43 protein-coding genes, 2 pseudogenes and 1 riboswitch (1 of these 46 running past the window's edge) are annotated in these 45,215 nt (G+C 35.0%); of the genes and pseudogenes, 9 read left to right on the forward strand and 36 right to left on the reverse strand.

Annotated elements, in window-relative coordinates; all coding sequences use genetic code 11:
- Both FC64_RS06375 and folP read left to right on the forward strand, forming a co-directional pair.
- A protein-coding gene (locus tag FC64_RS06375; protein WP_057907068.1) for a bifunctional folylpolyglutamate synthase/dihydrofolate synthase crosses the window boundary here: on the forward strand, positions 1–195 show its 3' portion. Its footprint begins 1,032 nt before the window's first position; the window shows 195 of its 1,227 coding nt (coding positions 1,033–1,227); the start codon falls outside the window, past its left edge; the stop codon is at positions 193–195.
- Positions 195–1,220, forward strand: coding sequence for a dihydropteroate synthase (gene folP, locus FC64_RS06380; RefSeq protein ID WP_057907069.1), 1,026 nt, complete (start codon positions 195–197; stop codon positions 1,218–1,220). Before FC64_RS06375 ends, folP begins: the two co-directional genes overlap by 1 nt.
- A 75-nt stretch (positions 1,221–1,295) precedes the next feature.
- Here folP and FC64_RS06385 read toward each other — a convergent pair whose 3' ends face one another.
- The 5 genes and pseudogenes from FC64_RS06385 to FC64_RS06405 form a co-directional block, all read right to left on the reverse strand.
- Positions 1,296–2,432: an MFS transporter gene (locus FC64_RS06385; protein WP_057907070.1), complete on the reverse strand. Its 1,137-nt coding sequence runs from the start codon at positions 2,430–2,432 to the stop codon at positions 1,296–1,298.
- A gap of 12 nt (positions 2,433–2,444) precedes the next feature.
- Positions 2,445–3,368, reverse strand: a complete 924-nt coding sequence (locus tag FC64_RS06390) for a hypothetical protein (RefSeq protein ID WP_057907071.1) — start codon at positions 3,366–3,368, stop codon at positions 2,445–2,447.
- Positions 3,368–3,773: pseudogene (locus FC64_RS06395) on the reverse strand (GNAT family N-acetyltransferase). The gene FC64_RS06390 and the pseudogene FC64_RS06395 overlap by 1 nt, the downstream one beginning before the upstream one ends.
- Before the next feature lie 26 nt (positions 3,774–3,799).
- Positions 3,800–4,084, reverse strand: coding sequence for a hypothetical protein (locus FC64_RS06400; RefSeq protein ID WP_057907072.1), 285 nt, complete (start codon positions 4,082–4,084; stop codon positions 3,800–3,802).
- Positions 4,085–4,112: 28 nt separating this feature from the next.
- Positions 4,113–5,261 carry an MFS transporter gene (locus FC64_RS06405; RefSeq protein ID WP_057907073.1) on the reverse strand — a complete coding sequence of 383 codons (1,149 nt, stop codon included), beginning with the start codon at positions 5,259–5,261 and terminating at the stop codon, positions 4,113–4,115.
- A gap of 537 nt (positions 5,262–5,798) precedes the next feature.
- Here FC64_RS06405 and FC64_RS06415 point away from each other — a divergent pair.
- Positions 5,799–7,058 carry an ATP-binding protein gene (locus FC64_RS06415; protein WP_057907075.1) on the forward strand — a complete coding sequence of 420 codons (1,260 nt, stop codon included), beginning with the start codon at positions 5,799–5,801 and terminating at the stop codon, positions 7,056–7,058.
- A 422-nt stretch (positions 7,059–7,480) separates the two neighbouring features.
- Here FC64_RS06415 and FC64_RS06420 read toward each other — a convergent pair whose 3' ends face one another.
- The 5 genes from FC64_RS06420 to FC64_RS06440 form a co-directional block, all read right to left on the reverse strand.
- Complete coding sequence (locus FC64_RS06420) at positions 7,481–8,719, reverse strand: L-lactate MFS transporter (RefSeq protein WP_057907076.1); 1,239 nt, start codon at positions 8,717–8,719, stop codon at positions 7,481–7,483.
- Positions 8,720–8,772: 53 nt separating this feature from the next.
- Positions 8,773–9,417: a 3,4-dihydroxy-2-butanone-4-phosphate synthase gene (gene ribB / locus FC64_RS06425; protein WP_057907077.1), complete on the reverse strand. Its 645-nt coding sequence runs from the start codon at positions 9,415–9,417 to the stop codon at positions 8,773–8,775.
- Positions 9,418–9,756: 339 nt separating this feature from the next.
- On the reverse strand, positions 9,757–11,259 hold the full coding sequence (yjeM, locus tag FC64_RS06430; protein WP_057907078.1) for a glutamate/gamma-aminobutyrate family transporter YjeM: 1,503 nt from the start codon (positions 11,257–11,259) through the stop codon (positions 9,757–9,759).
- A gap of 173 nt (positions 11,260–11,432) precedes the next feature.
- Entirely contained in the window at positions 11,433–12,116 is a 684-nt protein-coding gene (locus tag FC64_RS06435) for a PepSY domain-containing protein (RefSeq protein ID WP_057907079.1), read from the reverse strand.
- 126 nt (positions 12,117–12,242) lie between these two features.
- The gene (locus tag FC64_RS06440) at positions 12,243–12,926 is read right to left on the reverse strand and encodes a response regulator transcription factor (protein WP_057907080.1); all 684 of its coding nucleotides are present in this window, start codon (positions 12,924–12,926) and stop codon (positions 12,243–12,245) included.
- A gap of 232 nt (positions 12,927–13,158) precedes the next feature.
- Between FC64_RS06440 and FC64_RS06445 the strand changes: the two genes are divergently transcribed.
- The 3 genes from FC64_RS06445 (at position 13,159) to FC64_RS06455 (ending at position 16,052) form a co-directional block, all read left to right on the forward strand.
- On the forward strand, positions 13,159–14,784 hold the full coding sequence (locus FC64_RS06445) for an APC family permease (RefSeq protein ID WP_420805062.1): 1,626 nt from the start codon (positions 13,159–13,161) through the stop codon (positions 14,782–14,784).
- A gap of 67 nt (positions 14,785–14,851) precedes the next feature.
- Positions 14,852–15,082 carry a hypothetical protein gene (locus tag FC64_RS06450; RefSeq protein ID WP_057907081.1) on the forward strand — a complete coding sequence of 77 codons (231 nt, stop codon included), beginning with the start codon at positions 14,852–14,854 and terminating at the stop codon, positions 15,080–15,082.
- Positions 15,083–15,161: 79 nt separating this feature from the next.
- Positions 15,162–16,052, forward strand: coding sequence for a DMT family transporter (locus tag FC64_RS06455; RefSeq protein ID WP_235804843.1), 891 nt, complete (start codon positions 15,162–15,164; stop codon positions 16,050–16,052).
- An 85-nt stretch (positions 16,053–16,137) separates the two neighbouring features.
- Here FC64_RS06455 and FC64_RS06460 read toward each other — a convergent pair whose 3' ends face one another.
- The 11 genes and pseudogenes from FC64_RS06460 to metK form a co-directional block, all read right to left on the reverse strand.
- Positions 16,138–16,893, reverse strand: a complete 756-nt coding sequence (locus FC64_RS06460; RefSeq protein ID WP_057907082.1) for a response regulator transcription factor — start codon at positions 16,891–16,893, stop codon at positions 16,138–16,140.
- A 19-nt stretch (positions 16,894–16,912) separates the two neighbouring features.
- Positions 16,913–18,469, reverse strand: a complete 1,557-nt coding sequence (locus FC64_RS06465) for an ABC transporter transmembrane domain-containing protein (RefSeq protein ID WP_235804851.1) — start codon at positions 18,467–18,469, stop codon at positions 16,913–16,915.
- A gap of 2 nt (positions 18,470–18,471) precedes the next feature.
- Positions 18,472–19,365, reverse strand: a complete 894-nt coding sequence (locus tag FC64_RS06470) for an ABC transporter ATP-binding protein (protein ID WP_057907084.1) — start codon at positions 19,363–19,365, stop codon at positions 18,472–18,474.
- The gene (locus FC64_RS06475) at positions 19,362–20,105 is read right to left on the reverse strand and encodes a S8 family peptidase (RefSeq protein WP_057907085.1); all 744 of its coding nucleotides are present in this window, start codon (positions 20,103–20,105) and stop codon (positions 19,362–19,364) included. Before FC64_RS06475 ends, FC64_RS06470 begins: the two co-directional genes overlap by 4 nt.
- Positions 20,089–20,676 carry a hypothetical protein gene (locus FC64_RS06480; protein ID WP_057907086.1) on the reverse strand — a complete coding sequence of 196 codons (588 nt, stop codon included), beginning with the start codon at positions 20,674–20,676 and terminating at the stop codon, positions 20,089–20,091. The genes FC64_RS06475 and FC64_RS06480 overlap by 17 nt, the downstream gene beginning before the upstream one ends.
- Positions 20,677–20,723: 47 nt before the next feature.
- Positions 20,724–21,638, reverse strand: coding sequence for a DEAD/DEAH box helicase family protein (locus FC64_RS06485; RefSeq protein ID WP_057907087.1), 915 nt, complete (start codon positions 21,636–21,638; stop codon positions 20,724–20,726).
- Between the two features lie 61 nt (positions 21,639–21,699).
- Entirely contained in the window at positions 21,700–22,311 is a 612-nt protein-coding gene (locus FC64_RS06490) for an NADPH-dependent FMN reductase (RefSeq protein ID WP_057907088.1), read from the reverse strand.
- A gap of 1 nt (position 22,312) precedes the next feature.
- Positions 22,313–23,689, reverse strand: coding sequence for a DHA2 family efflux MFS transporter permease subunit (locus FC64_RS06495; protein ID WP_057907089.1), 1,377 nt, complete (start codon positions 23,687–23,689; stop codon positions 22,313–22,315).
- 111 nt (positions 23,690–23,800) lie between these two features.
- A pseudogene (locus tag FC64_RS06500) lies at positions 23,801–25,033 on the reverse strand (NupC/NupG family nucleoside CNT transporter).
- 183 nt (positions 25,034–25,216) lie between these two features.
- The gene (locus tag FC64_RS06505) at positions 25,217–26,521 is read right to left on the reverse strand and encodes a uracil-xanthine permease family protein (protein WP_057907090.1); all 1,305 of its coding nucleotides are present in this window, start codon (positions 26,519–26,521) and stop codon (positions 25,217–25,219) included.
- Positions 26,522–26,700: 179 nt separating this feature from the next.
- Entirely contained in the window at positions 26,701–27,897 is a 1,197-nt protein-coding gene (gene metK / locus FC64_RS06510) for a methionine adenosyltransferase (protein ID WP_057907091.1), read from the reverse strand.
- Positions 27,895–27,988, reverse strand: a riboswitch (SMK box riboswitch). (Overlaps the previous gene by 3 nt.)
- Before the next feature lie 162 nt (positions 27,989–28,150).
- Here metK and FC64_RS06515 point away from each other — a divergent pair.
- Positions 28,151–29,323, forward strand: coding sequence for an SAM-dependent methyltransferase (locus FC64_RS06515; protein WP_057907092.1), 1,173 nt, complete (start codon positions 28,151–28,153; stop codon positions 29,321–29,323).
- 98 nt (positions 29,324–29,421) lie between these two features.
- Here the strand turns inward: FC64_RS06515 and FC64_RS06520 are convergent, their stop codons facing one another.
- The 6 genes from FC64_RS06520 to FC64_RS06540 all read right to left on the reverse strand — a co-directional run bounded on the left by FC64_RS06520 (position 29,422) and on the right by FC64_RS06540 (position 36,298).
- On the reverse strand, positions 29,422–30,804 hold the full coding sequence (locus FC64_RS06520) for a class II fumarate hydratase (protein WP_057907093.1): 1,383 nt from the start codon (positions 30,802–30,804) through the stop codon (positions 29,422–29,424).
- 25 nt (positions 30,805–30,829) lie between these two features.
- On the reverse strand, positions 30,830–32,704 hold the full coding sequence (locus FC64_RS06525; protein WP_235804844.1) for an ABC transporter ATP-binding protein: 1,875 nt from the start codon (positions 32,702–32,704) through the stop codon (positions 30,830–30,832).
- Complete coding sequence (locus FC64_RS06530; protein WP_235804845.1) at positions 32,697–34,199, reverse strand: ABC transporter ATP-binding protein; 1,503 nt, start codon at positions 34,197–34,199, stop codon at positions 32,697–32,699. The genes FC64_RS06525 and FC64_RS06530 overlap by 8 nt, the downstream gene beginning before the upstream one ends.
- A complete protein-coding gene (locus tag FC64_RS07490) occupies positions 34,200–34,427 on the reverse strand; it encodes a 6TM ABC transporter family protein (RefSeq protein ID WP_235804846.1) in 228 nt (75 codons plus the stop codon). It lies immediately after the preceding gene.
- Positions 34,428–34,550: 123 nt separating this feature from the next.
- On the reverse strand, positions 34,551–34,817 hold the full coding sequence (locus FC64_RS06535) for a hypothetical protein (RefSeq protein WP_057907094.1): 267 nt from the start codon (positions 34,815–34,817) through the stop codon (positions 34,551–34,553).
- A gap of 2 nt (positions 34,818–34,819) precedes the next feature.
- On the reverse strand, positions 34,820–36,298 hold the full coding sequence (locus tag FC64_RS06540; RefSeq protein ID WP_057907095.1) for a DUF5677 domain-containing protein: 1,479 nt from the start codon (positions 36,296–36,298) through the stop codon (positions 34,820–34,822).
- Positions 36,299–36,444: 146 nt separating this feature from the next.
- On the opposite strand from FC64_RS06540, the gene FC64_RS06545 reads away from it, so the two are divergent.
- Together FC64_RS06545 and FC64_RS06550 are read left to right on the forward strand one after the other, a co-directional pair.
- Complete coding sequence (locus FC64_RS06545; protein ID WP_057907096.1) at positions 36,445–36,771, forward strand: hypothetical protein; 327 nt, start codon at positions 36,445–36,447, stop codon at positions 36,769–36,771.
- A gap of 6 nt (positions 36,772–36,777) precedes the next feature.
- Entirely contained in the window at positions 36,778–36,963 is a 186-nt protein-coding gene (locus FC64_RS06550; RefSeq protein ID WP_057907097.1) for a hypothetical protein, read from the forward strand.
- Between the two features lie 164 nt (positions 36,964–37,127).
- On the opposite strand, the gene FC64_RS06555 is transcribed toward FC64_RS06550, so the two are convergent.
- The 9 genes from FC64_RS06555 to FC64_RS06595 form a co-directional block, all read right to left on the reverse strand.
- Complete coding sequence (locus FC64_RS06555; protein WP_057907098.1) at positions 37,128–37,334, reverse strand: crAss001_48 related protein; 207 nt, start codon at positions 37,332–37,334, stop codon at positions 37,128–37,130.
- A gap of 422 nt (positions 37,335–37,756) precedes the next feature.
- The gene (locus FC64_RS06560) at positions 37,757–38,518 is read right to left on the reverse strand and encodes a DUF1003 domain-containing protein (RefSeq protein WP_057907099.1); all 762 of its coding nucleotides are present in this window, start codon (positions 38,516–38,518) and stop codon (positions 37,757–37,759) included.
- A 65-nt stretch (positions 38,519–38,583) separates the two neighbouring features.
- Positions 38,584–39,381, reverse strand: a complete 798-nt coding sequence (locus FC64_RS06565) for an alpha/beta fold hydrolase (protein ID WP_057907100.1) — start codon at positions 39,379–39,381, stop codon at positions 38,584–38,586.
- Positions 39,362–40,156, reverse strand: coding sequence for a peroxide stress protein YaaA (gene yaaA, locus FC64_RS06570; RefSeq protein ID WP_057907101.1), 795 nt, complete (start codon positions 40,154–40,156; stop codon positions 39,362–39,364). The genes FC64_RS06565 and yaaA overlap by 20 nt, the downstream gene beginning before the upstream one ends.
- Positions 40,157–40,168: 12 nt before the next feature.
- On the reverse strand, positions 40,169–40,936 hold the full coding sequence (gene murI, locus FC64_RS06575) for a glutamate racemase (protein ID WP_235804847.1): 768 nt from the start codon (positions 40,934–40,936) through the stop codon (positions 40,169–40,171).
- Positions 40,937–40,951: 15 nt separating this feature from the next.
- The gene (locus FC64_RS06580) at positions 40,952–41,734 is read right to left on the reverse strand and encodes a DeoR/GlpR family DNA-binding transcription regulator (protein ID WP_057907102.1); all 783 of its coding nucleotides are present in this window, start codon (positions 41,732–41,734) and stop codon (positions 40,952–40,954) included.
- Between the two features lie 156 nt (positions 41,735–41,890).
- On the reverse strand, positions 41,891–43,138 hold the full coding sequence (pepT, locus tag FC64_RS06585; RefSeq protein WP_057907103.1) for a peptidase T: 1,248 nt from the start codon (positions 43,136–43,138) through the stop codon (positions 41,891–41,893).
- A 179-nt stretch (positions 43,139–43,317) separates the two neighbouring features.
- Positions 43,318–44,436, reverse strand: a complete 1,119-nt coding sequence (locus FC64_RS06590; protein ID WP_057907104.1) for a Nif3-like dinuclear metal center hexameric protein — start codon at positions 44,434–44,436, stop codon at positions 43,318–43,320.
- Positions 44,423–45,130 (reverse strand): tRNA (adenine(22)-N(1))-methyltransferase, encoded by a 708-nt coding sequence (locus tag FC64_RS06595; protein WP_057907105.1) that lies wholly within the window; start codon positions 45,128–45,130, stop codon positions 44,423–44,425. Before FC64_RS06595 ends, FC64_RS06590 begins: the two co-directional genes overlap by 14 nt.
- Positions 45,131–45,215 lie beyond the last annotated feature (85 nt).

The following is a 45,215-nucleotide window of genomic DNA, read 5'->3' on the forward strand; positions in this document are numbered from 1 at the left end:
CGCAAATGTGATGCTAGTGATTTATTTAAATATATTAGGAAAATGAATTACGCATCTTTTGAACTTCAGCCGCAGCCATTACAAGCATATCAAGCGGCAATTAATCAATCGGATGAAGATACAGTGATCTTCATCGTAGGCTCATTTTACTTAGCAAGACCAATTTTAAATTACTTACGAAAAGGAGAAAAATAATGAAAATTAATAAAATCAGCGGGAATTATGCAAATGATATTGTGTTAACTTGGGAACTTGGCGATTTTTCTGCGCAACAATTAGATTTTATTAGCAATCATTCTAAAAATTTATTTAAAGACGGTTCAAAACAAATGTGTGTGTTAAATATCTTTCAACTTGAAAAGATTGCTCAAGAAATTCCCGCCTTTGCAACAACCTTTAATAATGAACGAATTATCTGGTCGGGAAAGAATTTTAATTTTGATCTAACCACCTCACCGATTATTTACGCAATCTTCAACCTCTCTCCGGAATCATTTTTTACTCATGAGTCTGATGATGTAAATACAGTATTAAAATCGGTAGAAGAAAGTCTAGCCAATGGTGCTAAAGTTATTGAACTGGGAGGTAAATCAACTAAACCAAATTATGACAGTTCTGCAATCACTCCTGAAGTAGAATGGAATCGCGTTAAAAAGTTCTTAGTTCCGATCAAAAAAAACTTTCCAGACAGTATTGTTGCCGTTGATACCTACAACCTTGAAGTAATGAAAAGAAGTCTTGATTATGGGGCTGATATTTTAAACGACATTACCGGATTTCAAGAAGAAGCCAAAATTCAACTTCTTAAAACCCAACATCCAGCAGTTCTTCCTATGTTTAATGATCGTGAAGTTAAATATCGTGATCCAATTAAATCAATGGTAAGTTTTTTTGATAAGTTGGTAAGCAAAATGGAATCAATTGGAATTCCGCGGGAATCAATCTTATTAGATCCGGGTATTGGCTATTCGCACAATTCATCATCTAAGGAAGACGTTGCAAAATTAGCTTCATATAAGGAATTATCCCAATTGGGCTGTCCATTACTGACGGCCATTTCACGAAAGAGTTTTATGGGGAAGCAGTTCCCTAATGCGGGTTCACTGGAAATGACCCTTTTATCTGAATTAAGAACCATCCAAAATGGAAGCCGGGTTTTACGTGTTCATGACATTAAAGAAACCAAAGATTTAATAAACTTTGTAGGATTAACAATTTAGTTATCAAGTAATTCCAGCTTGTTTTTCAATAATTACCAATAAAGTGCCCTGAATTTGCGTTAATCAGGGCACTTTTTATTTTAATTTTTGGCAACCGAAAAAAATTCCGCTAACCAAAACGATTAAAGTAATAACGTTCATATAATTGAAAATATCGATCTTTTGAATTATGACTCCGCCTAAAATAGAATTTATAAGCGAAACGCCATCGATCAACATTGTTTGGAGAGCAACGTATTGGTGTATTTTTGGGGGTACGTGCATTTGAAGACGATATAATACAAAAAGTTCCAGAATAGATAGCATAAGCCGTAGTAAAAATATACATCCAATGAAACAGTTCGTGTTATGGATAACTGATGGGATGCTAAAGAAAATTAAAATGCTAATGAATGAAATTATTAAAATATTATTTTGATCAATGTTATGTTCGTTAATGAGTTTTTTAGAAATGATTCCCCCGATTAAATCAGCAATGCTTAAGATGAATACAAGCATTGCATAGCCGAAGTTAACGTTTTTTGATGTATTACTGATATACATAATTCCGTATGCGTCAACAAAGGATTTAAAAAGATTTAATAAAGAAAAAATGACAATTATTTTAGTCATTTTACCAAATTGAATTTTCTCTAATTTACATTCATTTGGTTCATCTTTAGGTGGAGATTGTAAAGGATTAATTTTAACCCTGACCGTTTCAATCAAAGAAATTAATGTAAATAAGATATCGAGTCCTAGAATCAGTTTATTAGAAATAAACTGATGCATTATCAAATAGGATGGAATAACTAATAACCGGCTTCCGTTAGAAAAGATTTTAAGTTGGCGGTTAAAAGCTAATAGTTTTTGCGAATCAGTAATGACATCTAAAGTTACCCGTTGAAAGGCTAAATTACTTCCAATCGCAAAAGTTTGTTCCAAGAATACGCAAAGCAACGCTAACCAAATGTTATTAGTAAATACAATTCCGCTTAAGACGAAAACGCGTAATATATCAAACATGATTAAAGCCTTTTGGTCGTTTAAGCGGTCGATTAATTTAGCTAGTTTTTTACTAACTAAAATTCCGGGAATAGTATACGAAGCAGATAAAATCCCCATCATAACTGGATTTTTATTCATCGAATAGATAATTACTACAATTACAAAATAATAAAACCAATCGCCAGTATCATTAAATATTCTTGAAGCTAATAATTTTTTATTCATTATCATTAACCCTTATTTCGTTAGTAAAGTCATCAATGTAACAACTAATAATACTAAAACATCAAATTTTCCAATTTTTTCTTTTAAGATCCAACTGCCGAAAACCACTCCATAAAGTGAGGTCATATTTAATAAGACCCAGGCAATTCCAGAAGTTTTCGAAGAAGTTGCGATCGTAAATGCAATTTGTGCTGCAATCGTTAAAACTGCCCGCAAAGCATATGCGATAACTACCGGTTTTACAATTTTAATTGAACCAGAATTAGTAAGGAAATTTTTGGATGTTGTAAATAATGAAACGAACGAAATTAACAAACGCAAATAAATCGTAATAATTGTAAATCCCATTAACTCCGGAATACCATGAATATCACTTACTAAGATTGGAGAAAAAGCGGATTGAAGCGTTAATAAAGGAACGATTACTAAAATTCCCTTTATCCATGTTTTAAATTCAATTTTTTGAGTACGCGGCGAAAAAGCAAGCAATCCGACAATTAGTGTTGAAATTAATGAAATGGAATACTGTTTGAAACTGAAGTAAGATGTCGTTAATGCTAAAGCAAGAGGAATAAAAATATCAGAAAGTTTTCCTGAAATAACGGCATCAATCAAAGGTAAATGACGGTAAAGATAACTGTATCCGTATGCAACTAATTGAACCAGCAACGCATAAATGAAGATTCGCCCCCATTGTTGAGGCCGTAATAAAAATTTTAAAGAAATAAAATGCTGTAAGACAATCAGAATGATAGTTGCGAGCCCGGTTGCCAAAATATTATTAATAAAATTGACGACGAATAAGTTTCCGTTACGATATCCCATCTGATAGCGGTCGATTACACTGATTACTCCGCGCGATGTTGATGATATTAATGCTGCTAATATACAAATCATAACTTCCTGGCCTTTCATAATTTGTAGATATTTTTTCATTAATCCTTAAAGTAATAACAATTCAATTTCAAACAAGCGGCTTTAACAAATCCATTTTTTTCATAAAAGGCGTTAGTCTTAGCGCTGTCATCAGTGATTAAAACTTTTTGCCGCACATCTGAATGCTGATCACAGATCTTTTTTAATAAAAGCGAACCGACACCTTGATGCTGGTACGCTGGTCTGACTAAGAGATCTTGGATATAAAGAATTGTCTCGTTATCGCCAACAGTTCTAATTAGCCCGATAAGGTTGCCGTTATCCCACGCCGTCAAAACATCTAACGAATTATGTAATGCGCGAAATAACTTACAAGGATCCTTAGTATATTCTGTCCACCCCCACTGATTCGTATAACGCTAACAATTGTTTTTGATCTTCAAATTTTTCATTTTTAATATCCATGATTGCTTTCCCCCTTTTTAAACTCTTTAAATTGAACTTCCATATTTAATATTTGATAATGCTCTTAATCTTTTAAATTTAGATAGTTGTTCTGCGGTTAATGAAATTGAATTTTCGCGTAAGCATTTAGCAGCTTCTAGGTTGAATGTATTAAGAATATTCGAAACTGGAATATGAGGCGCTTTTAACTCATTAATATATCTTAAGATTAAGTCTTTTATTGGTTTTTCAGTAAAAGAACTATATAATGCATTTAAAATTTGTAACGCATTTTGGGCCCTTTCTTGATTATCTGCAAACCACTTCATCATCATTTTCCCCTCCTATTAAGCTAGTAAATTATTGATTAAGTTTTAATTTACTGGCGTTCAAAATGATAAGTGCAATCCCTAAAAATAAAATTGAAACAATTGGTAAATACTGAATTGCGGCAGTGTTTAAAAACATCTGACCCGCAAAACTACCAAGACTTGCCCCTAGATTTTGGGCAGTTGTATTAAACGAAAGTGCCGTATTACGGTATTTATTTGTTAGTTTGGTAATTAACATTACTCCAAGCGGCCCGGTAATCCATTGCGTGGCGTTCCATAAAAACAAAATAATCCAAAAAATGATCAAATTAACACGGGCAACGCATAACATTAAAATAGCAGATCCTAAAAATAAAATTAACGCCATTTGATAGAATATCTGCGGCTTTTTCTTATCGCCTAAACTACCACCAATTTTAGAACCGACTAAGCTGCCGATTCCGAGAATAAGCATCGAAATTGTTAAATATCTATTTGAATATCCAATTTTATTAGAAAAAGGAGAAAGGTATGCGATAAAACTTGCATTGGCAGCCAACACTAACATGGTGATAATAATAATTGATATGAATTTAAGTGATTCGTCAGTGTTTTCCTGCCCCAAAGCTTGATTGTTTTTCTTCGTGACAGCTATGTTATCCGTTAATATTAATTTATCAGAATCAATTCCAAAAATGATGGTAACAATTGCTGAAAGAACTGAAATGATGAGAAAAATATATCTCCAATTTAAATATTCACCCGCAAAGGTACTTAAAGGAAGCCCAATGGCATTGGCTAAACTAAATCCCATATAAACAGTTGTAAGAATTGAACCGGAATGGGTAATGATTGCAGCCTGATTTAATAAGCGCACTACAAGTGTGGCAGCGCCAATGGCTGTAACTAAACGGCTAACAACTAGCATTGAAAGGTTTTTACTAAAAAATGCAAGTAGATTTCCTAACGTGAAGATAATAAAACTTGTAATAATCACGGGCTGATCATGAACTTTATTTAATACTGTGTTAATAATCGGACCACTAATTGCAAATGTTAAAGTGTAAACTGAAATCAAGATTCCTAGTGATCGACTAGGAACTCCTAATCCATTAGCAAGATTACTAGTAATTCCAACCGTTAACATTGCCATGATGCCCGTGAGAAATGTACTAATACTGTAAATTACACTTCGCATAATATTTTCTTCTAAATATCCAATCCTTTATGATTTATGAAATATTCACATATATAACAATTAAGTTAATATAAACATATATTCACATTAATGTCAATTTAATTTAGGAACTATATTACTAATACAAACCGTTAATATACGTATATTTATAAAAAGATTATTTTTGATAATGATATAATGTAAAAAAACAGTTTAGGGAGAATAAAATGACTAGTGATATAAAATCTGGAATTAAGTTTTGTTTACTTCTATTGATATTTATTCTGATTGTTAATACTGTATATGCAACAATTAAATTAATTATTGATTTTAGAAGTAACGTACCAACTAGAATCGCTTTAAAAAATTTAATAAAAAATATAACAAATGGAATAACTGAAATTCTTTCATATTTATCCTTTTAATAAAAATATGTATCTAATAAATAATAATTTATAAAAGTGTGATAACAGTCATGTTTAGTATATATTTAAACTGTATTTTAAATATCGCTTTAATTATTCATATTTTTAAAGTATACTTTAAAAATATGCTACAATGTTATTTGAATTAAAGTATATTTTAGAAGATTGGAGATTAATCAGATTGAAGTATGTGAAACGAAAAGAATATCTTGATTTTTTGCATCGCCACCAAGATAAGAAAATTATTAAGATTGTCTCTGGTGTTCGCCGATCAGGCAAGTCAACCCTTTTTGAATTGTTTAAGAACGATTTACTTGATGAAGGGATTCAACCTGCTCAATTAATTACAATAAATTTTGAAGATATGGATAATGAACCGTATACTCAAGCAGACAAGTTATATCATTACATTTCAAAACAGTTGATTCCAGATAAAATGAATTATGTCTTTTTAGATGAAATTCAAAATGTTAATCACTTTGAAAAAGCAGTCAATTCGTTATTTTTAAAGGATAATGTTGATTTATATTTGACGGGCTCCAATGCATATTTTTTAAGTAGTGATATTGCAACGGTATTAAGCGGACGCTATGTTGAATTAAAGATGTTGCCATTATCGTTTAAAGAATATGTGGAATGGAATCGTCAAAATAACAATACCAAAAAGAATGAAGAACTGTTTGATCAATATTTAGAAAGTTCATTTCCGTATACATTATTTATTGGTTCTGAGAAAGAAAAACTTGAATATTTGCAAGGAATTTATTCAACGGTGATTTTAAAAGACATTGTAGCTCGGCTTTCAGTTCGTGATGTTGAAGTTCTTGAACGAATTATTCAGACTTTGTTTAGTGATATTGGAAGCTTAGTAAATGTAAATAAAATAAAAAATACTTTGGTAAGTTCAGGATATAAAACATCTAATCCTTCAATTAGCAACTATCTAACAGGAATTACAGACAGTTTAATTATGTATCCAGTAAGTCAGTATGATATTCGTGGACGCCAATTATTAGGTGCTCAGAAAAAATATTATGCTGTTGATGTTGGGCTTCGGCGATTACTGTTAGCAGACCATCAGCAAGATTTTGGCCATGTTATCGAAAATATTGTTTTCTTGGAATTGAAGCGTCGTGGATATGAGGTTTATGTTGGCAATACGGGGAAGTACGAGGTTGATTTTGTAGCGATTGATGCCAAGCAAAATATTAAATATTATCAGGTTTCATTAACAACCTTAGATAAAAAAACACTTGAACGTGAGTTACGTTCGTTACAGGCAATTAATGATCAATATCCGAAGTATTTAATCACATTAGATCAAATTAATCGAACGGCAAATTATAACGGAATTCAAAAAGTAAACTTAATTGATTGGCTTTTAAACTCGTGAAGTGAGTGTGCTACAACAGAAAGTATTAAATAATGCTTAAGTGTCGTTATGAAGAAGAACTACCCATTCTTGATATTAAACGTAATTTCATATAAAAAACGCCCGAATGAATTGGTTAAATTCAAACGGACGATTTCTTTATATACACGTACTAGTTAACCTTTTAATACTTGTTTAAGGCTATCAAGCACCCAACAAGCATTGGTACAAGGATATTTTGTAAAGAATAACATTATGGATACCTAACTGCTGGCTAACAGTTAGTTTTTTTATTTTATGCACGTTGTTTAAACAAAATATACCCTAAATAAATATGGTTTATAAATTATAATTAGTCTTAATCAAATCTCTTTAGCGATAAGTAGAATTTAAGGTAAATCATAAGGGAGTGGATAATTTAGAAAAATAAAATTTAAATTAAATTATGCTTCTTGTTCAAGATTTCTAATTTCACGTACAAAGTCTTTACGAATATGATATGAGAATAATAAGGCAATTACATCAATGATGATAAATGCAATAATTGTAACGGTGTATGTATGCAACAATTCATGGGTAACCGATAATAATACAGGACCAACTAAGCCTGCGACTGCCCAGGCTGTTAAAACATATCCGTGAATTGCACCTAGCTCTTTAGTACCGAAAACATCGCCAAGGTAAGCAGGAATAACCGAGAAACCTGCCCCATAGCATGAAAGTAATAAGCAAAGGGCAATTGTAAAGATAAATGGCAGTTTGAAAATCAACATTAATGCCAACATCAAAATATCAACAATAAAAATCAATGAGAATGTATTCGGACGACCGATATAATCTGATAAAGTTGCCCAAACTAATCGTCCAAACCCATTGAATAAACCAATAATGCCGACCATTACGGCTGCTTTGGTAACCGTCATTCCAGTCATTGACTGGGCCATTGGAGATGCTGCTGATACTAATCCAATTCCGCAAGTGATATTAATGAAGAACATAAGCCATAACAAACGGAATGAACGTGTTTTTACAGCTTCATTAGCTGTAAATTGTTTGCCATCAAGGAAAGTTGATTTAATTGTTGTTTTAGAATTTTCAACCTTAGGAATTTCATTTTCACTTGGTCGTTTGATAAATTGTGCAGAAATAATCATCACAACAAAGTATACTAAACCAAGTACATAGAAAGTATTGACCAAACCAATTGCTTTAATCAAGGCTTGAGCAACAGGACTTGTAAGCAATGCTGCAAATCCAAATCCCATGATAGCTAAACCAGTTGCCAATCCGCGACGATCAGGGAACCATTTGATAATGGTAGAAACGGGAGTAACATACCCTGCACCTAATCCGATTCCGCCAATTACACCATATCCTAAATAAAGTAATGCTAAGGAATGTAAATGAATGGCTAATCCAGTAAGGGCAATTCCAGATCCAAATAAAATACTTGAAACAGTTCCTGTAATTGTTGGTCCAAATTTTTCAACCGCTTTTCCCATAAAAGCAGCGGACATCCCAAGACAGAAGATCGCAAGACTAAAAGCAAATGAAACGGATGCCTCACTCCAATGTGTCTGAGCAACAATTGGTTTTGAAAACACACTCCACGCATAAACTGATCCAATCATTAAATGAAACATTACTCCAGCAAATGCGACTACATTACGATTTTTTTTCAATCTTTTTTCCCTCCAAAATTTACAATAACCCGTTAATTATATCTAAAAACAAATTATTCTGCCAATTTAGCTGCATATTCAATATCGTGATCATCAAGATACTGTTCAATTTGACCAATTGTAATCATTGGAATCTGATAATCTTCGGCTAATTTATATAATGCATCCCGGCGAGCCATTTTTCCGTCTTTGTTTAAAATTTCAATAATGACCGTTACCGGTTCTGCACCAGCGATATAAGCTAAGTCAACGGTTGCTTCGGTATGACCATTCCGGACTCTGATACCTTTATCTTGAGCAATAAGTGGTTGAATATGGCCAGGATGATTAAATTGTTCCGGTTTCGATGCGGGATCCGCAATTTTTCTAATGGTTGCTGCCCGATCATATGCAGACACCCCCGTTGTTACTCCAGTTGATTCAAAAGTGGCGTCCGTTGTGACCATGAACGGTGTTTCATTCGGATCGGTACTATGTTCTACCATTTCTTTGAACCCTAAGCGCTTGGCAATTTTAGAATTGATGGGTACACACATTAACCCATTAGCAATCCCTAACATTTGATAAACAACTTCCGGTTTAATTCGATCACCCAAGGCAACCAAATCGCCTTCATTTTCTCTTGATTCATTATCTGCCAAGATAATGAATTTTCCATCTTTTAAAAATCGAATAGCATTTTCAACAGTATTTTCCATTTCTTACAGCTCCTTCCTTTATGTTTGTAATTTTAACAGACATTAAACAACACATCAATACTTATTGTACGCATTATTTAATAAATTAAACAACAAATAGCTGTTTTTGTTTTTATAAAAAATTAAATTGCGAACTATTTATAAACGCGGGTTTTATCGATATTTTTCCCTTTTACATCCCAAATGTTTATCAAATTTTACCAAAGGCGAATTCTAAAATTTAATTATTTTCAATTATTTCATAATTTGGTTCCAATTATGAAAATCAATATCTTGAATTATTAATTATAAAAAAAGATCATGACTTTCGTCATGACCTTTGCTAATCATAAATAATAATTAAGCATTTTTGTTTCGTTTATTATCAAAGTATAAAATTACTAGCGCTAAAACCCCAAAGAATACCGGTCCAATTGCGGTCCAAATAAAGGTCTTGATATCGTGATCAAAAATCGGCTTAATCACTGAAAAGATAATTCCGAATAGGACTGTAAGCCAAGCAATGACCGTAAAAATCCATGTGGTTTTTTTGCTTTTATAAACTTCAAATGATTGTTTTTTACCTGCCATTTTCTTTTTGAAAAATGGAAAGGCACCAATCAAGAATAAGTATGGTACTGAAGTAGAAACATTCATCATATCAATCAAAATTGTGTAAAACCCTTGTGCGGTTGAACCTCCAAATGAAATTAATAATAATACAACCGAAATTAACCCTGCCTGCCATAACATTGCGTTGGCCGGCATTTTTTTATCGTTTAACTTAGTAATACTTTTTGGCCAAAAACGCTTAGGTGAGCCCATAATAAACGATTTCAACGGTGAATAAACCATTACAAAGAATGTTGCTGTAAAGGCTGACAGTTGGACCAATCCCATAATTCGTACAAGCCATTTTCCAACCTCATTTGCAACAACTAAAGATGCTCCAAAATGAACTGCTAACGTATAACCCAAATTGCTGATCAATACATATGGAACATTTCCTAAGTCAACATTTGAATGATTCAATAAATGGTTCCAGTTGGCTGTTACACCCCAGAATAACATCAAAACGGCATATGCAACAATCATGAACAAACCAGCAATAATAACCGCTTGAGGGAAGGTTCTTTCAGGCTTCTTTACTTTATCCGTAACACCTCCCATTGTTTCCATTCCACCATATGAAAAGATGGCGTATACAATAAATGAAAGCATCCCTAATGGAGATGAGAATAACGGATTAGGAGATTTAACGAATCCGCTGGCTGTAATTGGCTGTGCAAAATGACCATGTTGCATTATAATGCAAACAATACTTCCTAAGAATACAAACGCTGAACATAAGATTACAAAAATTCCTCCAATTGAAGCAATTTTAGAAATTTTATCAAATCCGCGAATAGCACAGAAAGTAACAACAAAAATAAAAATTACTCCTAAAATTCCTAAACTTGCGTTAGAAGAAAGGCCAAATAAATGCCAATTTTGGGTTGTATCTTTACCAAAAAATGCCTCTGAAAAGTTAATGAAGTTCATCGAAGTATTAGTTAATAACCAGATGATCCAAGAAGCAAGCCAAATAAATGTCCCAGTAAAAGCAAATTTTTCGCCAACTGCAAACTCAAGCCAGGAATAAATTCCCCCATGAGCATCTTTCAAGACAGAGCCGTATTCAGCAAACATCAACGCAGCAGGAATAAAGAATAATAAAGCTGCCAATACATACCAAATAATCCCGGCATACCCCATCTGGTAAAAACCAATTGCCGTATTCCCAATTCCGTAGATTGAGGAAACGATCATTAAAATGAGCGCTAACAATCCCATTTTTTTCTTCGAACCATCTTCGGATTCCATTCAAAACATCCTTTCAATAATTTAATATTACAATTTAATTATACCGCTTTAATGAAATTAGAAATAATTAATTTTTAAATTAAAGTAATATAACTTTTCTAAATAAAAAATACGTGATAATTGTCAACATTATCACGTATTTTTTAGTAAAATTACCCTTTTAGTTTTATAATTTATTTTTCATTTTTAACAGAAATCTTATTTCCATTAGTAGCATTTAACTTAACTGTAACCTTCTTGTTGCTCTTAGCTGCTTTGCTTGATGCTTTTGAGCTCTTCTTAGCTTTAGCATCTTTAACGCTTGAACTTTTAGCGGATGAAACTGAAGATGAGCTAACTGCTGTCACTGTCCCATCAAATTCAACTTCATAAACTGGAGTTTCAGTTCCATTTACTTTTTTCATTTCAAGTTTCCATGATGTTGGATTGCCATTTACGTTAGCGTACTTCTTTGCCAAGTTGATCGCATCAACCGGACTCTTCTTTACATCATTAATATTTAATGCATTGGCATCCTTTTTATCACTTGAAGACATTTTTTTCGTCTTGTTTTTGATAATTTGGTTAGTCTTTTCAGCATTAACAACCATTTTGGCACTCTGAGTCTTTTTAGCGTTGAACCCTTTTAATTCATAAACCGGTTCTTGCTTATTGTCGCTGTGGTTTTCAACAGAAACTTCTTTTAATGAGAAATTTTTATTCTTATTTGTAAAAATCTGTTGTAACTGTTGGGCATTTTCGGTATATTGGCCAGCGTTAATCACTTGATCGGCGTTAACGCTTGCGCCGATCATGCTGAACCCTGCAGTCATTGTTAGTGCAGCACCTAAAAGAACTAATTTATTATTTTTCTTCATACAAATTACCTCCTATAACTTAACAAAACTAATTATAAAAGAATAATTTGGTTAATCAGTTACTAAGCCTCAGATTTTTGATGAAAGATTTTTGATATTTAAGAAAAATGTGTGAAAGTTACCAGTTTACTTGGTACCCAAGCTATATCCAATTCCCCGGACAGTTCGAATAATTCGATTTGAACGGTCATTATCGTGAATCTTTTGCCGTAACAATCGAATATAGACATCAACGATATTTTGTTGTCCTTTAAAATCTTTACCCCAAATTTGATCTAAAAGCATATCCCGGGATAACACATCTCCCTGATGTTCAAATAACAATAGAAGCATTTGAAATTCACGGTGGGTTAACCGAATACTTTCGCCATTTCGATAAACCTGACTAGTTTTTAAATTTAATGTTAAATCCTGAATACGATAAATACTATCATTAACTGTTGTCCGAGTTTTATTTCGTCGAATTACAACATGCATTCGTGCCAATAATTCTTCTGTTCCAAATGGTTTAACTACGTAATCATTAACTGCTGAATTACTTACAACGGCATTTACATTATCATGGCTAACCATTGCGACAACTGGAACGTTACTTTCATGATGAATTTGTCCAATCACATCGGCCGCATTGATTTTGGGATCGTCCCAGTCAATAATGATTGCCTGAATTGTATTACGTTCCCGTTGATAAATTGTAAGTGCCTGTTCATGGTCCCCCGCCCACAAAACTTCTAAATTAGTTGATACCGAAATTAATGAATCGCTCAATCCTTTTTTGTTGGTGACAAGTAAAACTTCTTTCTTTGTCATTCAACAACATCCTTTATTTATTATATTTTCACTTTACAAGTAAATAATACCAAAAGATATCTATGAAAAAAAAGACTAAAATAAGAATTATTTTTAAATTATTCTGAATTTTATAGTGATTTTGATAAATAAATTTTTCTAAAATTCCAATAATATCATTTTGTTTATTCTTTTCGTTCCGAATTTAAGGTAAAATTAACCTGATACTTTAATTAAAGGAGTGAATTCAAAAATGATGGCGGATGTTAATCAATCAAGAAAATCCTATATTACATGGCCAGTGTTGGCATTAATGGATTTTGTAACCGTTATTGGGTTTGATGATTTGATTTATAACTTTCAAAATCAAGGATTAAGTGTAATTTCAAGTTGGGTAATCATGTTATTTATTTACGTGATTCCCTACTCATTGATGGTCGGCCAGCTCGGATCAGTCTTTAGTAAGGAAGGCGGTGGTCTAAGTTCGTGGGTACGCGGAACAAGCGGCGAATTTCTCGGTTATTTTACCGCTTGGACTTATTGGGCAGCCTCAATCCCATATGTTGTTGATACAGCTAATTCGGTGGTTGTCGGATTAGGATGGTGTTTCAACGGGAATGATTCCCTTGAAAATCACCTTTCAAACGCTAAATTTGCATTATTGAGTTTATTGGTTTTTGTAATTTTTATTTTTATTCAATCACGTTTTAAAAATTCATTGGAAGTTTTAAGTACAATTGGTGGGGTTGCAATGTTTGGCATGACTGTTTTATTTGTAATCATGACATTCAGTGCGTTAGTTGAAGGTCGCCATATTGCAACTCAACCGTTTAATTTGCATGCAATTCTTCCAACTTTTAATTTTAAATATTTTGCAACAATTGGAATGTTGATTTATGCAATGAATGGAGCTGAATTGGTTGCTCCATTCGTTACTCGTATGAAAAAACCGAAATCTGACTTTCCTAAAGCAATGATTATGTTAGCAGTTATGACCGCATTCTTAACGATTTTTGGTTCCTTTTCCCTTGGAGTATTCTTCAATGCTCACCACTTACCAAATGATCTTAAAATGAACGGTTCCTATTATGCATTTCAAGCCCTTGGTCGACAATTTCATGTTGGAAACTTTTTTATGTATTGTTTTGCATGGACTGAAGTCTTCTATATGTGTGCTTTGTTAGCTGTTTTATTAGATGCAATGACACGAATCTTAATTTCCGATACTGGTTCAAAATACATGCCAAAATTTTTACGAAAAACCAATGCAAATGGATTGCCAATTAATGGGTACATTTTAACTTGCGTTTTAAGTGCTTTTATTATTGGATTAGGGGTTTTTCTTCCTGACATGAACGACATTTTCAATTGGCTGCTGAATTTAAATGGTATCGTTTCACCTGGGGTTACTTGTTGGATTTTCTTTGCATTTATCAAAATTCGTGAACGAGAGACGCAATTTCCATCTGAATATGTCTTTATTAAAAATCAAAAGTTTGCACTGGTCGTTGGATGGTGGATGCTAATTGTTACAGCCGTTGCAACGGTTTTAGGAATTGCTCCACAAGATGTTAGTCAATTTTCTGAAACATGGTGGTATGAATTAGCAATCAACCTCATTGCAATTATTGTTTTAATTGGATTAGGCGCTATCATGCCATATGTGACCCGGCGCGAACAACGCAGTTCAATCGGTGAAGCTTTTACGAAAATACAATGGATCGGCATGGTTAGTGTCTTATTAATCACAATGATCAGCAGTTTTTATCTTGGCGGCACCCATCTTGCAATGCGCTGGTGGTACATCGGGGGTCTTAGTCTAGTGGGAATCATTTTAATTATTCTGATTGGAAAAAAAGAATATACCGCTACAAAATAATTCGTGAAATTTCTTGGATATTAAAGAGTTATCTTTTACAATGAAAGTAGTAAAGGAGATCTTAACCATGAATTTAGATAGTGTATTCGTACTTAAAAGTAAAGAAAAGGGTTATGTTAGTTCAGTTAGTGGTGAAGAAGGCCATGAAAAAGTAACTTACAGTGATTTTTGGATGGATGCCAAACCGTTTATGGACTTTGACGGTGACAAAGATGATAGTTGGTATCCAGTTCAACTAGCTAACCGTTTAGGATTGAAAATCGTTAAAATCACTGCAACTGAAGATGACTTTGAATAATAAATTCCAATTTGGAATAAAAGCGAAAGCTGTGACAATTGTCACGGCTTTCTTTATGAGAGAAAGAAGGAAAATCAAATTGCAAGTAAGTCATCACCGCCGATGGATCGTTTTCGGAGCGATTGCCTCAATTTTTTGGGGATTATCAGGAATTATTGCAAAGTTTCTATTTGAAGTTCCGCAAATGACACCAGTTTTTCTTACGCAGATCCGAATGATTTTTGCGGGCGGAATCATGGTATTATTAGCAGCCATTTGTGGCCGCCACCCTTTTGTCGTTTTTTATGACCGGTATGCGGTCCTTCAATTTTTGATTTACGGTATTATTGGCATGATTCCAGATCAGTTGTTTTATTTCATTACGGTGAATTATGGGAACGCATCGATTGCGACGATTCTTCAATTTGTTGGTCCGTTTTTTGTAATGCTTTACATGGCATTAGTTCATCATCAACTCCCCCGGCGAATTGAAATCATCAGTGCGATCGTTGCCTTTATTGGGGTAGCAATGGTCGCGACGAACGGCAGATTTACCCATCTTGCAGTTACGCCAGCCGTTTTATTTTTTGGAATTCTATCTGCAGTTGGAGTAATGACAACGACGGTTAGTCCCCGTCAGTTACTTCAAAAATATGACGCGCTTACGGTCACCGGTTGGGGAATTTTGATTGCAGGAATTGCGTTATCGATTTTTCATCCGGTGGTTCCCAAAGTAAGTTTAGCGCCGATAAACTTTGTTGAGATCATCGGCGTAATTTTAATTGGAACGATCATTCCGTTTCTGTTATTCTCGGTGGCACTTAAACACGTCAACCCAACGATTATGAGTTTATTGGATGCCTTTGAACCAATTACGGCGACTTTTGGCTCAGTCATCTTAATGGGATTAACACTTAGCGTTGCCGAAATTATTGGCTCGATTTTGATTATTATTGCGGTAATTGGGTTAAATTATCAGCCGAAGAAATAAAATTTAATGGCTATTTCCAATGAATTAAGGACTAAGTTCTATTTTAAAGAAAACTTAGTTCTTTTTTTGCTATATTTAGTTTTGGTCAGGGAGATTTAATTGCTTTTTTAACATCTTTTATACGACGAAATGAAACTTCATACCTGCATGAATTAGTCAATGTAACCAACCTTTTACTTACATCAAAATGAATAATATTTTCGGGATTAACCAAGATCCCGCGGTTAATTTTCAATAATTTTATGTGTTGCCGATGAATATCTTTGATGCTACTTGAAAATTCTATTTTTTCGCTTAGAGTAGATAAAATTACCTTATGAGGACTAGTTGAAGCTTCGATTGCAAGAATATCATTTAATGGCAAAATTTTGATTTCATGCCCTAATTTAAATTTGAATAACTCTTTTTTTAAATTTAAACATTGTAAGTAATAGTCGTATGCATATCGCAGATCTTCTTCAATTCGACTTTTTATATTGTAATTAGAATGATTCTTGATAATATAATCAAGCGGAGAAATTCGCGCTTCAACTGCTAGGAGTAAATATTTTATGTCAGTAGTAATAAACACAATTTGAGCAAGCGGAAAGGAAGTCCGGACCCATTTTCCAAGTTCAAGGCCTGTAATTTCTTTTTTTAAATCGATATCAATGAATACTAAAATATTCTTATCAAAGATTTCAATAGCTTCCCTTGTCAAGAAATCAATGATATCGATTGGATTAGACGTTGCGATTTGTAACTTACTATTGAATTCGTTTATCATGATATGATTCTGAATAATTGTACAATATTCTTTTAGTTGAACCGGTTTATCTTCACAAAGCAAAATAAGTAACATAGCATTTTCCCTCATATGTCTAAAGTTGTTGAATTGGAATGCGCGTAAATGATTTATGCCATTTAGCTGGCATATTATGGTCAACGATAATAATCACAGTGTTTGATAATGTATTTAGATATTCGTATAAGTTGTTTTGTATATCCTCATTTAAATTACTTATCAGTTCATCTAGGATAACAACATTATTTTTTCGATCAAGTAAAGCTCGTATTATTTTTATTTTCTGAATTTGTCCTGTACTCAATAATACTTTATTATCTTTTTTGGCTATATCATCTATTTTTAAGTTGAGGTTTAATATCTTAGCAATTTTTGAATATTCTTTTTTGTTATATTTATTTAGTCCAATAATTATATTTTCGTTAACTGTTCCATCAAATACAAACGCATCATTTGTGACATATAATATTTTTTTAATATTTTTTCCTAGATAAATTTTCCCTTTTTTTTTAGGAATCAGATTAGCTAAGGTTTTTAAAAATGTACTTTTCCCTGATCCATTTGGACCATCAATAAAGTAAATACCATTTTTAATTGATATGCTCACAGATCCTAAATTTCTATCATATCCAAAAGTTAAATTATCTATTTTAATCTTGTTAACATAGTCAGTGCCATTATAGTTATCGACTATTTTTAATTCTGAAATTTTTTTAAAATAACCATTTATTCTTTCAATAGAGACATCCATTTCTTTTTTTAAAGGAATAATTTGCATTAAATTGCTTATAGGAGAAAAAATTGCACCCGCAAAAGTATATATGGCAATTAAAGTTCCTATGCTCATCTCTTTTTTTAATACATAAATTATCCCTATCGATAAAACTATAAAAGGTGCTACTATTGAAAATAACGCAACACAACTATTAGAAAATGCCTGTAAAGTATCGTAATATATGTTATTCTTTTTCAAAAGTTTATTATTAATACTAAATTTTTTTAAAATATATTGTTGTGCTGAAAAAGCTTTAATTATTAGATTACCACTAATAAACTCCGTAATGTTTTTATTAACAGCATCTAGATAATGTTTAGATTTAAAATATATTTTTTGGATATAAATCCCGAGTATTATGTTAGTACATAATATTAATGGAATAGTTAATAGAAGTATTAATGTTAATTTTGCATTTAGAGAAAATAAAGCGCTTATATAGGATAAAATTAAGGTTGAATAATATATTATCAATATAAAAAAATTAACAATTTGTTGTCCTAATTGTTCGAAATCACTATTAATAATAGTTTTAAATTTTTCTCTTTCTTCTTGGAAATCAACAGATAACATACAATTAAATAGCTTCAATTTTTTCTCAAAAAGATAAGTTTGAACAATTTTTGATAAGAAACGACTAACTATAAATGATATTGTTGCCTGTATTATCAATACAGATAGTATCGTTATAAGTATTATTGACAATTGTTTTATGTTTTTATTTGCCAATTCATTAAATATATATTTAAGACTATATGGATAGGCGACATTGCATATCGCAGTACAGATAATTCCTACAGTGATTATTATAAATTGATGTAAATTTAAAGAAATCATTTTATTTAGTTTTAAAAGCATCTTCAATCGACAGCCTTTCGTTTAAAGATTTCCTCTAATGAAGGATATGATTGATTAAATAACGGAACATAACCGTATTCTTTGACAATATCCTTGAAAATTATTCTACCTATTCGTTCATTTACTAATTTCATTTTTATGTTCCCATTTTTCATTTGTTTAATGTCTGAAACGCCATTGTACTTTTTGAAAAACTCTGTATTTTGAACTCCATTAATTGTAAGGTATTCTCTAATAAATCCCTTATAAATATTCTTTATCTCATCATTTAAAACTGTTTTCCCATGTTTCAGCATCAATATTTTGTCAGAAACTTTTTCTACATTTTCCATACTATGACTTGAAAATATTATCATTGATCCTTTTCTTTTTGATTCTAAAATCGCATCATTTAATAGTTCAGCATTAACTGGATCAAGCCCTGAGAAAGGCTCGTCTAAAATAATTAACCTTGGTTCAAACATTAGTACAGCTATTAGTTGAATTTTTTGAGCATTTCCTTTTGATAAATCTTTTATTTTATCATTAAAATTACCGACTACGTCTAGTTTTTTCATCCATTTTCTTAAGTTTGTTCTTAAATTCAAATGGCTCATTCCGTGTAATTCTCCAAAATAGGTCATTTGATTGATTATTGTTTCATTTTGATATAATCCACGTTCTTCGGGCATAAATCCAAAAGTACCTCTCACTTTCTCATCAATTAATTTATTATTTATTAATATTTGCCCTTTTGATGGTGAAATAAATCCCATGATCATTCTAAAAGTCGTTGATTTCCCAGCGCCGTTTTGTCCAATGATTCCTAATGTTTCTCCTGGATATAATTTAAAATTTAAATCATCCACTGCTGTCTTACCATTAAAATTACGACTTACATGCCTAAGTTCAATCATAAAAACATATCCCCATTTCCGTTACAAATTACTCCAGTTACAATTGCAGCAGCTAAGCTTGTTCCAAATAAATTCATAATGAATTCGCTATTTGGGGTTGTAAATAATACTTTTAATTTGTCGTTTAAATTTAAATTTTTTTCTCCCCCGGGTACATATACATTTACGTATTTTCCATAATTGGAATAATTTGTCTTTTTTCCTTTCCGATTTAAAGCTCCAACTGTTATAACGTCTTCTAACATTGCTGGGACTATTTTGTAATTGTTTAACTCATCTAAGCATAAATTGTTATTCCCGGCAGATGTTATTATCCTCACCCCCGATTCTTTGGCGGTATGTGTTATTTTTTCCAACCTATGATATAAATTTAGATCTTTTTTGTTAGAAAGATTTAAAATGCCTTCCATCGAGATATTAATAACCTTATTGCCCTGTTTAATGGCACTTTTCAGAAGTTCAGGAAGTTGCTTGATTTTTCTGACTTTATAACTATTTAAAACAAGTTCTTCCGTGTTAAACATGCCTATCAAAGAAGTAACTGCATTACCGTGCCAATAATTTGAATAATCTCCTTGTATTTTTTTAAATCTTGATAATAAGTATGGACTGTTTGATTTAATTCCGTAGTCAATAATAGCTACACTTTTTGTCTCTTTCTTTAAAGAAAAAATTTCATTTGAAAGATTTTCAAGTAATTCTCGATTTTTTTCTTTTAAAATATTATTGCTTAAATACATATGCCAAGGCTCCTGTTAAGTATGGAGAATTAGTAACATTTTGATTCAAAGGAATATTTTCCGTAAAGTTAATAGCATCATCTATTTTTTGATTTGTTTTATTAAACTTAAATGGAAATGAATATATTTTTTCGTTTGTATGTGAAGTAATTATTTTTCTTGCGTATTCCATTCCAGCCCAACCGGTTAATAAACTATCATCTTTAATTTTTTGTTTCTTATTTGCAGCCAATAATTTTTTATATATAGAAATGACTTTTTTCGAAGACAAAAATTGTGGCCGATATTTTGCAATAACAATTAACCATCCTGAAAAATTTAGTAACCCCGGATATGAGTATCCAATATTTATTTCATTTTTATTTTCGAAAATAATGCCTAGTTCATCAATGTGTTTAATATAATTATCTAAAACATCTGTTATATAAGTTGAGTTTTCGTGATTTGTTAAAGATTTTTTAATATCAAAAGGAGTTAATAAATAAGATAACTGTATTAATCTTATTTGCTTTTCTATAATATTAGTGTCAAGCGACTTTATACGTTGTAAAATTGATTCATTAATTGTCATATTATTCTTAAACAAAGTAGTCGAAATAATATCCTTTGATATATTAATTAATTGATTATTTTTAGATGTTGATTGCCACTTAAAATTCCAAAATCAGATTTTGCCCCGCCAATTACTTTATAAAAACTTTCCTTGGCCTTTAACAAAATTTGTTCGCGGTGAACAACAAATAAAAAACGGTGCGGCTTAAATTTCTTCGTCCATAAAGCTGCTAAGTAAGTTTTTCCCGTTCCTGTTGCTGAAACGATCAGTCCTCGCGAAGCGTGTTGTTGATAATACAAATCTTCTAACTCGTTAAGGGCAGCTGCCTGCATTTTATTGGGCGTGATTGCAGCTGATCGATGGGCTGATATTTTAGATTGCGGGCGTTGCGGTTGGGGTTTAACATAACCTACCTGATATTCATCGATCCAATCACCCGTTAACGGGACACTTTGTTGTTGTAACCGGTCAAATTCCAGGTTAAGTTGTTTAACAAACTTTCCCTGATGCATTGAGGTTAGGCGTAAATTCCACTCTTGATTTTGAATCAGTGCACTGCGGGTAAAATTCGCACTTCCAATATATGCCGTTTGATATTCATCGTAATCAAAGAAATACCCCTTCGCGTGAAATCCGGGAGTATTCACGATATGAACATCAAGATTAGAGATCTTCAGTAATTCCCAAAAGACAGCGGGCTCATTAAACCTTAAATATGTTCCAGTGATTAGGGTCCCATGCACGCCTTTATCTGCCAGCTCCTTTAAAATCACTTTTAACGGCGTCAACATATCACGGGTAATGAAAGCCACTGCCCATTTAAATTCCTTACAATGCAACAATTCGTATTTAAGATGTTGCCATAAACAATCTTGCGGCTGATTGGTAATGATTTGCGGTGCAAGATATTGGTTAGAATGATTTGAATTTGCCTGAATAAGACTGTTAGCCAAAATTTGATCAAAAAATTGTTTTTTCAACTCAATTACTCCTCTTGGTAGTAAGAAAGAGATTGTGATTTATATCACAACCTCCTTTTCATTAATCATTAAATTCTTGATATGGATGCTCCCTTAAAATTCGACTGTAAAAGCTGATTTCATGCAAGGTTTCCAGCAATTTCTCCTGGTAATACGCTCCAGATGGCGCATCTTCAAGCAAAAAGCCATCCGTTGAAAAGTTTGCTGTAATTTTACCGACCGTGGTAATCATTGGTAAAGTGATAAATCCTAACCGATTGATCACTTCGCGCAGGGCTTCACCACCAAATTGACCAGCGCGCATATTATCGGCGTAGCTAATGATTTTGGCTGGTTTCCGGTTTCCTTCAAATGCAAGGTAATCAATTGCGTTTTTCAAAACGGCCGGAATTGAATGATTGTATTCCGGAGTAATGAAGATGTATCCGTCAGCAGTTTGCATGTCGTCGATCCATTGCTGTTCGTTTGGCGCAAGCCCCCGTTCCGGATTATTGATCGGTGGTAAGTCTTCATGGAAGAAATCCAAGTGATATTGATCTAACGTAATGAACTTGAAGGTAACTTCATCGAGTTCACTGACGAACGGTGCGATTTTATTTTCAAGGTATTTAAGCAATCGTTTGCCAATTGCAATCTGACGGTTGCTTCCTAAAATAACATTAACTGTAACCATTTTATTTTTCCTTTGATGATTTTTGGGTAACTAAAAATGTAAATAACAATGCAATCAATTGTAGGATAAACAGCAGGCAAAATGCCGTTCGAACCCCGATCATGGTTCCAAAGGCAATCTGATGCGTTACATTTTGATGTTCGGCAACGATCGTTGCGACAATTGAAGTTCCCAATGCACCAGCTAATTGTTGTACGGTATTCAAAACCGCATTCGCATCGGTGCTGAATTGATTCTCAACTTGGTGCAGCCCGCTTGTCATCGTGTTTCCAGAACTAAATGCCTGTCCCATGATTGCAATTGCAAAGAAGATAATAATCATCCAAATCGTCATCTTCGGCATGAAAATGCTGAAAAGCAAGGTGGCAATGGCATACAAAATGAATCCTAGCATGATCGGCTTCCGCGCTCCCCAAACATCGTACATCTTTCCGCCAAGCAACGACAGGAAAATTCCCAGCGTTGTTCCTGGCAAAAGCAATAAACCAGCAATGAATGCATTTTGGTGAAGTGATAATTGCGCAAAGTTGGGTAACAAGAAGCTTGTTCCTAAAATACTAAACTGCGAAATCATCAGCGCAATCATACTTAAATCAAACCGCCAATTTAAAAATACATTAGTTCGAATTAACGGATGTTGCGGTTTCTTTGAATACTTATAGAATCCAATGATGGCAATCACACTGACTAACAGTAAAACAATGACCCGCCAGTCAAGCCACCCAGAAATTGAAGCTTGGTTCGTTGCAAACACTAGGCTGCTGAATGCAATTGCTAAAATGATCCAACTAATGAAATCAAATTTTAAGTGTTCAATCGCTGATTTCTGGGTAATTGAAGTTATTCCAAGAATCAACGAAATCACTAGCAGCGGTAATAATACTAAGAAAATAACCCGCCAGCCAAACATCTTAACAATGAAACCACCCATTGTTGGTCCAACTGCCGGCGCAATTGCAATGATTAAGTTCGCAAAGCCCATTACCGTTCCGGTCTTGGAAATCGGGACCTGTTCAACAATGATGTTAAACATCAACGGTAATGCGATTCCGGTTCCAATACCTTGAATCAATCGTCCAAGTAAAATAATTGCAAAGGATGGCGCAACCATGGCCGCAACCGTTCCTAAAATAAAGAATAAGTTTGAAATTATAAATAAGTTTTTCGTCTTAAAGCTGCGTTTTAAAAATGACGATGTTGGAATTACGAGTGCAAGAACCAGTAAGTATCCGGTCGTCAACCACTGCACCGCAGATGTTGAAACATGAAAATCACTCATGAGCGTTGGAAAAGCAACATTCATCGCAGTTTCAACAACAATCCCGGCAAATGATAAAATTCCCGTCGCGGTAACCGCGCGTAAAGTTTTTGAATTCATTCAATAATCCTCCGTAAAAAATATCACAGTTGATTATTATAGCAAATAAAACGACGAAAACAAAAAGGGCCGCACCGCATGCGACCTTTTTTAATCTTTAATTTTAGTCTTTTACCAAACGTATAATCCAACCATTGCAGCTGAAAGAAGTGATACAAGAATTCCTGAAAGAAGCATGTATCCAACGTTCTTTGAGATTAAGTCATTCTTTTCACGATTTACGATTCCCTTGAAGCAACCGATGATCATTCCGATTGTTGAAAGGTTAGCAAATGATGTTAAGAAGACTGTCAAGACAGCTCTAAAGTGTGGTGCAAAGGTATGGATGATTGGTGAAACCTTCCCCATAACAACGAATTCGTTGGTAATCAACTTTGTTCCCATGTACTGACTTAATTGTAAGACAGTATGCGGATCGCCGCCGATCCCTAAGAGCCATGCAAATGGGTAAAGGATGTAACCAAGGATCTTTTCCATTGACCAAATATGTACTAATGAAAGAATCTTGTCGATCAATGCGGCTAAAGCAACGAATGTGATAACGTTAGCAGCGATGATCAATACCAAACGGCCGGCACCCAAAATTGAGTCACCTAAGAATGAGAAGAATGGTTCTTTCTTACCATCAGCTTCAACATCGCCTGATTCTTTGGCTGCTGAACCTTTCATTGTGGCAATTGTATCTTAGGCTTCGGAAACTTCAACCGGGTTAAGCATTGCAGTTACGATCAAAGCGTTGATCACGTTGATCGGGACTGCAGTCAAAATGAATTGAGCCGGCATCATTTGCATGTATGAACCTAAAATTGAAGCTGTAACACAACTCATTGACATCATTGCAAGAGTTAAGTTCCGAGATGCCTTCATTTGTTTTAATTGAAGGGATGAAACTGCTAAGGCTTCAGTATTTCCTAAGAACATCATTTCAACAGCGAAGAATGATTCGAACTTTGGTTGTCGAGTAATAAATGCTAAAATTTTTCCGATCCACTTGATAACCCATGGTAAGAAACCAATGTAAGTTAAAATATCAAATAATGGAACGACCAAAAGAATTGGCAACAAGACACTGACAAAGAAGTCCATGTTCTTCACGTGAACCATACTTGGAATACAGAATGCGATCCCTTTGTATGCGACTTGAATCAATGTATCGAATCCAGCAGCCAAGCCCTTAACGATGTCACGTCCCCACGGAACCTTAACCAGGAAGAACGCCATTAAAAGGTTGAAGACTACCATAATACCGATACCCTTCCAATCGATCTTTTTGCGGTCCTTTGAAAAGAGCCAACCGATTAGAAGGAAGATAAGTAAACCAATAATATTAACTGCGAGATACAATTATTCTCCTCCTCAATATAATTGCTAGTAAATTTATAACAATCTAATTGTACCCAATTAAATTCGATAATTCAATTAAATTATTAACATTAATAAAAAATAATATCTTATTGTTTGTAAATCAGTTCTAATATCTAAAATTATTCGTTTAATTTTATTAATTGGTAAGTTCCAATTTAATTTTTAATCATTGTGTTTAGCCGCTTTGGCTTCAACTTCTTTTTCGCTATTTGCTTTATTCGGTAAAATTAGGTTCAAAATAACGCCAATTACAGAAGCAACGGCTAATCCTGAAAATTGATATTGTCCAAGTTGAAGATAAGCATTGCCAATTCCGATTACGAGAATCGTTGAAGCAATCATTAAGTTGCGTTTCTTTCCCAGATCAACGTTATTATCAATCAAAACTTTTAATCCGTTTGAAGCAATTACCCCGAAGAGCAAGAATGAAATCCCACCGATTACCGGACTTGGAATTGATTGGATCAATGCACTTAACTTTCCGATAAAACTGAACAGGATTGCGAATAACGCAGCCCCACCAAGAACGTAAACACTGTGAACCTTAGTGATTGCAAGTACCCCAATGTTTTCACCGTAACTTGTAACAGGCGGGCCACCTACAAGTCCGGCGATAATTGATGCTGTCCCATCACCGGCAAGCGTATGGTTTAATCCTGGATCTTTGAAGAAATCCCGATCAGTTAATTCATTCAAGACCATAATGTGCCCCATGTGTTCGGTCATTGTGACGAATGCAATTGGTGCCATACTCAAAATTGCGCCCCAGAAAATATGCGGGTGATATGTCACAAATGGAATCTGAAATGCTGGCAAGCTGATCCAGTGCGCCTTGGCAATTGGCGCAAAGTTGACCAAGCCGAATAAGCATGCAATTCCGTAGCCGAAGACGATTCCTAAAAGAATTGGAATCAATCCCATGAACCCTTTGAGGTACATGTTAAAGAAGATCGTAATCATCAGGGTCAACAATGCAACCAAGAAATAGCGCAAATCATAGTGACCAGCGGCATTGAGCGTTGCATCTTTTGCAGCCGTTCCAGCAAGTGATAATCCGATTACCATAATGATTGGGCCGACAACAATTGGCGGTAAAATGCGATCGATCCAGTCAGAACCGATTTTGCTTACAATTAATGAAACAATCAGATAGACACAGCCAACAGCAATCGTTCCTTGAGCAATTCCTGGATAACCAACCGTCTTCATTAAGGCAACCATTGGCACAATAAATGAAAAGCTTGATCCCATATATGCGGGAATCTTACCCTTCGTAATCAGGATATACATCAACGTTCCAACGCCGGAACTGAATAAGGCGATTCCTGGATTTAGTCCAACTAAAATTGGAACCAAAACGGTTGAACCAAACATGGAAAACATATGTTGAATTGAAAGTCCAATCCACTGGCCTGGTTTAGGCCGCTCATTGACATCTAAAACAACATCGTGTTTTTTCTCTGCCATAAAACTTCCTCCTAAATAAAAATAGCCTTTGCATATCCTGTGATACACAAAAGCTATCTTCTAAATTTACTTTATGCAAATAAAACCGAACTGTCTTTTGTGGCCTCACAGGACCAAATTAAAGGACTCTTTTAAACTGTCATTCAGTATACTTGCCATTTGAGCGATTGTCAAATTAATTATTTTTCGTTAGCGATTACTTGCTTTAATTCATCGACCTTATCTGTCTTTTCCCATGGAAGATCAAGGTCATCCCGACCGAATGCACCGTAAGCAGCTGTTTGCTTGTAAATTGGCCGACGCAGGTCTAACATTTTGATGATTCCAGCCGGACGCAAATCAAAGACTTTCCGGATTGCAGCCACCAACTTGTCTTCACTGACTTTTCCAGTGCCGAACGTATTCACTGAAATTGAAACTGGGCGAGCAACCCCAATCGCGTATGCAAGTTGGATTTCAACTTCATCAGCGAAACCGGCAGCAACGATATTCTTAGCAATGTAACGCGCAGCATAACTTGCAGAACGATCAACCTTCGTTGCATCCTTTCCGGAGAAAGCGCCACCGCCGTGATGAGCTGCGCCACCGTATGTATCAACAATGATCTTCCGTCCTGTTAGTCCTGAGTCTCCGTGAGGCCCGCCGATTACGAACCGTCCAGTTGGATTAACGTAAATCTTTGTTTGATCATCTAATAAATCAGCTGGAATAACCTTTTTAATAACCTTTTCGATTACATCTTTCCGAATTTGTTCAAGCGAAGCATCTGCTAAATGTTGCGTTGAAAGGACGACCGTATCAACACGTTTCGGTTTATGATTCTCATCATATTCAACCGTTACTTGCGCCTTGGCATCTGGTCCAAGGTAAGTCAAAATGCCATTCTTGCGAATCTCTGCAAGTTTACGCATTAACTTATGACTTAACATTAACGGCATTGGCATTAATTCTGGTGTTTCATTAATGGCGTAACCAAACATCATTCCTTGGTCGCCAGCGCCAATTTCATCAAATTCATCTTGATCGCCTTCACGCCGTTCAATGGATTCATCGACCCCTTGAGCAATATCAGGTGATTGTTCATCAATGGCCGTTAAGACTGCACAAGAATCACCGTCAAACCCAAACTTACCGTCAACGTAACCAATATCATTGATCGTTTGCCGCGCAATCTTTTGGATATCAACATATGCGGAAGTCGACATTTCGCCAACAACAACAACTAACCCCGTTGTGACCGTCGTTTCAATGGCTGCCCGCGCTTTAGGGTCTTGTTTTAAAACAGCATCTAAGATACCATCGCTGATTTGATCAGCAATCTTATCCGGATGGCCTTCAGATACTGATTCTGAAGTAAATAAATATTTTTCTGACATAAAATACGTCCCCCATTTGAATTAATAATTTTAAATGGTTACAAGGCATCTTCACAAACGTGAATCCTATCGGGAATGAATTGTAACTATTTAAGTGTACTATTGTATTCTAATCACAAATAAAATAAATTGCAAAAGAATTTTAAATTAAAATGGTTAATTTGTATCTTAGTGATAAGAATGTTAAAATTTCAACTATTAGGTATATCTTTTTACCTATAATCGTAAATTATTATATATTGGGGGCATTTATATGCTTGATAGCATGCTTTTTAAAACCATTTTGAAGCATTCCTTTGACTTTCCAGTCAAAGTCAACTATGCTGACGGTTCAAGCAAACAATACGGTGGCGATGGAACTCCTGAAGCTGAAATTACCTTCAGAGATAATATTTCCATAAAGGAACTTATTAAAAATCCATCTGTCTGTCTTGGCGAAGCATATATGGATGGCATTATCGATATTCAAGGCTCGATTCAAAAAATCATTGCCTCTGCATATCGCTCAGAAGGCAGTTTTTTACGCAGTGCCAAACTGAAGAAGTACCACCCTCACCAAGATCATTCTGAAAATAAGAATAAAGCTGACATTCAAAGCCATTACGACATTGGAAATGACTTTTACAAATTATGGTTAGACTCAACCATGACTTATTCATGTGCTTATTTTGAAAAATCAAGTGATACCTTGGAACAAGCACAGATGAATAAGGTTCATCACATTTTAAAGAAACTAAATCCGCAACCAGGTAAAACAATGCTTGATATTGGTTGTGGCTGGGGAACATTGATGTTAACGGCTGCTAAAGAATACAATCTTAAAGTTACAGGAATTACTTTAAGTAAAGAACAATACGACTATGTTAACCAGCAAATCAAACATCTGGGACTTGAAGGACAAGCAGAAGTAATTCTTGAAGACTATCGAGAATTAAAACACGAACCATTTGACTACATTACAAGTGTTGGAATGTTTGAACACGTGGGACACGCTGAACTTCCCCGCTATTTTAAGATCGTTAACAAATACTTGAAGAACGACGGAATCGCTTTAATCCATGGAATTACCCGTCAACAAGGCGGAGCTTCAAATGCCTGGCTTGATAAATACATCTTTCCTGGCGGATACATTCCCGGCTTAGTTGAAAACATGACAGATATCGTAGAAGCACAACTTCAACTATCAGATCTTGAAAGTTTACGGCGGCATTACCAAAAAACACTTGAAATTTGGGATAAAAACTTTAATGCTCATCGTGAAGAAATCGTTGCTAAAATGGGTGAACGATTTACACGAATGTGGGATCTGTACCTGCAAGCATGTGCCGCATCATTTGAAGCCGGTAACATTGATGTCATGCAATTCCAATTAACCAAAGGACCAAGCGGAATCAACATGCCGATGACCCGGGAATATATGAATTAAACTAAATAAAGATAAAAAAATGGCAAGGTCAAGAACCTTGTCATTTTTATACTTCTCAATGATTATTGATAAATTCCATTATTAACTTAATTCAATTTTTATTTATCATAATTCGTCATCTTCAACGGATCGACCCATTGATCAAACTGTTCAGCCGTCACTTTACCAGACTTCAATGCGGCCTCACGCAAAGTCAGGTTTTCACGTTCAGCTAATTGCGCAATCTCAGCACTGGCATGATACCCAATATGTGGCGATAAAGCCGTCACCGTCATTAATGAATGGTCAACAAAAGCTTGCATCCGTTCTTGGTTAATTGTTAAACCTGCAACCATTTTATCTGCAAATCCCATGATCGTGCCGGTTAAAATTTCACATGATTCTAAAAACGAAGCAATAATGACTGGTTTATAAACGTTCATTTCAAAATTTCCCTGTGAACAAGCGACTGTAATCGTCGTATCATTCCCCATCACACGCGTTGCAGCCATCGTAATAGCTTCTGCTTGAGTAGGATTAACTTTTCCTGGCATAATTGATGAGCCTGGTTCATTAGCCGGAATATTCAACTCGTTATAACCTGCGCGAGGTCCGCTTGCAAGAAAACGGACATCATTGGCAACTTTCAATAAATCACTCGCAAGCGTCTTAATGGCACCATGCACCGCATCAATTCCTGAATGAGCAGCTAATCCATAAAACTTATTTGATTTTGCGGTCAAATTTCCACCATAAATCATATTTAAATGTTTTGTGATTTGATCAGCAAAACCAGCCGGAGTATTTAACCCGGTTCCAACAGCTGTTCCACCAATAGCAAGTTCATTAAGCGTTGGCTTTAACACGGCTAGATATTCTGAATCATGCTGAAGCATACTCTTCCATCCGCTTACTTCTTGCCCAAAGGTCAACGGAGTTGCATCTTGTAAGTGCGTGCGTCCAATTTTAACAACATTCCAAAATTCACGTTGCTTTTGATCAAGAATTTTGATTAAGTGACGCGTTGCTTTTTGAAGTTCATTAACACTTTCAATCGCTGCAATATTCATTGCAGTTGGAAACGTATCATTCGAACTTTGGCTTCGGTTAACATCATCATTTGGCAAAATTTCAATTGAGTCGTCAATCTTGGCTGCTTGGTGGGCAATCACTTCATTGACATTCATATTTGTTTGGGTTCCCGAGCCTGTTTGATAAACATGCAGCGGAAATTCCTGCCGTAATTCGTCATCCGATTGAGCCAATAAAGTATCAACTGCCTTGACGATTATATCAGTCTTTGCTTTTTCGATGTTTCCCTGTTCAAAATTAGCAAGGGCTGCAGCCTTTTTAATATTCAACATTGCTTTAATAACCGGCAATGGCATTAATTCGCCAGTTGGGAAATTATGACGACTGCGTTCCGTTTGCGGTCCCCATAACGCTTCTTTTGGAATTTTAACATCCCCAAGTGTATCTGCTTCAATTCGATAATCCTTCATTTCAACAAATCCCCTTCTTAATGATTTACTCTAAAGTCAACGTTCCAGTATACAATTGGAAATACTTACCGCGTTGTGCAATTAATTCTTCATGACTTCCCTGTTCAATAATTCTCCCATTTTCAACAACTACAATCAAGTCAGCATTGAAAATCGTTGATAACCGGTGAGCGATTACAAAACTTGTGCGGCTGTTCATTAAATTATCCATAGCTGCTTGCACCTTCCGCTCTGTTTGAGTATCGATACTTGAGGTTGCTTCATCTAAGATCATTACTGGCGGATCAGCAAGCGCCGCACGTGCAATCGAGAGCATCTGACGTTGGCCTTGCGATAAATCAGAGCCGTCGCCTGTTATAACGGTTTGATAGCCATCAGCTAATTCTCGAATAAATGAATCGGCATTAGCCAATTTAGCGGATGCGATGACTTCAGCATCTGTCGCATCTAATCTCCCATAACGAATATTATCCATTATCGTTCCACTGAAAAGATTGGTCTGTTGTAAAACAATTCCTAAGGATCGGCGCAGCGCATCTTTTTTTATACGCTGAATGTTGATTCCATCGTATGTGATTTCTCCATGATCAATGTCGTAAAATCGGTTTAACATACTCGTAATTGTTGTTTTTCCCGCACCAGTCGGTCCAACCAATGCTACCTTTTGCCCAGCTTTAACATTTAAATTAACATCATGAAGAATTAATTGATCTTTGGTATAACCAAAATCAACATTCTTAAATTGAACATTCCCCTTTAATGGAACATACCGACTATTATCTTTCCATGCCCATTCATCATGCTTTAAATCTGAAGTTTCAATTAATTTTCCATTTTCATTTTTAACACGAATCAAGTCAACGGTTCCTTGATCACTTTCTGGATGAGCATCAAGTAACTCAAAAATCCGTTTTCCTCCAGCAAGTGCCAAAATAATATTATTTAATTGTTGTGAAATTTGCGCAATTGGACGACTAAATGAACGGCTTAATTGCAAGAAAGCCGCAATCGTTCCCAATGTCAGCGATGAAGATCCTTTTAATACTAGGAATCCTCCAACGATTGCAATTAATACATATAAAACCGTACCTAAATTTCCCATAAACGGAAACAGCATCGTGGCATAGCCATTAGCTTTACCTGAGGCTTCAGCCCAATTGTCATTTAATTGGTCAAACTGCGTTTCAACTTGAGGCTCATGCGAAAAGACCTTAACGACCTTTTGTCCATTTAAGATTTCTTCGATTTGAGCATCCAATGCCCCAATGGTTCGTTGCTGTTGATTAAAGTATTTTGAACTCCGTTTACTTAGGAAATTTAAGAAAATAATGCTGATTGCAAAAATCATCAACGAAACAATCGTCAAAAATGGACTCAAGTAGATCATCCCTGCTGTTACGAAGACAATGCTGAAAATCGCACTCACAAATTGAGGAAAACTTTGCATTATCATTTGAAGCAAAGCATCAATATCATTTGTAAACCGGCTCATTAAATCGCCAAAATCGTTTTGATCAAAATAACTAATAGCCAACGTTTGCATATGTAAAAACATTTGCTTTCGTAAACTTAGTTGAATCTTCTGTGCCAAAATTGCCATTAATTGAGTATACAAACCGGCCGTTAAAACTCCTACTAAATATATTCCCCCCATAATCACAATTGCATGAATCAAATGGATAAAATTAGGGTTACTGCTTTTTACTAAAGGAGTGATATAGTCGTCAAATAAACGTTGAATAAATAAGGAACCAACAACGCCGGCAGCGGCATTAATTATAATTCCGATAAAAGCTGTCCATAAAATTACCGGATGAGATGTTAAAATTAACTTTAAAAGCCGCTTTAACGTTGGTAAATTTTCCTTCAATGTTCCCCGTTCACGAATCGGTTTAGCCACGTTCCATCCCTCCTTGATAATTCTGTGATTCATAAATATCATGATAAAGTTTGCTAGATTTTAATAATTCTTGATGAGTTCCTTGAGCGGTAATCTCGCCGTGATCAAGTACAATAATTTGATCAGCATCTGAAATCGATGAAATTCGCTGACTAATAATAATTTTTGTAATCTGCGGCAAATCCTCCCGAAATGCTTTCCGAATTTCAGCATCCGTGTTGGTATCAACCGCACTTGTTGAATCATCTAAAATCAAAACCTGAGGATTTTTTAAAAGTGCTCGCGCAATACAAAGCCGTTGCATTTGGCCACCAGAAACATTCGTTCCATTTTGTTCAAGTGGTGTATCATACCCTTGAGGGAGCTCTTGAATAAATTCATCTGCATGAGCCCACTTACATGCTTGAACAATTTGAGCATCCGTTGCTTGCGAATTTCCCCATTTAAGATTTTCTTTAACGGTTCCTGAAAATAAAACATTATTTTGAAGAACAACGGAAACATTATCACGGAGGGTTTTTAAATCATAATCTTTAACATTGATTCCGCCTAAAGCAACTTTTCCCGAAGTTACATCATATAAACGCGGGAGTAACGAAACTAAAGTTGATTTCCCTGAGCCAGTTTTCCCAATGATTCCAAGGGTTTCTCCGGCTTTAAGATGTAAATTAATATCTTTAAGTTGTAAATTTTCATGATCATAGCTAAAACTAACATGGTCAAAATCAACCGTACCATCTTGAACAGTTTGAATTCCATTTTGAGGCGATTTGATTGATGGTTCCGCTTTTAAAACGCGAACGACTCGTGAAGCCGATGCTTCTGCCATAGATAACTGATTAAAAATCATTGAAAGCATATTTAAATTCATTAAGATTTGCATCGTATATGAAAACATGCTGACTAACTGACCATCTTGCAGTTGATTGCCAACGATCATTTTGGCCCCAAACCAGCAAAGTAAAAGCATCGTTGCATTAACGATTAATTGCATCAATGGTGCATTAAGAGCCATTGTTTGCTGAGCTTTCAAAAAAACATCATAAATTCCATTAGCTGCATTATCAAATTTTTGGTTTTCATTCTTTTGCCGAACGTATGACTTAACAACCCGAATTCCCCGAACATCTTCACGAATGACTTGATTTAAAACATCATAACGTTGAAATACTTGATGAAAAAAAGGACGCGCTTTTTTTACAATGGTAATTAAACCAATTCCTAAAATTGGTAATACGACCACAAAAATTAATGATATTTTCGCACTAACGATAAAAGCCATTACAAATGAAAAAATAATCACTGCTGGCGCACGCACCGCAATACGTAACATTCCTTGATATGCCTGCTGCAAGTTATTTGTATCTGTCGTTAACCGTGTAACGAGACTTGCACTTGAAAATCGATCAATATTTTCAAATGAAAATTTTTGAATGTGGTAAAACAAATCATGTCTTAAATTTTTAGAAAAGCCAGCAGCTGCCTTTCCTGCCAACTAGCTCGCAGTCGTTCCAGAAATAATTGCTGAAATTGCAATTAAAAGTAAAATTGTTCCTAACTTACAAATATATGACCAGTTTTCTTTCGTTATCCCTTGGTCAATTAAATTTCCCATTAAAAATGGGACAATTGCACCCGCTAACGATTCGTATAAAACTAAAAAAGGTACAATAATCGAATATTTTTTATTCTCGCGAATTGACTTCGCTAAAATTCGAATCATAAAGTAACTCCTCTCATAAAAATATTTTACTTAATATTTTGACACTTATTGAATAATTTATCTAGCATAATTTAATTTACAAAACAATAAAAAAGGATTGAGTCCTTTCTCAATCCTTTTTAACTATTTAATTAAATAGTAAATTTTCTTACTGTTAGGAAATTCAACTTCCATTTGTTTCTGAACAAGATTCATAATCTTTGCCTTATTCAGATTCTTTTTATGAATCCGTTCAAATCCATTTTCACGATAAACAAAGTCGTTTTTATTTTTAATAATATCAATCCGCCGATCTTGTTTGTAATTTGTTAATGTTGCATGACAACTCGAATAAGCTTTAAAGCTTTTTTCAAGTTGAACCTTAACCGCCGTTCGACTAACAACTTTCATTTTTAATCTTCTTTCAATTGAAATAACTGCCATAACTTTTGAACGACTTGATGACACGTTTGAGTTTCATCAACCCCCCCTAATAAAAAGACGGACTTTTTATTCAAGATATATGGTAATTCAAGGTTTATTCCATGAACATGCACTGACAAGAAGCCATTTGCAAATAAATAAGCAAATTCCCCTTCTGATTTTAAAATAACGTGTTCTAATTGATGCATTGAATGAACTGTTTGCTCATCACTTTCAAGCACAAACCAGCGTCGTTTTTGTTTATCTCGCCGATAGGTTCGTTCACGCATTAAATCCTGGGCAAGTTCGTCATACTCATCTTTCTTATCACGCCGCAAATGTGAAAGCGTATCTTGTTCCGCAGAATTCGGAACACTTAGCCGATATAAATCAGAAATTGTCTGAATTTGACTTGTTAAAGTAAACATCTTAATTCTTTTTTCTGGATAATTGGCATTCATCCACTTCCAACTCATAATTTGCTCATTAATTGTTCGCAAAAGAACATGCAAGGCATAATTATGTCGATGCGTTGCTAAATACTGATAAGCGTCAAAGTTTTGTTGAACTTGAGCTTTAAATTTAGCAGCTAATTGCTGATCATCGATATTAGCTTTCAATTCATCCAAATTCATTGGCATTTTAGCTAATCGTAATTGCTTAACTTTACGGTTAAGTAACTTTAATTGCTGAGTTTGTGAATCTTCAAGTTCAAGAAATTTAGCCAGAGCATTAAGGTTACCTAAGCACATATTTAATAATGCCACTTTAAATTCATTGACTTGGGAATCAAGCAGATCCGCAATTAAATACCCATGTGTAAATAACGAGTCAATCCCATAAAATAAATTATAATAGTAGTTTTGCTGATCATTTAACACATATTTGGAAACATCAGATAACGTTGAAATTTTCAACTTTCCTCCATAAATTTCTGGATCAACCCGATACCATGTTTTCCGCCGTTCATCTTTATCGAAATGCTGAATGTCACAGTATTTAACCAGTTCTTCAATTCGATTAAATGCTTGCTTTTCATTTTCAATTTGGTTGCTAACCCATTTTTTTAACGATATTTTTTGACTGCGGATCACTTTTTGATTTTGCTGTTGAAATTCTTTATATTCCTTAGGATAACTTTTAAATGATTCTGGATCGCGTAAAATGTATCCTAGCCATAAATACTGCCGTAATCGACTCGAATGGTAAAATAACAACGCACGTGAGCTAATTTCCCGTCGATCGTGTAAAATGTATTGTAAAAACATGCTCCGTTCATAAACTGGGCGAGCAACAATACGGGCAGCAATCGGATAGCCTTTTTCAAGCAATTCAAAAAAATTTTCCGTTAATTCCAAGTTCAATTTGGCCATTTGAGTAACGGTTTGACTCACAAGGCTATCCGTTTCATTCCATTTCTGACTTACTTGTTCAGTAAGTATTTTGATTTGATTCAATAAATTATTCATTAATTTTCCCTACTTTCATTTCCATTTTAATTGAAAATTTTCAATTATGTTATTAAAAAGCCTTATTGCTCAAAAAGAGGTATCAATAGTTAAATTTTACAATCAATGCTAAAATTGAAGTATCAGTTAATAAAGGAAGGATTTTCATGGCAAGTTATCAATTCAGCTATGATTCAAAAGGATGTCGCAAGGTTTTCAAAACTTACCGGCACCAAGAAAAGATAATCAAAAAAACAATTGAAAAACAACTAACCCGGCAAATGGACACGGACTTCGCGAAGGTTAAACTTGCAACTCGGATCGAAGTTGAAGGCAATAAATGTTACGAATGCCGCGTTAATCCCCCTCAATTACCACCAGTGCGGGTAGCGTTTATTCGGGATGAGAATCAGGTTAAAATCGTCTACTTAACGACCAATATTGTAAAAGCAGACTTTACGCATGATTTAGAACATTTTTTAGGTGGGAAGTAATACGAGATGAAATTAGTCGAATTAAAACAGGCCCAGAAAACAGCGGTTACCAATTTAAAGAAAAGACGGTTTGACCTGCTTGAATTTTATACTTTTAAAAAAGATCGCTCAGTAACCATCAAACTAACGGAAGATTCAGCCCGGTTGATTGAAACTGGTTACAAAGAACTTGATATCGAACTCAATGATTAAAATGCTAAACGTCAAATCAAAACTTCGTTTGGAAGAGAATTTCCACGAAGCCATAAAGTATATTTTTCTTCATCAAAAGCGAAGAAGTAATTATCAAAAATTTTAAATAAAAAAATAAGCTTCTAATAATTAGAAGCTTACTTTTTTATCTTTAAATACTAATATTAATCACGCGTTTTGTATAATTCAATCCGTTCCATCATAATATCAGCATAATTCTTCATGGCTGTTTCTTGACGGTCAATCAATTCCATTTCATCTTCAGGTAAGTCTTCCTTATCAGTGATGTTGTCAAGTTCCTTAATCCGTTTATTGATATGTTCAACATCGGCTGTCAAGTCAGAAATTAATTCTTTATAATCTTTATTCATAATCCAATCCCTCCTTGATTACACTTTAAGTATACAATATTCGTTCTAAATATCATAACAAAAGCACTTTCAAATATATAAATTTATTAATTCCATCCAATTAACAAAATAACCTTCTGATATTTTCATAAAAAGAAACAGCTTAAAACGGGATAAGCTGCTTCACGATTTTTATAAAAGAGAGAAATAAGATATTAAATATCTTAATTAGATTATTACATAAAATTATATAAAAGTATATAGTTTAAATTAACTTAACAAAAAAGAACAGCTTGGAGATAGTTTATATATAAACAGCTGTTCTTTTTAGATTTTTCTTATGTTTATATAAAACATAAATAAAAAATCAATAGTATCATACATTATTTTGCCTTATCTGTAAATATCAAACATTCAATCATCGATAGAAATTAAGGCTTACTTTACTGTCGTGAACGATGTCGTGTCTGATGTTGTCGCGCCTTAATCAATTCATTCTGCTTAATTTTCATTTGTTGTAATTCTGATTCAATTTCCGTTAAAACTTCAATTTCTGTTTTTTGAATATCAAGCAGATGCGGCCATTGAACTTCATTCAACTGGTCGACTTTTTTATGCAAGTTTCGCAATTCCATTTCAGTCTTTTGATTCGTCTTATAGTCATTCTCAGCATCGAACCGATCACGTTCTGCTTGTCGATTTTGACTCATCATAATAACTGGTGCTTGCAAGGCTGCTAAACAACTCAAAAACAAGTTCAGTAAGATAAACGGGTAAGGGTCAAAATGAATGCCAAAAATATGTAAAGTATTAGCCGACATCCAGACAAATAAGAATATACAAAACGCAATAATAAACCCCCAGCTTCCGGCATATTTCGCTAATGCGTCCGCAATTTTCTGTCCTCGCGTCAACTTCATATTATTAGTATTTTTTACAACATAGTGATTACTATTTAAATTTTTTTCAAGTGCATCATTGATTTTTCGATTAGAATCCAGATCTTCATTAATCATTTTCTCAAGGTTACTTAATCGAATATGTTGTAAGTCATTTAAACAAATAAATGAGGATGGCTTGACATTCGCATATTTTTCCTTAATTTGTTGAGTTAAATCACGACCTAAACTTCGCAGATAAAAACCTTCCATCACTGAATAGTGTTTTCCGCAAATGATACATGTCGCATTCATTTTAGCTGCCATCTTACCACCCTTTTCTTTGAAAATTTATAACAGTTGAATTTTAACACAGTTGATTAAAAAGTAAATTAAAACGTTGCAGGGTCTTCCAAAAATGCTTTCATGATTTGGTTAAATTTATCCGGGATTTCTGCCTGAATATCATGACCTGCGCCCTCAATTGCCATCGCATGAATATGATGTGGATTAGTGCGTTCGATTGCTTCTGCAAAGTGATAATCAAAAAATGGGCTTTGAATTGAACTTAGTAAAAGAGTATTGACTTGCGTATATTTTAAAGCTTTTCGCCAATCTGCACGGGCTTCACTAACTAACAATTTGATATTTTCTTTCAGGCGAAATGGTTTCTGCTTTTTAGCAGGATAATATTGTTCCCATACTGCATCATCCAGTCCATGTAACGTCTCATGAATATTTCTTTTTTTCAATAAAGTCTTCTGATAATTATCATCCGTTGCATCTAAAAAACCATACGGCCATCCCTCATTATTTAACATTTTCGGTGGCTGATCAATGCCGATTGCGCCACTTAATTTGAAGTTGGGATAAAATCCTAAGAAGCCATATACAACTCCCGCTCCCATTGAATGTCCGATTAAAAATGGCTTTTTCAATTTAAGTTGCTTAATCAAATCGTATAAATCACAAACTAAATCCATAACCGGTAAAGCTCCTGAAATTGACTGCGAAGCCCCATGATTTCGTTGATCGTAAACAACTGCCTCATAACCATGATTAATAAGCCATTTAATTTGACTGACCCAAATCTCCTGAATTCCACCGAATCCATGAATTAAAATTACCGGTTGCCCTTTCCCGTATCGATGACAATCTAAATAAACGCCATCACGCATTATTATTTTCATATTTTTTCCTTTTCTGTTTCGGATCTCTTAAAAAGATATAGTTTTCATCATCAGAATATTGCGGGGTGTACTGATAACCGAAATCATTAAAATTAACAATTTCACGATAATCGTGAATGTTATTTTCAGCCATGTAACGAACCATCTCACCCCGTGCCATTTTGGCATAAGTATTATCTTGAATTACTTTATTTTTTTGTTCATTATAGTAACCAAAGACACATGAAATCATTTTAACGTTTGTATTCTTCATATATCGACCCACTTGATGAGCATACATTTTTGATGCTAAGTTAATGATCAAATCATCATCCTTGGTCAATAAATCAAACCAAGTTCGGTTCCAAAATTGATGCAGATTCCGCGTCCCATTAACATGGGCCTTTGCTTTCATTTCAAGCCGGTATGGTACAACGCCGTCAAATGGCCGCAACACCCCATAAAAACTTGAGAGGATCCGCATGTTTTGTTGAATATAATCTAATGCAGACTGCGTAAACAAATCCGGTGCCATATACTGATATTGCAAACCACAAAACGCCAAAATCGCTGGTGTCTGATATTCACTTTTCAGATCCATTGACTTTAACCGCTTGGCATTTAATTGAAATAACTTGTCGCTTGTATGCCATAACTTTTTGAGTTCATCAGTCGTTAACGATTTCATGTAATTCATGATTTCTTCGGCTTGCGACAGCATTTGCGGTTCGGATAAAACATCAAAGGTATCAGTATCGACCTGCATTTGCTTGGCAGGTGAAATAATAATTTTCATTCTGGACCTCTTCTATTTAACCAACAGTTTCTCCATTAACTTGATTTGTGATGGATCGCTGTTATTTAAGCTGACCGTTCCTTTGTCAGATGTTGTTGACAATTTATGAATTATTTCCAACTGATGTTTTAATTGCCGTGCAGCGCCATTACTGCCATCATAAATTGCAACATCCTGACCAACAACTTCCTGAATCGTTGCTTGAACAAACGGAAAATGGGTACATCCCAAAACCACGGCATTCACGGGCAACTTATCATCTAAAATTTGATGTAAATAGCCTTTTACATTGGCCGAATCAAGTTCGCCGTGCTCAACGTATTCAACTATATCCGGTGCCGGAACCTTAATAATTTCCGCATTCGAACCTAATTCCCGAACCCGGTTTTCAAACTTGGTTCCTGCCAATGTCAATTCCGTTGCCATTGCAATAATTTTTCCGTGCGGATAGTCGATTGCAGCTGGCTTAATTGCCGGTTCCAATCCGATAATCGGCAAATCGTATTCTTCACGTAGTCGGGCTGCCGCCGCACTGGTTGCCGTATTGCAAGCAATCACGATTGCTTTGACATTATACTGATGGATAAACATCTCAATAATGTTTTTTGTAAGTTGATAAACTTCTTTGGGTGTACGAGTCCCGTATGGTGCGTTGGCGGAATCACCAAAGTAAACATAATCTTCATTTGGCATCAACTTAATGGTCTCTTTAAGGACACTTAATCCTCCCAAACCGGAATCCATTACCCCGATTGGTTGTTTTTCAGCTTTCGTGTTCAAAGTTCTTACCTCTAATTATTTCTTACTTGATTTCTTTTTCGAGCGTCCATTTGCAACAATAATCTGTGTATGTGGACTAAACATTTTCCGTTGTTCAGCGGTTGGTTCTCGATCTGTAATAAACGTTGAAATGATATCCAACGGACAGATCCGGTAGTATGATTTATTAACGAACTTTTGATGTTCGGCAACTAAAACAACTTTACGCGCTTGTTGAGCAGCAACCCCGACGATTTCAGCATCCCCTTGGTCAAGCAAATAAACGCCATTTTTATCGATCCCGGAAGCCGCAATAAACGCCGTATCAAAAACGATATTTTGAAGTTCCTTGACCGCTAAATTTGAATAGAAATAACGGTTTTCATGGTTAAGCGTTCCACTTGAAATCTTAACCGTTGTTTTATTATGATCCGATAACGCAATACAATTATCAAGCGAGTGCGTGTGAACAGTAAGGGCCATATTCAAATTCTGACATGTCTTCAATAAAATTGTTGAGGAGCCAATAAAATAAACGTGATGCGGCTTAAAATACTTTAACGCCTCCATCGCGATCCGCGTTTTTTCCTTGGTAAATTGTCCTAACCGGCTTTGGTAATTCGGGACACTGCGCCCAAAATCCAATGGTAAAATTCCACCGTGAGTCCGGCGAACTTCCCCACGTTCCGTGAGAAGCACAATATCACGCCGTGCAGTATCTTGAGAAACGTCGAATTCATCCATAATATCCTTTGTTGTGAGTTCTTGTCGTTCTTCTAATAATTGTTTAATTAGCTCAATTCTTTTTTCCTGAATCAAAATGACACCTCATTCCGTTCTAATCGGTAACATTTCAATTATAATCTTAACATCATAGATATTCAATAATTATAAGTAAATCCTTAAATTTAATGAAAAAAAGATTGTGATATTTAATCACAATCTTTTTAAAATCTTTCTCCGATTTTAAATGACCTATTCAGCCTCTTCACCGAGCAACTTTGCAATTTCAATTACAAGGTCTGTTGCTTTTTCCATTGTATTGACATCGGCAAATTCAAACCGTGAGTGCATGTTGTCTGCACCAGTGAAGACGTTAGGTGTTGGAATTCCCATGAATGAGATCTTTGAGCCGTCTGTTCCACCACGAACTGGGTAAATATCCGGCTTGATATCCAAGTTTTCCATGGCCTTCTTAGCAACGTCAACAACTGTCATGTCCTTTTCGATGACTTCACGCATGTTGTAATATTGATCGTTCATATCAATGATTACACGTTCTTGACCAAATTCATCATTCATCTTCTTAGCGATGTCTAACATCATTTGCTTGCGTTGTTCGAATTTTTCACGGTCGTGATCGCGGATAATGTAAGCTGCATGGGCTTCATCAATTGCACCGTCTAATGAAAGCAAGAGAAAGAATCCTTCGCGACCTTCAGTCTTTTCAGGAACTTCGTCAGCTGGTAATTGACGGTCAAATTCCATTGCCAGCTTCAAAGCGTTAACCATCACACCTTTTGCGGTTGCTGGGTGAACGTCTTTTCCTTTAAAGGTGATCTTCGCACTGGCAGCGTTGAATGTTTCATATTCAAGTTCACCAATTGGACCGCCATCAACGGTATATGCAATGTCAGCCCCGAAATCCTTTGTATCAAAGTGGTCAGCTCCCGTTCCGATTTCTTCATCGGGACCAAAGCCAACTTCGATTTCACCGTGCTTAATTTCTGGATGGTTGATCAAGTATTCCATTGCTGTCATAATATCAGCAATTCCGCACTTATCATCTGCCCCAAGCAAAGTATCTCCGCTTGTTGTAATCACTGTGTGACCCTTTGACTTCTTCAAATTTGGAAATTCTTTTGGTGATAATGAGTATTCAGTATCACCTAACTTGATATCTGATTCGCCATCATAGTTTTCGATGATTTGCGGTTGGACATTTTCAGCATTGAAATCAGCCGTATCCATGTGTGAAATAAAGCCGACTTTCTTAGCAGTTTTTCCTGCCGGAAGATTGCTTGGTAATGTTGCAAAAACATAACCGCTTTGATCATTCAAACGGACATTTTGCATTCCAATTTTCTTTAATTCAGTCATTAAATCCTTTGCAAATTCAACCTGTGATTGGGTTGATGGAATCGTTGTTGAATTTTCATCTGACCGCGTGTTTTTCTTAACATATGAAACAAAACGCGGAATTAAGTTTTCATATTTTGCCATCTTTTTCAGGCCTTTCTTTAATTGATTTGAATATGGTTTAATGATACCGTTTTTGTTCTTTTATTGTCAACTTTTCTAACATGAAGCAGAAAAGCGAATGAATAGCTAGCTTGTTTTGAAAACCAATTATGCGAATATAGCAAAAAGACTGCGACTTATGTCACGGTCTCTCCCAATTTTTACATAAACTGATATGGATTTGTATTTAATTTTGATTGATAAATGTCAATTTGCCAATCATTTTCCTGACTCCACTTTTGGAACAACTTTGTCAAATGCGGCTTGCATTCGGATTCAATATAATGTCCCGCATCAACAGCACTCATTCCAGAAGCTAAGATATCATGGCCAACATGGTACGATACATCACCAGTCAGATATAGGTCCGCATTTTTACTTAAAGCTTGCGGATAGAACCGTGCGCCTGAACCGCCAAGCAGTGCAATGCGTTGAACTTTCTGATCAATGTCCTTTGAAATAACCCGGACGCCTGGAATATCAAAGACTTCTTCGCATTTAAGGGCAAATTCCTTAACCGTCATTGGTTCAGGAAGATTACCAACCCGACCCATACCATATTCTTGACCAAGGCCGTTAACTTCATTCAAATCATACATGAAATCTTCTTGCGGATGATTATCCTTCATGGCCTTTAAAACTTGAGCTTTAATTCGTGCAGGGAAGAAAACTTCGATTTTTTCTTGAACAACCTCGACCATTTCATCCTTATCATCGCCACTGTAAGAATGTTCATCATCGCGTGGAATGAAGCGACTAGTGCCCGTTAATGAGTATGAACAATCGCGATAGTTAGCCAAATTACCAGCTCCGGCAGCATTTAACGCATGCCGCATTGAGTCCGCCGTATTTGATTGGGTAAAGACTGCAAGTTTATACATCTTTTCTTCCCGAGTTGGCATCATTGGAATGGTGTCTTGAAGATCAAATAAACCGGCTAACCAATCATTCATTCCACCATTAGCATTATCAAGGTTAGTATGTGCCCCATAAACTGTAATGTTATGTTTGATCAATTCAGCATACATTTGATTTTGCGGAATTGACAAATCAAATGGTTGGACTGGCCGAAACATTGCCGGATGATGTGCAAAGATGAAATCAACATGTTGGTCGATTGCTTCTTGAACTGTCTCTGGCCGCACATCCAGCGTGACCATCATCTTGTGAACTTCTTGGTTTAAATCACCAAGCTGAAGTCCAACCGGATCACCATCTTCAGCCATCCATTTTGGTGCAAATTCTTCAAACCGGGAAACAATATCTTTAACTTTTACCATTGGCTAACACCTCTTTAATTAATTCGTTCTCATTTTTTAACTGAGCAAGTCGCTGGGTCGGCGGATTCGTTGCCTTTTGCATTTGGCTAATTGCCTTTTTATTCTTTTCAATTTCCTTTTCCCATTTTTTCGTAAAAGCATCATTTTGATGGTGTCTTAAAATCGGACCGAAAAAGAGATCTTCAGAACTTAATCGCATTGGCTGACTAGCATATTTAGCAACAATAATCTCGTAGATGTGATCATCTTCCTCAAGAATATCTTCATGCATGATCTGATAATGATTTGCTTGAAGCCATTGCCGTAAAACGTTACTTCCGACATTTGGTTGCAAAATCAATAACGGATGATTTTGCAACTTGGATTTATCTTTTTCCAAAATATTGCGAATCAACGTTCCACCCATGCCGCAAATGGTAATCGTATCAATTTGATCATCATCTTCAATGGCTTTCAATCCATCAGCAAAGCGCGGAAAGATTTTTTCTTCCAAATGCTCACGCTGAATTTCATGAACCGCATTTTCATACGGGCCCTTTACGACTTCGCCAGCAACTCCATAGTCAATTATATGATTAATTGCCAAATTTGCGGGTAAATATGCATGGTCAGAACCAATGTCAGCTAACCGAGCCCCTTGAGGAACATATGCGGCTGCTTTTGCTAATCGTTTTGATAAATGATATGTGTCCAAAATAAAACCTCGTTTATCTCATGAAATCTTTTAATTGCTTTGACCGTGATGGGTGGCGCAGCTTCCGCAATGCTTTGGCTTCGAT

The sequence above is a fragment of the Ligilactobacillus araffinosus DSM 20653 genome, assembly GCF_001435375.1.
Taxonomy (GTDB): domain Bacteria; phylum Bacillota; class Bacilli; order Lactobacillales; family Lactobacillaceae; genus Ligilactobacillus; species Ligilactobacillus araffinosus.

What these genes read in the sequence shown, in the direction of transcription:
- folP (WP_057907069.1), top strand. Translation starts at nt 195, where the DNA reads ATGAAAATTAATAAAATCAGCGGGAATTATGCAAATGATATTGTGTTA.
- FC64_RS06385 (WP_057907070.1), bottom strand. Translation starts at nt 2,432, where the DNA reads ATGAATAAAAAATTATTAGCTTCAAGAATATTTAATGATACTGGCGAT.
- FC64_RS06390 (WP_057907071.1), bottom strand. Translation starts at nt 3,368, where the DNA reads ATGAAAAAATATCTACAAATTATGAAAGGCCAGGAAGTTATGATTTGT.
- FC64_RS06400 (WP_057907072.1), bottom strand. Translation starts at nt 4,084, where the DNA reads ATGATGAAGTGGTTTGCAGATAATCAAGAAAGGGCCCAAAATGCGTTA.
- FC64_RS06405 (WP_057907073.1), bottom strand. Translation starts at nt 5,261, where the DNA reads ATGCGAAGTGTAATTTACAGTATTAGTACATTTCTCACGGGCATCATG.
- FC64_RS06415 (WP_057907075.1), top strand. Translation starts at nt 5,799, where the DNA reads ATGTTATTTGAATTAAAGTATATTTTAGAAGATTGGAGATTAATCAGA.
- ribB (WP_057907077.1), bottom strand. Translation starts at nt 9,417, where the DNA reads ATGGAAAATACTGTTGAAAATGCTATTCGATTTTTAAAAGATGGAAAA.
- yjeM (WP_057907078.1), bottom strand. Translation starts at nt 11,259, where the DNA reads ATGGAATCCGAAGATGGTTCGAAGAAAAAAATGGGATTGTTAGCGCTC.
- FC64_RS06435 (WP_057907079.1), bottom strand. Translation starts at nt 12,116, where the DNA reads ATGAAGAAAAATAATAAATTAGTTCTTTTAGGTGCTGCACTAACAATG.
- FC64_RS06440 (WP_057907080.1), bottom strand. Translation starts at nt 12,926, where the DNA reads ATGACAAAGAAAGAAGTTTTACTTGTCACCAACAAAAAAGGATTGAGC.
- FC64_RS06445 (WP_420805062.1), top strand. Translation starts at nt 13,159, where the DNA reads ATGATGGCGGATGTTAATCAATCAAGAAAATCCTATATTACATGGCCA.
- FC64_RS06450 (WP_057907081.1), top strand. Translation starts at nt 14,852, where the DNA reads ATGAATTTAGATAGTGTATTCGTACTTAAAAGTAAAGAAAAGGGTTAT.
- FC64_RS06460 (WP_057907082.1), bottom strand. Translation starts at nt 16,893, where the DNA reads ATGTTACTTATTTTGCTTTGTGAAGATAAACCGGTTCAACTAAAAGAA.
- FC64_RS06465 (WP_235804851.1), bottom strand. Translation starts at nt 18,469, where the DNA reads ATGCTTTTAAAACTAAATAAAATGATTTCTTTAAATTTACATCAATTT.
- FC64_RS06470 (WP_057907084.1), bottom strand. Translation starts at nt 19,365, where the DNA reads ATGATTGAACTTAGGCATGTAAGTCGTAATTTTAATGGTAAGACAGCA.
- FC64_RS06475 (WP_057907085.1), bottom strand. Translation starts at nt 20,105, where the DNA reads ATGTATTTAAGCAATAATATTTTAAAAGAAAAAAATCGAGAATTACTT.
- FC64_RS06480 (WP_057907086.1), bottom strand. Translation starts at nt 20,676, where the DNA reads ATGACAATTAATGAATCAATTTTACAACGTATAAAGTCGCTTGACACT.
- FC64_RS06490 (WP_057907088.1), bottom strand. Translation starts at nt 22,311, where the DNA reads ATGGTTACAGTTAATGTTATTTTAGGAAGCAACCGTCAGATTGCAATT.
- FC64_RS06495 (WP_057907089.1), bottom strand. Translation starts at nt 23,689, where the DNA reads ATGAATTCAAAAACTTTACGCGCGGTTACCGCGACGGGAATTTTATCA.
- FC64_RS06505 (WP_057907090.1), bottom strand. Translation starts at nt 26,521, where the DNA reads ATGGCAGAGAAAAAACACGATGTTGTTTTAGATGTCAATGAGCGGCCT.
- metK (WP_057907091.1), bottom strand. Translation starts at nt 27,897, where the DNA reads ATGTCAGAAAAATATTTATTTACTTCAGAATCAGTATCTGAAGGCCAT.
- FC64_RS06515 (WP_057907092.1), top strand. Translation starts at nt 28,151, where the DNA reads ATGCTTGATAGCATGCTTTTTAAAACCATTTTGAAGCATTCCTTTGAC.
- FC64_RS06520 (WP_057907093.1), bottom strand. Translation starts at nt 30,804, where the DNA reads ATGAAGGATTATCGAATTGAAGCAGATACACTTGGGGATGTTAAAATT.
- FC64_RS07490 (WP_235804846.1), bottom strand. Translation starts at nt 34,427, where the DNA reads ATGATTCGAATTTTAGCGAAGTCAATTCGCGAGAATAAAAAATATTCG.
- FC64_RS06535 (WP_057907094.1), bottom strand. Translation starts at nt 34,817, where the DNA reads ATGAAAGTTGTTAGTCGAACGGCGGTTAAGGTTCAACTTGAAAAAAGC.
- FC64_RS06540 (WP_057907095.1), bottom strand. Translation starts at nt 36,298, where the DNA reads ATGAATAATTTATTGAATCAAATCAAAATACTTACTGAACAAGTAAGT.
- FC64_RS06545 (WP_057907096.1), top strand. Translation starts at nt 36,445, where the DNA reads ATGGCAAGTTATCAATTCAGCTATGATTCAAAAGGATGTCGCAAGGTT.
- FC64_RS06550 (WP_057907097.1), top strand. Translation starts at nt 36,778, where the DNA reads ATGAAATTAGTCGAATTAAAACAGGCCCAGAAAACAGCGGTTACCAAT.
- FC64_RS06555 (WP_057907098.1), bottom strand. Translation starts at nt 37,334, where the DNA reads ATGAATAAAGATTATAAAGAATTAATTTCTGACTTGACAGCCGATGTT.
- FC64_RS06560 (WP_057907099.1), bottom strand. Translation starts at nt 38,518, where the DNA reads ATGGCAGCTAAAATGAATGCGACATGTATCATTTGCGGAAAACACTAT.
- FC64_RS06565 (WP_057907100.1), bottom strand. Translation starts at nt 39,381, where the DNA reads ATGAAAATAATAATGCGTGATGGCGTTTATTTAGATTGTCATCGATAC.
- yaaA (WP_057907101.1), bottom strand. Translation starts at nt 40,156, where the DNA reads ATGAAAATTATTATTTCACCTGCCAAGCAAATGCAGGTCGATACTGAT.
- pepT (WP_057907103.1), bottom strand. Translation starts at nt 43,138, where the DNA reads ATGGCAAAATATGAAAACTTAATTCCGCGTTTTGTTTCATATGTTAAG.
- FC64_RS06590 (WP_057907104.1), bottom strand. Translation starts at nt 44,436, where the DNA reads ATGGTAAAAGTTAAAGATATTGTTTCCCGGTTTGAAGAATTTGCACCA.